The sequence below is a fragment of the Nocardioides sp. YJ-D4 genome (genome assembly GCF_054031495.1).
The window spans coordinates 2316979-2372732 of record NZ_CM132932.1 but is presented as its reverse complement, the minus strand read 5'-3'; the positions used below and the strand labels follow the sequence as shown (position 1 = coordinate 2372732).

Here is a 55754-nt window from a genome sequence, read left to right as displayed (position 1 = left end):
CGCATCTGGCTGCGGCGTTGTGGCGTCAGGTCAGCACGATCCCGGCCGCCTCGGCCGGCACCCATCCCGCCGAGCAGATCAACCCGGGTGCGGTCGATGTCGCATCCCGTCATGATCTGGAGCTCCCCGTCATCGATCCTCGTCATCTCGACGACGTGCTCGACCCGGACGATCTGGTGGTCACCGTCTGTGACCGCGCGTATGAGACCCCGAAGGTCGCCGGTGAGCTGCACTGGTCGATCCCCGACCCGGTGGACAAAGGCCCTGAGGCCTTCGACACCGCCTACGCAGAGCTCGAGCGCCGCATCAAGGTGCTCGCGTCCCACTTTCATCCTGATGAGCCGCCCACGCGTAAGGAGTAGCCCTATGGACACCGAGGTCGCCCTCGATCAGATGTTTGCGCCGAGCGGCACTGCTGATCGGGCTGCCGATGAGTTCAGTGGCAATGTCCTGCCTCCTTCGCTCGATGGCCGTCCGGAGGGCGGTGACACCGTCCCTGATGCGCCATCGCTCGCCGAGCAGTTCGCCGGCATCGTCTACTTCTCCGAGATGGCCGCCGATAGCCGGGACGATCGACGGCCGACCCGTCGCCGCAACGTCGGAAGAATGTCTGGCGGGGAGTCAGCTCGCTCCGCGCGTGGTCGCCGAATCCCGACTCGACCCTGGCGCCTTCCCGCCGTCGACCGGAACCCCAAGACCTGACCGCACCGACGTCGCCCGCGAGCTGTCGGCTACCGGGTCAGGCTCCGAACAGCAGGTAGAGGCCCATGTAGGTGTAGAGCACCATCGCGATGAGCAGCGGCAGCTGACCGGCGACCTGGTGACGCCGCGGGAGGATCTCCAGGGCACGGTCGTGAGCTGTGATGACTCCCAAGACGTGCCCGGTCACGATGGCGACCACCTGGGTCGTGGCCAGGAAGGTCGCATGCTCGGAGAACCAGTAGCTGACCTCCCAGTCCCGGGTCCCGAACAGATTCGCGCCGGTCCCGCCGGGGTCGCTGATCTGGATCAGAGTCTGTGAGCCGACCTGGACGAAGAAGTTCAGGTAGTGCGCCACCATGTAGCCGACGACGATCGGGACGATGGAGTGAGCGAGGCGACGCGGGATCTGCCGGCGATCGACGCTCTCATCGGCCGCTGTTGCCATCGACGCCGCCACGAAGACGACTCCGACGACGGTGATCGTCGTCAGGAGTCCGGCCGTTCCCAACACGGTCGAATCGATGCCACTGGATTGGACGAACCGGATCCAGGTCACGCTCTCGCGCCAGCTGTCGTACGCGGTGCTGCCGAGGAGGACCGCGACCGTGGCCACCAGTCCTGCTTCGCCTGGCACACGTGCGAGGTGGCGCAGCGGACTGACCCAGACGAGGTCGCCTTCGTCGTTTCGGGCCCACGGTGAGAGGTGGGCCAGAAGGGTGGAGTAGACCTCGAACGGGTCGGCCCGCTCGAGCCATCGTTCACCGAAGATCGCGCCGCCGAGCAACATCGCTGCCAGGTAGCACGCGAACCACGCGCGAACCGAGCCCAGGTAGGTCGCTTGGGGTGAGACGAGCTCGAGCCAGACGAAGGCGAACAGACCGATTGCGGCGGGCCAGTACCCCAGGCGGGCCGGATAGCGGCGGATGCCTTCCTCAGGTGGTCGCCTCGCGACCTTCGCGAGGATCAAATGGAGGGTGCGGGCCGGGCTGACAGCACGGTAGAAGCGGCCGAACAGCAGCGAAGCCGGGACGATGCCGACCCAGAGCCATACGTAGACCACGCCGAAGGTGGGATTGCTCAGCAGGTCCGGCCCGAACAGCGCGGGCCAGAGCATGAAGCAGAAGAACGTCATCCCGAGTACGTGGACGCTCATGGTCCAGCCGCGACCGTCCAGGAATGCCGCGAGGCCCGCGTGGACAGCTCGTTCGCCGCCAGTCGTCGCGAACCGAGGCGTACGCCACGCCAGGAGCAGAACGACGAAGGACAGCACGAGGGCGGCCGTGCCGCCCGCGATCGCGACGGGGGCAGGGATGGGCAGGTCTGCGCCTCCGCCCAAGCCATGCATGGGCAGGATCAGGGCGAACAACGTCAGCGCACCTCGATGAGCGCGACGACAGCGCCGGTGTCGTGGTCCTCCACCTCGACGGTGCCAGGCGTGTTCACGACGATCTCGCTGTTCGAGGTCCCCTCGGCGTACTCGACGGACTGCTCAGGGGTGGAGTGGACGTGCAGCTCGCCGGCCCGGTCGGAGTCGATCTCCACGTGGAGCTTCTCGCCGGTGCTGAGCTCGATCTCCTCCGCGTTGGGCGACACTTCCTCTCCGTCGATCGTGACCGTGAGAAGCGGACCGGGATCGGTTGACTCGGCGGTGGGGCTGACCGGAGCTGCTGACGATGCGGCAGCCGAGGGGATCACGGAGGACGGCGCGCCGGCCGGCTCGGCCGATGGGACAGTGTCTTCGTCGGTGCCTCCGCACGCGGCGGGCGCGAGGACGAGCGTGAAGGTCACACCGATGGTGGCGCTGAATCGCCAGAGAAGGCGGTGGTACGTAGGCATGGGTATCCCTCAGGTCCTAACCGAGGAGGTCCGAACCGGGCAGCGCTGCGAGCGCCACGACGGTGGCCGAGGCTGACACCGCTGCCACCTCCCGCAGCCGGCGGCGAGCGGGCCTGCCCCGCCGGCCGTCGCTCTGCTCGGGGTCGGATCTGCGGCGCCGCTCTTGGAGCAGGAGCGCCGCCCCCGTGCCGGCGATCACCACCGCCAGCACGCCGTACGCCGCCAGCTGCCAGCCGCCGGTCGTGGTCGCCGCGAGCAGCACGACCGCACCGCCCTCCAGCATGATCCGGGCAAGCAGCCGCGCGGCGGGCGCCGCCTGTCCACCGGCTCGACGTAGGACCGTCCATCGCATCACCGCGGCGCCGACGCCGACCGCAGCCGCCAGTAGGAGCGCGGTGCTCGCGACCACGCTGAGCGGCCCCGGTCCCGTCGGTGCGTGCGGGCGGGCGAAGATCCAGGTCGCTGCCAATGCCGAGGCGGCACCGAGCACCGTCGCCGCGGCGATCCAGCGCTCGACCGAAGTCCGGGCGGGCGTGCTCCGCAGGAGCTGCCAGAAACCGAGTGTGAGCGGCAGCATGATGAGCAGCCTGGCCATGAGCGCCGCCCCGATGTCCGACTCGACCGTCCCGGCGAGGAGCGCCGGGTCGAACGCGTCGCCGAGCGAGGTCCGGGCGGCGTAACCGCCGAACGAGAGCAGGGATACGAGCGTCGCCAGCACCATGGTCGCCCAGGTGCACTTGAGCAGACGGCGCGACCCTGGACGGCGGGTGCCCTCGGGCCAGGCGACTCCGAGCACGAACACGGTCCCGACGCCGAGCACCAGGGCGGCCGTCGCGAGGGTTTCCACGACCGTGTACACCGCGACGACGACCGGGTCGCGGTCGACGACGAGGCCGGGGACCGCGGTGAACCTCTGCGCGGAGTACACGGAGAAGGTCGACGAACCGATCATCGGCTCGAGGGTGCTGGACGGCACCGACCAGACGACCGTGTAGATCCCCTCGTAGCGGGCTTCCGGCATGGGCACGGCAATCGCGTCGTCGGCCCCCGACGGGTTGTACGGCCGGGTCGACACGATGCGTTCGCCCGCGGGATCAGTCATCTGGATCGTCGTGAGCTCCGCGGGTACAGGCCGGTCGAACGTGATCCGGACCTCGTCGGGGGACCTGACCGTCTCACCGTCCTGAGGGCTCACGGAGACCAGCACCGGGTCACCCGATGTCGACGGCAGCACCGTGAGCAACACTCCCCAGCAGGCCGCGACCAACACGACCAGCCCGATCACGCGCCGACGGATCCTGGGGCGGGGTGGGGTTGTCACAGCCCGTGGGCGAATATCCTGCGCCGTCATCGGCCGGCCTCCTGCGTGATCGGGAACTCGTGGGAAATTTCGGGTCTGGCAGAGACGGTCCGGGGCTGTGCAGCGCAGCCCAGCCCCGGACCGTCGGTGGTGTCAGATGCTGATGCTGATCAGCAGGCCGACTCGTCGATCGGGTTGATCTGCTCGCAGGTCAGACCCTTTCGCCAGGCCGCCGGGATCTCCTGTGACCAGCCGTTGTAGACCAGCGGGAGGGCGAGGACGCCCTGTCCGCCTACACCCGGGTGGGCGACGAGCTCGTCGTCCATCTTGGTGTCCGCCGTCGGCCCCAGCGTCAGCTGGCCGGCGATGGCGGCATCCGAGATGTCGCCATCGTTGTTCGGGTCGACGTCGATGACCTGCATGGCGTTGGAGAACTTGTTGGAGACGTAGGCGTAGTAGCCGCCACCCTCCTTGGCGCCGAAGTTGGCGCCGTGGCAACCGGCGTTGCACGGCAGATCCTTGATCAACTTGTGTGTGTCCGGGTCGATCACGTTGACCGTCTGGGACAGGGTGTTGACCGCCAGCAGCGCCTTGCCGTCCGGGCTCACCGGGAGCTGGATGGTCAGTCCGCCCCACGACTTGCCCTTCTCAGGACCGGTCTGCGAGTCGTAGTTCTGCCACAGGTCGATCGTGGAGTTCTTGGCCACACCGCCGTCGGGGGTCGCACACGCGTCCTCCTCCAGCGACACGCACGAGACGCTCATGCCCAGGAAGTTGGACAGGTACGCCTTCTTCGAGTCCGGCGTCATCGACGTGGCGATCGGGAACGCCCCGACGGGCTCGTGCCTGACCTTCCCGGTGTCCATGTCGGCGATGACGGCCTCCTCGGTCATCGTGTTCGGCGCGACGACCGTCTTGCCGTCATGGCTGGTCCAGTGCGCGTGCGGGTGCGGGGTCATGCCGCTCTCCGGATCGGCGTGGATGCGCTTGATGATCTTCGTGGCGCCCGGTGCCGCCTCGACGATGTCCGTCCCGGCGTTGACGCCGATCGTGAGGTTGTCGTTGCCTGGACGAGTCATCACGTGCGCCGGGTTGGGCCCGACCTCGAGGCTCCGTACGAACTTGCCGGTCGCCCGGTCGAACACGTCGGTCTCGTTGTCGAACCACTCGTTCCCGTACAGGTACTTGTACGTCTTGTCCGCCCACATGTTGTGGATGTTGTTCATGTTGATCTCGGGGGCTGCGATCTTCCGATCGATCGTCCAGTCCTCGGCGTTGATCTTGGTGATGGAGCCGTGCTTCTTCTTCCCTGCGAAGTCCTCCATCTGAGTGGCCATCCAGACCTCACCGACGCCAGGGGTGGCCGGCTTCTTCAGCGCCGGCAGCTTCCTCGGGTACTCGAACTTCTGGTCGTAGTACGCGTCCAGGTTCGGGATCAGCACGGGCTTGCCCTCTGCGTCGTACTGCAGGATCGGGGCCGGCGGCTGGACCGGATTCCAGGACACCTCCTTGGAGTCGCTGAACTGCTGCCAGTTGTTCGGGTTGGTGATGGTGAAGAAGGCGTTCACCAGCCGCTGGATGATGTCGGCGTTCGACGGAACGGGCTCGGGCTTGCCGTTGACCACCAGCTTCTCGCCGAAGTCGAGACCCAACGTGAGCGGGTCGTCGACCACGACCGCGCCGAGCATGTACGGCGCGACCGAGTCGGTGAAGGCGTACAGCCCCGGCTCGGTGAGCTGGATCGTCTTCTCGCCGAAGAAGGCGCCCTTGGAGTCCATGTACGGGAACTCGTCCGCCCCCTCGGGAGCGATCAGCCCGATCGGGTTGCGGATTCCCTGCGACTTGGCCGGGTCCACGTTGAACGTGACGGTGACCGGAGGCCCCTCGACCGCGAACTCCTGGAGGGAGTCCAGGACACCCGCCAGGTCCACGCCGACCGGCAGCGAGGTCAGGTCGACCGGCTCGCCCGCCGGCATGTCGGCGACGGTCGCCTCGAGCTCGCCGATCAGGTCCTCGGCCTCGGCGGCCTTGTCAGCCGCCTCCGGCGAGGACTTCGCGATGCCCTTCACTGTGGCCAGGGTCGAGTCGAGGGCGAGCGGGTCGGTGGCGCTCGCGCCGCCGGCGGTGCCGAGCCCGCCGAGGAGGTTCTCCACCAACGACGCGTCAGTCGGCAGCAGCGGGCCGCCGACAGAGGGCACTCCGCCAGCAGGCACGGCGACCCGGGGGAGCACGCCTACCGCGAGGGACTTGCTGCCGAAGAGGTTGAGACCGGAGTCGAACCATCCTCCGTTCTCGTCGGTCAGATCGAAGGTGATGGGGAGCGGGCCCACCCCGACCGGCTGCTGGCCTACGGCCGGCATCGTGGTCAGACTCGCCGCTGTGATCGCCGAGGCCGCCGCCACGGCCACCGCGCCGAGTCGTCGTCGTCGATTCCTGAGCCCCAAGAAGCCTTGGGGAGCTGATACAGACATGAAGAATGCCTCTCTGTTCTAGCGCATTTGATTCGATCTCCAAGGTGAAAATTCGGGGAATCCCGAGGAGTGGTAATCACTCAATACTGCCCTCATTAAGGGCCCTCGACCCTGGGTGAAATCTCATCGTTAATGGGACCTCACGGCCTCACGAGGCATTCATTTCGGGGAGGAGATTCGACGGCTGACGTCGAGTTTCGCGCTCAATATATACCCCCAGGAGTTTAAATACCCCTCGGAGTTTAATACCCCTGGGAGTTTAGGAAATCTCCGCAGTCGCCCATGTAATGCGAAGGCATGGTGCGCTTTTAACTGGTGCGTTACGTTGCGGCGACGAATCGGTCATACCTGATCGGCCTACTGGATATCCGACCCCAGATTGTCTATCTGGGAACACCTGAAACATCCACAACATGCCTCTGAAACATCCAAGGTAACTGGGTATAAGGAGGAAATAGGTAAAGAAGGAGAAACCCATGCCCAGTCTTACCTGCGTTCACCGGGGCAGCTCCGGAAGAACGGTCCAGGTGCTTGCCGATATCAATGTGAACAAGGCCGTCGTAGCGATGGAGCTGCCATGACCACGATCCCCGCTGACCCCTCACGGCCCCGGGCTGGTGCCGGTGCGGCCGATCGAAGGCGTTCCAGCGCCCCGTTGTGGTTGCTCGCTCGACGCGTGCACTTCATGGCGGGCCTTCTGGTCGCACCGTTCCTCGCGGTGCTGGCGTTGACCGGCCTGGCCTATGCCTTCACTCCCCAGATCAACGATGTGCTGTACGGCGACGAACTGCACGTCGAGGCGCAGACAGGGCAACCGCGACCGCTCTCGGAGCAGGTCGCGGCCGCACTCGCCGTCCATCCCGACGCACACGTCACCTCGGTCATTCCCGCGGACGACCCTGACCGAACCACCCGGGTCGTGCTCATGGGCATCGACGGCCTGCACCAGACCGGGAGCCACTTCTCCTCGGAGTCGCTGACCGTGTACGTCGATCCGTATACCGGTGGCGTCACTGGCGAACTGGTCACGGTGGCCGACCGGCCACCCGCGCAGGTGTGGCTGCGCGAGCTCCACGGCAACCTGCACCTGGGCGACCTCGGTCGGATCTATTCCGAGTTCGTTGCCAGCTGGCTGCCCTTCATCGTGCTCGGCGGCCTGGTGCTGTGGCTCAGCAAACGAGCCCGTGGCCGGTCCCTGCGGGCCGTGCTGATTCCGTCCTTCACCGCGAAGGGACGTGCACGCAGCCGGTCCTGGCACGGGGTGCTGGGTCTCTGGCTGGCGGTCGGGCTGCTTGGCATCAGCATCACCGGCCTGACGTGGTCGACGTATGCCGGTGGCCGCGTCGACACCGCGATCACTGCCGTGAACGGCAAGACTCCGTCGCTTTCCCCGCCGGAGGTGGCGGCCGTCGGCACTGCTGAGCCGATCAGCTTCGACCGTGCTGTCGAGGTGGCCAGGTCGGAAGGCCTGCAAGGTGAACTCACTCTCATACCGCCGCATACCGCCGAGGAGCCGTTCACCGTCGAGGAGTCGTCCGAAGGGCTGCCGGTCCGCAAGACCGCCGTCGCCATCGATCCCTACACCGAGCAGGTCACTGCCCGCCAGGGCTGGGAGGACTACCCCCTGATGGCCAAGCTCACCAGCGTCGGTGTCGATGCCCACAGCGGCACCCTGTTCGGGCTGGCCAACCAGCTCCTGCTTGCCCTGCTGGCCCTGGGATCGCTCGTGCTCCTGGGGCTGGGGTATCGGATGTGGTGGCAGCGCCGGCCCACTCGGTCCGGGCGTTCCTCCCCGCCGCCGGTGTGGCGCAACCTGTCGGTGCCGATGCTGGTCGTGGTGCTTGTCGCGGCGGGTGCACTGGGCTGGGCGATGCCGGTCTTCGGCGTCACCCTCGTCGCGTTCGTCCTCCTCGACGGCACCGTGAATGCACTGAGGCGGCGTCGCGCACGCGTGAGCGCCGTCTGAGGCGTCTCGCCACGACCGGCCGGCGGGATCCGGTGGGTCGTGGCGAGACCAGCGAGCTAGAGGGGACGCCCCAGCGCCGTGGCCAGCGAGACCGCGACCGCCATCACAGCGAGCTCGAGTCCGGCCCACACGGTGAGTGGCGTGGGCTGCTGCCGCGCCACCCGGTCGACGACGGCAGTACGGATGTACGCCCCCGAGCAGCCCAGCAGGGCCATGCAGGCGAGCTTGCCCATGACCAGCCAGCCGGCACCGGTCTGTGTCAATGCGTCGACCACGTCTCCGAAGGGCGGCGTCACGTCGCCGGTCAGCCGGGTCGCGGCCAACAACAGGCCGCTGACCGCCACCAGCGCGAAGCTCGCCTCGGCGACCCGCGAGAACCGGAGAAGAACGATGGCCAGCGCCTGCCGGTCGGCGCTGACGATCAGAAAGGTGATGGCCAGTCCGCCCACCCAGAGTGCCGCTCCGGTCACGTGGAGGGCGCTGGCCATCATCAGCAGCAACGGCGGCTCACCTTGCGAAGCGTGCCCGCTCATCGATACGGCCGTCAGGCCCGCCAGCGCGATCAGAAAGCCCACGTCCGGCGGCAATGACGGCCGCCGCAAGCGGGCAACCGAATAGGCGGTCAACGCTCCCGCCGAACCGGCGCTGATCAGCAGTGCGAGACCCAGGCTGACGTTTCCGCCGTAGCCGAGCACGCCGCCGACCGGCACCCGTAGCTGGCGTTGAGAGATCTCCGCCGCGTTGAACCAGAGACCCAGCAGCGCCGCGACCGCCCAGACTGCCGCGGCCCACACCGTCGCCGTTGACGTACGTCGGGCCAGGGCAGGAGCACGGTCGCGGCCGGCCTCACCCAGAAGCACCAGCACCAGCACGGAGCCCACGGCGCCGATCGCGCACACGTTCGCGATCCAGCGGAGCAGCGGGATCCCGGTGCGTACCACCACCGACGGCTCGGGAATGCCGACGACCGGCTTGGGCAGCGTGGCCAGGATCCCGAAGGCAAGCGCGATGAGGCTCACGCCGACAAGCGCCGACGCCTGCAGGAGCCGGGCGCGGTCGTTCATGTCGCGTCCGTTCGGCGTACGGTCTGGCGACCGATGGCCCCCACGCACGCCGCGATCGCGGCCAGCAGCGCGATCCACAGCCACATGGGCAGCGCTGCCAGGCCACGCGGCCGATCCACGTCGAACGCCGTCATCGCGGTGGCAGCGGACGCGGTGGAAGCAATGGACGTGGCGGAGGTGGTGGACGTGGTGGACGCCGACGGCCGGATATCGATCGGCACGGACCCGATGATCGGGTGGCCGTCCGCTCCGAGCACCCGGTAGTCGATCCGGTAGCGGCCCGGAGCCCCCAACTCACTCATCGAGGCGGTCAAGGTGTTCCCGTCGATGCGAGCACGACCACACGCCCAGTGGCTGCTCTGTGGTCCGGTCACCACGATGCCGTTCGCGCCGGGAAACGCTTGGATCGGCTGGTCGAACGTGAGCACCACCTCCGGCGGGCTGGCGGCGAGCACGGCGCCGGCATCCGGAAAGCTCGTGACCAAGTGGGCGTGCGCGGACGCCGGCGCTGCTGTGAATAGTGTGGGGGTTAAGAACGAAAGCGCGAAGATCGTTGCTGCCAACGCCGTGGCGAGGCGCTGCGATCCGCGTGTTGAAGCATTCGACATTGCTTCCACCTAGTGAGTTTCGAGAGTCATCGAACGAGGGGTGGTCCATGGCTCAGCCGGCACCGGGACCTGCGCAGAAGAGCGCAGGGCCACGTGTCGCGTGCCTTCTTGGGGCTCAGTGCCCCTGAATCGACGTGGGGTTCTTCTCGCCGCCCGTGCCTGTGCCGACGCGAGAGTGGCTGTGATCGCCGTGGTTCGGGTGACGACGATGAACGGAATGGGGATGACGGTGGTGCTGCAAGAAATGATCTTCTGCATGGCGAATACCCATCCTGTGTTCGCGAACGCGCACCACGATGTGCCCGTGGCCAGCCTCGAAAGTCGGCACTTAAAGTTGAACTCAGACGGGTTGCGCCGCAGTTACGTATCGCGCATGGCGCTAGTAACAAATAAAAGCGCTGAGTGAAATGGCCTTAACGCTGGCGTTCAGGGAATCGGGGTGGCAGCAACACCCCCGTAACGCCTGGCTGTCGATCAGCCTTTTCAGTCGTTGATGTGAGCGCGTTGTGAACTGAAAATACCCATACGGGTTGGGGGATCGATTCATTCAGGGAGCAATTCTTGCCCATGCGCCTTGGATCGTGGAGGAGCCTCTGACACCCTCGCTAAGGTGGACGTGGATAACCTCTATGCGTACGTCTTCAGAATCACTTTCGGCGCGTGCCATCGAAGTGCTCGTCGGCGAGATCTACGACGCCGTCGCCGGTGGCCTCTGCGGCCTCGATGGGCCTCCCCGACCAGTAGCTCGCCAGGATCGAGCCGGAGACGTTGTGCCAGACCGAGAAGATCGCGGCAGGCAGCGCTGCGGCCGGCGAGAAATGGACCGTGGCGAGCGCGGCGGCCAGTCCCGAGTTCTGCATGCCCACCTCGATGCTGATGGCGCGCCGGCTCGAGATCGGCATGCCGCAGACTCGCCCGACCGCGTACCCGAGGGCCAGGCCGGCGACGTTGTGCAGGACGACTGCGACGACGACCAGGAGGCCCACCGAGAGCAGCGTGTCGGCACTTCCGGCGACGACGGCGAGCACGACTCCGGTGATACCGGCGACCGAGATCAGCGGAAGCACATCGATGACCTTCTCGATGAGACGCGGCAGCAGCAGCCGGAGCACCAGGCCGAGCAGGACCGGGACGAGCACGATCTCCACGATCGAGACGAACAGGTCGCTCGCGGAGACGGGTAGGTCCTCCCCGATCAGGAAGAGGACCAGCAGGGGCGTCAGTACGGGCGCGAGCAGGGTCGACACGGAGGTCATCGCCACTGACAGCGCGGTGTCGCCACGGGCCAGGAACACCATGACGTTGGAGGCGGTGCCGCCGGGCGCGCAGCCGACCAGGATCATGCCCGCGGTGAGCACGGCGGAGAGGCTGAGCGTGTTCGCGATGCCCCAGCCGAGCAACGGCATCACGGTGAACTGGGTGGCGACGCCCAGCAGCAGCGCCCACGGCCGCCGACCGATGATCGCGAAGTCGGCGGGCCGCAGCGTCATCCCCATCCCGAGCATGATGATCTGGAGCAGCAGCGGCACCTGGGCCGCCCACCCGTCGAAGGTGCTGGGGGTGGCCAGTGCGATGGCGCCGGCGACCAGGACGATCAGGGCGAACCAACGCCCCACGAAGGCGCTGACCTGTCGGACTGTGTTCATGCTGTTCCTTCCGAGATTGCGGGGGATGGGGGACCGGTTCAGGAGAGCCAGTCGAGCTCTCCGTCGGCGTACTGTTCACCGAACCGGACGTTGTCGAAGCGCAGGTCCTCGACGTTCTCCAGGACCATCGGCGTCTCGACCTCCTCCACCGTGACATCACGCAGCGTGACGTCGCTCAGCGGTGCGTCGGCCGGCCCGTGGATGTCGAGCCCGGTCTTGGCGGAGGCGACGGTGATGTCGGAGAAGACGATGTCGCGGTAGACCGGTGGGTAGTTGCCGCCGAGCTCGCCGGGGTAGTCGAGCTGGAACCAGATGAAGGTCTCGAAGTTGCCGATCTCCATGTTGCTCACCCGGATGTGCTCGACCGTGCCGCCGCGATCGAGGTTGCCCTTGAACCGGATCGCCGAGGCGCCGTCGCGCAGCACGTTGTCGGTGAAGTAGACGCCCTTGATGCCGCCGGACATCTCGCTGCCCAGCGCGATGCCGTCCTCGCCGCCCATGTCGTTGCGGCGGATCACGACGTTCTCGCTGGGGCGGGCGATGGTGCGTCCGTCGAGGTCACGTCCGGACTTCACGACCACGGAGTCGTCGCCGGTCCGGAAGCGGTTCTCCTCGATCAGGACGTTGGTGCTGGAGTCGACGTCGATGCCGTCGTTGTTGGCCCGGTGGCTGTCGACGTCGAGCCCCCGTACGGTCGCCTGGTCGGTGTAGACGAGGTGGTTGATCCAGAACGGTGAGTTGGTGACCCGGTAGTCCTCCAGCAGCACCCGCTCGGCGTCGAAGAACTGGATGGCGCTGGGCCGCAGGAACGTGCCCTTCCCGAAGACGCGTTCCTCGACCGGTACGCCGTCGAAGCCCATCTGGCGCAGCCGCAGCTGGTCCGGCTTCTCCTTCTCCTTCCAGGCGTGGAACTCGGAGTCCTTGTTGCCGTCGATCGTGCCCGTCCCGGTGATGGCGACGTCGTGCACGTCGTTGGCGTAGATCAGCGGCGAGTAGCCGTCCAGCTCGGTGCCCTCCCAGCGCGTACGCACCACGGGCAGGTAGTCGTCGGTGTCGGTCCCGAACAGCAGCGTCGCCCCGTCGGCGACGTGGAGATCGATGTTGCTCGCCAGGTGGACCGGACCCTCGGAGAGCCAGGTGCCCTCCGGGAGTACGACCCTGCCGCCACCGTCGGTCGACGCCTTCTCGATCGCGGCCCTGATCGCCGGTAGAGCGTCGGTCGTGCCGTCTCCGACGGCACCGAAGTCGGTGATCTCGTAGTCGCGGTCGGGGATCGAGGGCTCCTCGATGCGGTCGACGATCTTCGCGATCGCGGCAGCATCCGGGCCGCGTACGCCCTGGTCCGGCTGTCGATCGGCGAGGGCGGGTGTGGTCGCGGTCAGCGAGCCGACCAGACCGAGGGCGAGCAGGAGGGGTGTGGCGCGCTTTCGAATGTGACGCATGCGTGCTCCTCGAGAGCTACGACGGCGGCAGGAGCCGCCGCGAGGGGGATCGTGGCGCTTGTCACACTAGTGACGTACTTGTCATACGTCTAGGTCGTCAGTCGACGAAGATGTCCTTGGCGGGTGCGTCGCCGCCGTACTGGCTCAGGTCGGTGAGGCCGGATGCACGGAGGACGTCGGCGTCGATGAACTCACGGCCGTTCTTGTGCTCGGGTGGCAGGTCGAGGACGACCATGGCCGCGTCGGCCATGATCTGGGGTGATCGGGCTTGGTCCGCGCCGCCGACGACGTTTCGGACCGCGGCGGTGTCGATGAGGGTCTCGGGCCAGAGGCAGTAGGACGAGATCCCGTCGGCAGCGAACTCGGCGGCCCAGCCGAGGGTCAGCAGAGTCATGCCGTACTTCGACGTCGTGTAGGCGGGGTGGACGCCGAGCCAGTGCGGCGCGAGGTTCAGAGGCGGCGAAAGGGTCATGATCGACCCTCGCGACTCGCGCAGCCGAGGGAGGGCGGTGCTGGTCAGAAGCCACGTCCCTCGGATGTTGACCTCGTGCATGAGGGCGAACTTCTTCGTCGGCGTGTCGAGAGTGCCGGCGGTGTGGATCGCGCTGGCGTTGTTGACGACGATGTCGATGCCGCCGAACTCCGTGACAGCGGTCTTGACCAGCCGGGCCACGTCCTCCTCGGAACGTACGTCACCGAGCACCCCGATCGCATTGCCGCCGGATTCGCGGATCGCATCGACGGCGGTGTGGATCGTGCCGGGAAGTTCCGGATGGGGCTGGTCGGTCTTCGCCAGGAGGGCCACGTTGCCGCCCCTCCGGGCGAAGGCCAGCGCGGTCTCGAGTCCGATTCCACGGCTTCCGCCGGACATCACCATCGTCCGTCCGTTGAGGTCACCCATTGTTGTCTCCTTCCGGGGAAGCGGTTCGGTCACTGCGCCGTCTGATCACGGAGAAGACCCTTAACGAGCTTGCCGACGGAGTTCTTCGGCAGCTCGGTGCGGACGTGGATCTGGGTGGGCACCTTGTAGCGGGCCAGGGCCGCGGAGCAGTGTGCGAGCAGGTCGGCCGGGGTGATGGCGAGGCCTGGCTTGGTCGCGACGAACGCGACGGGGACCTCACCGAAGACGTCGTCGGGCTTGCCGACCACGGCGGCTTCGAGGACGGCCGGGTGTCCGTATAGGCACTCCTCGATCTCCTTGGGGTAGATGTTCTCGCCGCCTCGGATGATCATGTCCTTGAGTCGGTCGACGATTCGCAGGAAGCCGTCCTCGTCGATGATCCCCACATCGCCGGTGTGCAGCCAGCCGTCGCGGACGACCTTCGCGGTCTCCTCGGGCCGGCCGAGATAGCCGCGCATCACGTTCGCGCCGCGGATGACCACCTCACCGCGCTGTCCGCGGGGCTGGGGATCCCCGTCGGCCGAGACGACCGCGACCTCTTGGCCCGGCAGTGCGACGCCGACGGTGCCGGGTTTGCGGGGGCCGTCGACCGGGTTGATGGTGGACACCACGCTGCCCTCGGAGAGCCCGTATCCCTCGATGACAGGGACCTGGAAGCGCTCCTCGAAACGGGTGATGAGCTCGGCCGGCATGGGTGCCGCGCCACAGATCACGAACCGCAGCGACGAGGTGTCGACCGTACGGTGGGTGCGAGCGTCGAGGACGGCGTAGATCGTCGGTACGGCAGAGAAGTACGTCGGTCGGTGGGTCTCGACCACGTCCCAGAAGGTGTCCGGCGAGAACCGTGGTCCCACCACGACGTTGCCGCCGGCGCGGAGGACGGAGAGCACGCTGGCCACCAGTCCGTTGACGTGGAAGAGAGGCAGCACAAGGAGGCTGGTGTCGCCGCCGGTGAGCGAGAAGTGCTCGATGATCGAGGTGCTCATGGCCGCCAGGTTGGCGTGATCGAGCAGCACGCCCTTCGGCTTGCCGGTGGTGCCACTGGTGTAGATGACCAGGGCGAAATCCGAGACAACCGATGCAGGTTCGCGTATGGGCACGGGAGTCTGCGTCGGCTCATGGATCGTCTGCACGTCCACCCACGCGACGCCGACCGCCTGGGCCACGTCGCCGGCGTGCTCGTCGCCCACGATCACCGCCGACGTGGAGTCCTGCACCTGGTAATGGATCTCCTCGTCGGTCAGCGCGGGGTTCACCGGTGACATCGCGGCGCCTCGGAGCCACGCCGCGAACATGGTGGTGACGATCTCGACCCGGTTGTGGAGCAGGACCGCGACCGTGTCGCCGGAGGACACCCCGAGGGACGCGAACCGATCCGCGAGGCGCCTTACCGCCTGGGCGAAAGTGGCGTTGTCGAGGACACGGTCGCCGTCTTGGATGCAGGGCCCGTCGGGATCGCTCGCCGCGCGGAGAAAGGGGATCTGCGTCAGCTCGCTGGAAAGGGTCGAAACGTTCATGTCCGGGACGCTAGATCCGCGCCTCGGGGTGCGGCACTGGTGCACGGCGCCAGACCTTCACGGCTCGTTCGTCCCCCGAGAACAGTGAGTGGCGTCACATCGTGCTGCGAGACTACGGACATGGAGGACGAGGAGCTGCGCGGGCAGGTGGCGACGGTCGCGTCGGCGTTGAACGACCGCCTAGGGGAGCTCACGTGCCTGATCCGTGACGTGCTTGCCAGCAGGATCGTCGAGCTCCAGGGCGACGCGGCGATCATCGACCTGCTGGAGTCGAGCGTCGCCGGCAACGTCGAGAACATCCTGCACTCGCTCCGACACTGGATCCCGGTCGAGAAAATCGAGCCGCCGTCTGCAGCGTTCGAGTACGCCCGGCGCCTCGCTCAACGTGGCGTCCCGGTCAACGCCCTGGTGCGCGCGTACCGCTTGGGTCAACAGCATCTGCTGAAGGAGGCGTACGCCGAGTGCGTGCGTCGGCATTCCGCGCCCGAGGTGCAGGCCATGGTGTATCAACGGATCGTCACGGTCACCTTCGACTACATCGACTGGATCTCTCAGCGTGTGGTCACTGTGTACGAGACCGAGCACGAGCGCTGGCTGACCGAGCGCAACACCGCCAGGTTCGGCCGGATCCAGGACCTGATCAGCGGCGCGACCGACGACGTCGACGCTTCCGAGTCGATCATCGGTCATCGGCTGCGAGTCCGACATCTGGGTGTGGTCCTGTGGGTGCACGAGACCGGCGCGCAGCAGGACCAGCTGACCCGGTTCAACCGGGCCGTGTCGGCGGTGGCTGAGGGGTTCGGCTCGGGCAGTCCCTTGGTCGTCTCGCGCGATCGGGCGAGCGCATGGGCTTGGATCCCGGTTCCGGACGGATTCAGCCCGGACCCGGTCGTCATACGGCCGCTGCTGGATCATGCGGCCGGTCCGCCGCTGCCGATGATTGCGTTCGGTCGGCCGCATGCCGGGCTCGCAGGCTTTCGGCAGACCCACCTCGAGGCTGTGCAGGCTCAGCGCGTCGCCATGATCCGGGAGGACCCGAGCCACCCGGTGACCGCGTTCAACGAGCCCGGTCTCAACGTGGCCGCGCTCCTCGCGCAGGACGTGGAACAGACCCGGTGGTGGGTTCAGGAGACGCTGGGCGACCTCGCCCGCGATGACGAGCAGCACGTTCGCCTGCGCGAGACGCTGCTGCTCTTCTTCCGGCACGACAGCAGCTACACCGCGACGGCCGAAGCGATGGTCATGCACAAGAACTCGGTGAAGTATCGGGTGACGAGTGCCGAGAAGATCCTCGGCCGTCCGATCGGCGACGACCGTCAGGCACTCGAGCTCGCGCTGACGGCCTGCCACTGGCTGGGGCAGGCCGTTCTGTCGCGGGACTAGGTTCACCGCAGCTCCGCGAGCGCCTTCCGGGCGGCGTTGTAGCCGCACATCCCGTGAGCGCCCGGCCCCGGAGGCGTGGCCGCCGAACACTGGTACAGGCCGGGCTTCCCGAGGCTGTAGGGCGAGGTGGTCAGGCGTGGCCCGAAGACGAGCTGACGGATGTCCTTCGCCCCGGTGATGATGTCGCCGCCGACGAAGTTGGGGTTGTAGACGGCCATCTCGGTCGTCGATCGGACCGCCACGCCGACCACTCGCTCGCGGAAGCCGGGGGCGAACCGTTCGAACTGGCCCATGATCGCGTCGGTGGCGTCGCCGGTATAGCCATACGGCACGTGCGCGTAGCTGTAGACGGGGTGCACGTCGCCCGCCGAGCGCTGAGGGTCGGCGAGGTATTGCTGCCCGACCAGCACGAAGGGTCGCTCCGGCATCTGTCCGGCCGCGATCTGCTTCTCGGTCGCGACCGTCTCGGCGAAGGTGCCGCTCAGGTGGAGGCTGCCGGCACGCCGCGCCTCCATGCTCGTCCAGGGGACGCCGCCGTCGACGGCGAAGTCGACCTTGAAAGCCCCGGGGCTGCGGCGGAAGCGACTGAAGGCACGTGCGACCCGCGGGGGCAGTTGATCGCCGAGGATCCGTGCGATCGACTCGGGGGCGAGGTCGAACATCGTGATGTCGGTGTGGGGCAGCTGGCTGGCCGTCTCGATGCGTACGCCCGTCTCGATCTTGCCGCCGAGGTCGGTCAGGAGTGCCGCCATCGCGTCGGTGATCGCCCGGGATCCGCCCTCGGCGACCACCCAGCCGTTGTGGTGGCCGGCGGTGATGATCCCGACCCCGATCGCGGAGCTGAGGGGACGGTCGAGCGGCTGGAAGGCGTGCGCGGCGACCCCGCCGAACAGCGCCCGGCCCTGCTCGGTGCGGAAGACCTTGGCCAGCACCGTGGCCGGCAGTGTCGTGGGCAGTCCGAAACGGGCCATGCCCAGCGGGTGCCGGGGCACCCGCACCAGCGGTTGCATGATGTCCTCGGCCAGCCGGTCGAAGTGCTCGGCGTTCCGCTCGAACAGCCGGCTCCAGGCTTTGCCGTCGGCGCCGAGACCCGCCGCGGTCTGGGCCACCGACCGGCGCAGCACGCCGGCCGAACCGTCGTCGAGCGGGTGCGCGCAGTCGATATCGGCGGTCCGCCAGCGCAGGCCGTATCGCTCCAGATCGTGCTGCCGTCCGAAGGCGGACGTCGGGCCCATCGGGTGGAATGCAGCGCAGTGGTCGTGCAGCAGACCGGGCAGGATGCCCTCGCTGCTCCGGGCGCCTCCGCCGATCTCTTCATGGCCTTCGAGCACGGTGACGTCCACACCTGCGGCCGCGAGCTCGACGGCGGCTGCGAGACCGTTGGGTCCGCTGCCGACCACCACCGCGGTGGTCACGACGTCACCTCCCGACGGGACTGCAGGCGAGGGGGCTGGGTGAAGCTCCGCGAGGTGATGTTCAGCGGGATCGGGCCGTTCGGCAGCCAGGGCTGTTCGGCGACCGCATCTGCGACGTTCCAGGTGCCCCGCTCGACCACTCCCAGAGCAGCATCCATCACGTAGTACTCCTGGGTCTTCTTGTGGATCGGCTGCGACTCGACCCAGACAACCACGAACTCGCCCGGCTCGAAGCCGATCCGCCTCTGGATCGCCTCGATGAGCTGGTCGTCATGGAGGTGGCCGTCGCCGAAGTTCCAGCCGATCACGACGTTGCAGCAGAACTCCGCCTCGCGCAGGCTGTACGCCTCGTAGTCCTCGCCGAGGTAGTTCTGCAGCACCGAGAAGAGGCCACGTCCCTGGCTGTGCATCGACCGCCACGCCATCGTCATCTGCATCGTCATCTCGGCGGCGTCCGGGTCGTAGCCCATCCCCTCGACCAGCTGGTCGATCTGGTTCTTCGCCGGCTTCTTGAGCTGGTTGAGCTTCTCCTCCGCACCCGGTGCGAACGCCCAGGTGGCCGAGGCCCAGTTGCCGGCGTACTGCCGCATCGAAGGCAGGAAGGAGACCAGGTCGGGTCGGAGGTTGCCCAGCACGGGGAAGAACATCAGCGCGGCCACGAAGACCGGCAGCATCCAGCCGGCGCTGAAGTCGAGAACGCCGTAGCCGTCGCCGACCGGGTGCCCGGCGAACAGGAAGACGGTGATGTAGGCGAACAGGAGGTTCCACTCGAGCGGCACGGCCAGCGGGAACGTCGAGGTGATGAACAGGTGGAAGAGCACCATGCAGCCCACGGCCAGCAGAGTCAGCGGCCAGTACGGGCTGAACAGCAGCACCAGCGGCACGACGAGCTCGGCGGTCGTACCCATCACATGGGCCATGAACCAGGCGAGCTTCGACGGCTTGAGGTCGTGGGGGAGCGCCCGGTAGTGCATCTTCTTGATGAAGCGCGGGACGAACGGTGCGTTCGACACCATCGGAGGTACGACGTTCTCGAAGTGCGCGTTCATCTTGGAGGTCGCGGCGCCGATCCAGACGATGACGATGAGGAGCTTGGCGGCAATGATCACGTCGGTATAGGTCAGGACCGTTCCGGCCAGGCTGAAGAAGACAAGCGCCGGCCAGTACTGCTCACCGCGAGCCGCGAGGAAGAGGATCTTGTCCCGCAGGCCGCACAGGACCAGCAGCACGGCAGGAATCAGCGTGAGCGTGGGATCGACGAGGCCGCCGCTGATCTCGGGGCGGACCGCCGTCAGCGAGTCCACCTGCACCCCGCTCGATGCGGCTGCGACCAGCAGGCTCACGAGGCACGCGACGTACAGCACGACATCGAAGACGGTGCGGTTGTCACCCTTGGTGAAAGGCACGACCTTCGACCAGGGTGGCAGCCGGATCGTGCCCGGGCGTGCCCAGTACGTCACGCCGCCGGTCATCGGCTTGAAGTGTGCCGCGAGCGGACCCCAGGTGCCGCCGATACCGAACAGCTCGAGGAACACCGTCCATAGGAGGAGCTTCTGGTAGACGATCGGCTCGTCCCACCACTGAGTGACAGCCAGCGGACCGCCCACGTCGGAGGTCAGCGTCGCCAGGAGCACGCCGCCGGTGATGTAGAGCGCCAGCAGCTTCACGATGTAGATGGTGTGCACCATCTTCGGGGTGCCGAAGCCGTACTCGGCCCAGAAGTCGGCCAGGAAATGCAGCCGCTCCTGACGCGGTCTGGTGAGGAACTCCGCGGGATCGACCTGCGGGACATTGGGCGTGAGGAAAGGCATGATCTGCTCCTTGGTCGGGGCGGGCTTGGTGACGACCTGCCTCGACCGTAGGTACGCGCCCACCTCCACCGGCACGGCTCCGCCGACCAAAGATCCGGACAGTCTTCGTCGCCCGTCGACAAGCACCCCAGACGTCGAAAGAACTCCCGGACCTACGACTCGTGGTCCGGGAGTTCTCGGCTCCCCGCGGGGCTCGGTGCGGGGATCAGGCCTGCTTGTTCACGCCGCCTTCTTCGTCGCCCAGAAGATCTCGGCGATCTCGTCGATCTTGGCGAGGAGCTTGTCGGCGACCTCGAGGTCGAGGGTGCCCTTGGTGCCGGAGGCGCCGGCGAGCTTGGTGGCCTCGTTGACGAGGGTGTGGAGCTGGGGGTAGGCCTCGAAGTGCGGGGGCTTGAAGTAGTCGGTCCACAGCACCCAGAGGTGGTGCTTGACCAGCTCGGAGCGCTGCTCCTTGATGATCACCGCGCGGGTGCGGAAGTCGGGGTCGTCGCTGTCCAGCGCCTTGGCGATGACGGCCTTGACGGACTCGGCCTCGATGCGGGCCTGGGCGGGGTCGTAGACGCCGCAGGGCAGGTCGCAGTGGGCCGAGACCTCGATGGTGGGAGCGAACAGACGCATTCTTGGTTCCTCTCGGTGGTGTGGTGGAGCGACCGTCGGGGGCCGACGGTCAGGAGGCCTTCTCGGGCAGGATGCGGTCGAGCGGGAGGGTGCTGGCAGAGGGGCCGAGCGACCAGTAGTTGCGGTCGTGGTGCAGGAGCGGGTCGGTGGACTCGCCGAGGCTGATCGCATCGACCTCGAGCAGCACCAGCCACGCCTCGCCGGCGGGGATGACGCGGGCCACGCGCCCGTAGAAGCTGGCCGCGGCGTCGTGCAGGGCCGGCGGCTCCCCGTGCGGGAGCGTCCAGCCCTGGGCGAGCGTGAACCGCGGCGCAGTCCGGTCGGCGAAGGCGGCGGCCACGTCGGCCTGGGACTCGGTCAGGACGTGCACCGCGAGACGGTCGCTCCCGGTGAGTGCCGGTCCGGACCGCCCGGACCGGGAGACCGAGAACGACAGCATCGGCGGGTTGGCGCTGACCGAGGCCACGCTCGACACGGTTGCCCCGACGGGTCCGGTCTCGGTCGAGGCGGCGACGATGGCGACGCCGGTGGGATATCGACGGAAGCCGGCCTTGAACTGGTCGGTGAGTGTGTCGCTCACACCCCCTCCTCTCTCTGTTGGCAGTGACGCTAAAACATCAAGTCCGGTTGAGGTCCAGTCATCCACGCTGTGATCGCTGACTCATCTGGTTGTCCGCGGCTGGGATCATGTGGAGTGGCGGGAGTGCAACTTGTTAGACTGGTTGCGCACTTGTCATACAACTCGGGTTGGTGTGCTGCCGTACGCCGATTCCGGTTCCGTCGCCGATGCCGTCGACGGACGCCGCGCCCGCTACGACTTCGAAGGTTTGACCTCGGTCGCCTAACCTTCCCAAAGAACCGCTCTGCCTCACGATCTAAGGAGTCCCTTCGTGGACGTCTCCCCTCTCATCTGGTGGTTGACCATCGGCATCGCCAGCGCTGTGCTGCTCTTCGATGTGCTCGTCATCGGCCGGCGACCGCACGAGCCTTCGCGTCGGGAGCTGATCGTCGCGCTGAGCGTCTACATCGGCCTGGCGATCCTGTTCGGCATCGGTGTCTTCGTGTTCTCCGGCCCGAAGTACGGCACGGAGTTCTTCGCGGGCTGGCTGACGGAGTACTCGCTGTCGGTCGACAACCTGTTCATCTTCATCATCATCATGTCGAAGTTCGCGGTGCCTCGGCAGTTCCAGCAGAAGGCGCTGCTGATCGGCATCATCTTGGCGCTGGTCTTCCGCGGCATCTTCATCGCTGTCGGCGCCGCGGCGATCGAGAACTTCAGCTGGGTCTTCTACCTGTTCGGTGCCTTCTTGATCTACACCGCGGTCAAGCTGGCCATGGAGGGCGGCGAGGACGAGGACGAGTACGAGGAACCGGCCGTGGTGAAGTTCCTCGAGCGCCACATCCCGCTGACCTCGCAGTGGGGCGACAACGCGAAGATGTTCGTCCGGGAGAACGGCAAGCGGATCGCGACCCCGATGTTCGTGGTCATCTGCGCGCTCGGCACGACCGACCTGCTGTTCGCGCTCGACTCGATCCCGGCGATCTACGGTCTGACCAACGAGGCCTACCTGGTCCTGACCGCCAACATCTTCGCCCTGATGGGTCTGCGCCAGCTCTACTTCCTCATCGGTGGTCTGCTGGAGCGGCTGGTCTACCTGTCCTACGGTCTGGCGATCCTGCTCGGGTTCATCGGCCTCAAGCTCGTCTTCCACGCGCTCCACGAGAACGAGCTGCCCTTCATCAACGGTGGACACCACGTCGAGTGGGCGCCCGAGATCCCGATCTCCGTCTCCCTCAGCGTCATCGTCGGCATCCTGGCCATCACCACCATCCTGAGCCTGCTGAAGTCGCGCAGCATGACCGAGAAGGAGCGCGACGACGCCACCGGTCCGCGCAGCATGTGACGCTTCGTCGACAGTCCCGCTGAGCCGGGACGGCCCGCAGGCCCTCTCCGATCGGAGAGGGCCTGCGGTCGTTCTCGGGCAGCACTAGGGTGAGCCCATGACCGTGGCAGCTGCTCCCGGACCTCGCTGGCTCGGGGACGCCGGACAGGTCGCGTTGGCCGGGGCGCTGGCGCTCGTGCTGCTGCCGGTCGGGTGGACCTCGGTCGTCGACGGCGAGGTCAGCACGGCGTGGGAGATCGCGCTCCTGGTCGCGCTGGTGGCGCTTCACGCCGCGGTGGCCACCGCCCGGCGCTGGCCGCTGCCGTCGTACGCCGTCGGGGCGCTGGCCGAGCTGGTGCTCGTGGCCGCGCCGGATCTGAGCGGGCCGACGGCCGAGGCGGCGGGAAGCGCGTACGGGCCGGTGCTGCTGCCCAGCAGCCTGTGCTTCTTCGTGCTGCTGTACGCGGTGAGTGCGCAGGACCGGCGACCGTGGCCCGGGATCGTGCTCGGCATCGGGCTGGTGGGATGCCTGCTGACCGTCGTACGTCTCTCGGGGTTCGACGGCACCGGGCTGCAGGGGTGGACGTGGTGGCTGATGGTGGCCACCGCGACGGTCGCGGCCACGGTGGCGGCATGGGCGCTCGGCCGGTTCCGGGCGACCCGGGCCGCGTGGATCGACCAGCTTGCCGACCGCGCCGCCGCCGAGGAGCGCCAGCGCATCGCCCGCGAGATGCACGACGTGGTCGCGCACTCGCTCGCGGTCGTGGTCAGCCATGCCGAGGCCGGCCGGATGGTCGTCGGGCAGCAGCCGGAACGGGCCTCGGGCATCCTCGACACCATCGCGACCACGGGCCGCGAAGCCCTCACGGAGATGCGCGGGCTGCTCGGCGTGCTCGGTGGCGAGTCCTCGACCGAGCCGCAACCGGGGCTGGCCGACATCGGTGACCTCGTCGAGCGGACGCGAGCGGCAGGACTGACGGTCCGGCTCGAGGTGGACGAGCCCGGTCAGGTCGCGCCCGCCGTCGGGCTGACCGCCTACCGCGTCGTGCAGGAGGCGCTCACCAACGTCACCCGCCACGCAGGTTCGGGAGCCGTCGCGACGGTGTCGGTGACCCGCACCGCACGCCACCTCACGATCGAGGTCAGCGACGACGGCGTGGGGATCCAGCGACCACCCGGCCGCGGCCTGCGCGGTATGCGCGAACGGGTCACGGCGGTGGGTGGAACCCTCGAGGCCGGGCCGAGCGACGAGGGCTGGCGCGTACGCGCCATGATGCCGCTATGAGCGAGGAAGAGGCCCCGATCCGCGTCGCGATCGTCGACGACCAGGAGCTGATGCGCTCGGCGCTCCGGATGATGGTGGAGAGCCAGCCGGACCTCGAGCTCGCCGGGGAAGCGGCCGACGGTCACGAGGCGCTCGCCCTGGTGCGTACGAAGCGGGTCGACGTGGTCCTGATGGACCTGCGGATGCCCCGCCTCGACGGTATCCAGGCGACGGCCGCGATCACCGAGGAGCAGCCGGACACGCGGGTGGTGGCGCTGACGACGTTCGATCTCGACGACTACGCGTTCCCGGCGATCCGGGCGGGCGCCAGCGGCTTCCTGCTCAAGGACGCCCGGGCCGAGGAGATCGTGGCCGCGATCCGCACCGTCCACGCGGGTCACGCGGTGGTCGCGCCGTCGACGACCCGCCGTCTGCTGGAGCATGTGGCGACCGCGCCGGCCCCGGACAGCGGTCGGGTCGCCGACATCCGGGCGACCCTGACGCCGCGCGAGCTCGACATGCTCCTCGAGCTCGCCACCGGCGACAGCAACGCCGAGATCGCGCGCCGCGTCCACCTCTCCGAGGCGACGGTGAAGACGCATGTCGGCCATGTGCTCGCCAAGCTCGGCCTGCGCGACCGGGTGCAGGCGGTCGTGCTGGCGTACGAGACCGGGTTGGTCGGACCCCGTAGCTGAGTCTCATCCTGGGGGATGAGGTGCCCGCGACCTGAGGGCGACGAACCCCCGGCGAGCGCGGACCAGTGTGGAGACATGACCACACAAGCATCCACGAGACCGCTTCCGTCGGGCGTCTACTCCAGCAGGCCCTGGCGCATCCACGAGATCACCGAGGACTTCGAGCTGGAGGACGTCTGGGCACTGCCCGTCCAGGGCGGCGCCGATGATCTCCCGCGCTTCGTCGATTCGATGATGAGCGGTGACGACCGCGACTTCCCGGCGGCGTACCGCCTCCTCTTCGCGATCCGCTGGGCGCTCGGCCGGCTGCTCGGCGCCGACGAGGCCGAGCACGGGCTCGGGCAGCGCGTCGAGTCGCTGCGCGACCGGCTGCCCGATGACCTCCGCGACCACCCCGCGCCCGAGCGCGACGACAGCCCGTTCCAGCCGCTCTACCTGACGGATCGGGAGTACGCCGCGGAGATCGCCAACCGCACGATGCACGGTGTCCTGCACCTCGGCTGGGTCGAGGACGAGCGCTCGCCGGGCGGCTACAGCGCGCAGATGAGCGTGCTCGTGCGGCCCAACGGACTGCTCGGCGACGCCTACATGAGCTTCATCAAGCCGTTCCGCTACCTCGTCGTCTACCCGGCGCTTCTGCGCACGGTCGGCCGGCGCTGGGAGACCGCTCAGGGGGTGGACCGATGAGCATCACGATGGAACGTACGCAGCACCGCTCCGTCGTGCTGCGCGCGGCGCCCTGGGCGGCCGGCGCCTGGACCCTCGTCTTCGGCGCCCTGGTCGGGCTCGCCCTGCTGGGCAGGGCACCGGATCCGTGGGTCCCCGATGCGGCCTCGCCGCTCGGCGCTCTGAGCGGCACCCAGATGTCCTGGGTGATCGCGGTGCTCGCGCTCCTCGCCCTGGCTGCCGGGGGCGCGGTCGCGAAGGTGCGGACACCGCGTACGACGAGAGCGACAGGGTGGCTCCTGATCGTCCTCGGGCTCGTCGTCGCCGTGGTCGTCTCCGACGTCCGCGCGCTGATGTTCCTCGGCTATCTGCCTCAGGTCCTGCTTGCGATGGCCGGGCTCGGACCGGGCGCTGGACAGCTCGAGTGGCGTCTTTTCGTCGACTCGGGTGTCGCTCTGGCGCATGCTGCCGGCGGACTTGCCATGGTCGTCGCTGGTGTCACCCTGCTCGGGAAGGCCGAGCCTGGCCGGCGTCTGGACTGGGGCCACTGGGCACGCTGGGGGCGTCCTGCGGTGGCGGTCGCTGTCGTCGTACCTCTTCTCTACGCCGTTACCCGGATCGCCTGGGCGCTGAACATCCCGCTCGGGATCAGCCGCGAGATGCTGGACGACCTCGGCGCGGGGAAGTGGGCCGGCTTCGGGCTCGCGGCCTTCGCCGTGGTCGGGGCGGTCCTGACCCGGGGGTTGGTGGCGCGCTGGGGCGAGGTGTTCTGGCGCTGGGTGCCCCGCATCGGCGGGCATCCGGTCCCGGTCGCGATGGCCCTGGTGCCGGGGATCCTGGTCGCCGGCACGGTCACGTCCGCCGGGATCTCCTTCTGGCGGATGGCGATCGCGGACGACCTCTGGACGGTCCCTGGAGCCACTTCGGACTGGGGCGCATGGGCGCCGGAGATGCTCTGGCCGATCTGGGGCGTCGCGCTCGCCGTCGCCTGCCTCGCCTACCTGGGGCGGCGCACCGCGGGACGCGGATGACGTACGGATCCCGCTCGACCTGGAATCACCCCAGGTCAAGCGGGATCGGCGCGTTCAGCCGGTCAGGGCTGGGTGGCGCGGACCGGCTGCCCCGATCGTTCGACCGCGGCCTGGATCCGGCGACCGGTGATGTCCGAGAGCCACCCGAGGCAGGCACCGACCACCAGCGCGATGAGAGTGCCGCCGAGGTCGAACGAGGTGCCGAAGATGACTGCCGTCCCGGCGAAGGCGCCGGGGATGAAGGACAGCAGGTCCACGGCCGCCTGCAGGCACAGGATGAATGCGACGACCGTGACGACCAGGGCGACCGCCCCGGTGAAGGTGGCGTACGTCAGGACCAGGCTCGCTCCGTAGCCCCACAGGGCGCCGGCGAGGTTGGCCGCGAGACCTTTCTGGAAGCCTGCGCGGCCACCTCCGGCGGCGAAGTAGCAGGCCCAGGCGACGAACCCGACCCAGGTGATGAGCGTGAGCTCGATGCTCACCTGGGTCCAGATGCCCGCGAGCACGCCGACCGAGATGCCGATTCCGAGGAGACTCTTCATGACGTCGCCTCCTCAGGGGACCAGGATCGCGCGGCCACGGACCCGGCCGGCGTCGAGGTCGGAGATGGCGGACTGGAAGTCGTCGAGGGCGTACTTCTGCGTGTGCAGCGTGACGGCCCCACGGGCGGCGAGCGCCATCAGGTCGCACAGGTCGTTGTAGGAACCCACCAGGTTGCCGATGAAGTTGATCTCGGCCGAGATGATGTCGATGGTCGGCACATCGATGTTCTCGCCGTAGCCGACGACGTGGTAGTCGCCCGCCTGGCGGAGCATCCGGACCCCTTCCGCGGTCGCACCGCCCTCGCCGACGAAGTCGATGAGGACCTCGGCGCCGGCACCGTCGGTGAGCTCGAGCACCTGGTCGACCTGGGTGCCCTCGGCGACGACGCCGTGGTCGGCGCCGATGTCGAGGGCGAGCTTCACCGCGTCCGGGTTGCGGTCGACGACGATCAGCTCGGCAGGGCTGAGTGCCTTGAGGACCTGGATGCCGATGTGCCCGAGCCCGCCGGCGCCGATGACCACGCACCTGTCGCGCGGGGTCAGCCGACGGGCGGCCTTCGCGGCCGCGTGGTAGGCGGTCAGGCCGGCGTCGGCCAGGGCAGCCACATCGGCAGGCTCCAGGGAGTCGTCGATCTTCACCACGGAGCGGGCGGAGGTCTTCAGGTACTCGGCGTAGCCGCCGTTGGTGTCGATACCGGGGAACTGGTTGAGCTCGCAGTGCACGTCGTCGCCCGAGCGGCAGGCGCGGCACAGCCCGCAGGTGATCAGCGGGTGCAGGATCACCTTGTCGCCCTCGGCGACGTTGGTGACGGCGGCACCGACCGCGTGCACCCAGCCGGCGTTCTCGTGGCCGATCGTGTAGGGCAGCGTGACGCCGGACTTCTCCTCCCACTGCCCCTCCAGGATGTGCAGGTCCGTGCGGCACACGCCGGCGCCGCCGATCCTGACGACGACGTCGAACGGGCCGGTCGGCTCGGGAGCCGGGACCTCGGCCATCGCCAGCGGCTGGTGGTAGCCGACCACCTGGACGGCTCGCATGGTGCTCATGATGATGCTCCTTCTCGGTGCAGGTCGGTCAGAGGTACGAAGGCGGGCGAGGTGACCTCCTCGCCATAGCGCGTGGCCAGCAGGCCACGGCAGAAGTGCGCGTTCCCGTCGATCGAGATCCGGGTCGAACGCGCCCTCCGCAGCGCCAGCGGGATGTCGCCGGGCCGCTCGTTGTCGTGGTCGACCAGGACGTACGCCTCCGGTAGGTCGGGCAGGCCGAGGATCGCCCGGCGCCGCCTGAGCGAGGCGGTGAAGTCGTCGTCCGGCAGGTCCCCGAGACGGACCTCGCCCACGGCGTCCTCGGCCAGGTCCGGCTGCCCCCTCAGCAGCCGGGTCAGGCAGCGCTCGAGCGCCGCCGTGTGGGCCTTGCGGTGGAAGGTGGTCCGCAGCTCGTCCAGCGACGACTCGGCCTCGTGGCGGAACGTGCCGAGATAGCCGGCATCGGCCGCCAGCCCGGCGTTGATCAGATCGGAGTCGTGGTGGTCGTCGAGCTCGACGACCACTTGGTCGGTCCACGGCAGCGCGGTCAGCGCGTCCTTGGCGTCGCTCGCCATCAGGTAGGCGAAGTTGGGGGAGCAGAACGACGTCGGCAGCCGCAGATGGACCTCGACCCTGACCGTCTCGCCGTCCGGTGCGCTGGGGGAGACGGTCAGCGACCGGACGAAGCCCAGGTCGGTGATGGGCTCGTCGAGCTCGGGGTCGACGACCGCGTGAAGCGCGGCGTACGCCTCGGCGGATCGGGTGTTCTCGCAGGTCAGCAAGGTCATGTCACACCGCCGCGAGGTCTGCCCGCTCGGGCTCACGGGGACCTGTCGCGGTCTCGTCCGCCTCGGGCAGCCGCAGCTCGGCGGGCACCTCCAGGCCGTACATCTTCGCGGCGTTGAGGCCCAGGATCTTCTTCTTCTGCGCGACGGTGAGCGGGGCGTACTCGGTCATGTCCTCCGGGATCTGGAAGTCGACGAACCGCTCGATCAGCCACTTCGGCGTCCAGATCGCATAGTCGGAGGAGAACTGGATCCGGTCCTCGCCGATCCAGTAGACGAGCTCGCCGAGGATCTGCGCGAAGTAGCGCGGCCGGGTGTGGATGAACGGCATCGCGACCGCCAGCCCACCGTGCACGTTGGGCTCCTGGGTGGCGATCCAGCAGAAGTCCTCCAGCCGTGGCAGGCCGACGTGCTCGACGATGAAGTTGAGGTCGGTGAAGTCGCTGGCGACGTGGTCGATGTCGGCGACGTCGAACGCGTCGCGGTCCAGCGGCCGGATCGTCGGGCCCTTGTGGACGTGGATGTTGGTGATCCCGAGCTCGCGGCAGGCCTCGAAGTAGCGGTACGCCCAGGGGTCGGTCAGCTTCCAGCCGCGCGACTCCCCGTGCCACTCGGCGGTGTAGAGCTTCACGCCCTTGAGCCCGAGCCGCTCGGCGTCGGCGTGGAGCTGTTCGAGCCCGGCCTCGCCGTTGCGGGGGTCGAAGTGGTGGTTGTACGTCAGCCTGTCGGGGTGCTTCGCCGCCAGCTGCGAGGCTTCCTCGGTCTGCCCGAACCCGTTCGTGTAGAACTCGCCCAGGTGGGCCGGCTGGAAGATCGCGTGGTCGACGTAGCCGACCTCGAACAGGTCGTGCATCAGCCGCTCGCCGCCCTGGTAGAGGTAGTCCTCGTAGGACCAGTGCTCCGCCTCGGGGGAGAGGTTGCGGTGGTAGTCGTAGAAGCAGTCGATGAACTGCTTGCCATGGATGTTGCGCTGGTTCTCCGGCCGGGCGTCCCAGAGAGCGACGTGGGCGTCGACGATGAAGTACGACTCGTTGTTCTTGGTGTACATCGGGTTCCTCCGATCTGTGGCTTTCGTCACAGGACGCTAGGGCGGCGGCGACGCGCAGATCAGGGGTGCGGCGTCTCAATGTGAGACCTCGACCGTCTCAATCTGAGACGCCGTCCGGCCGTCTCCGCCGACCGGCGGATGTAACGTCGATCACATGACAGGGCGTCATCCGATCGCGCAGCGCACCGCGGCCGTCGACGCGTCGGCATTGGCGCCGCGCGTACGCGCCTCCTGGCAGCGCAGCCAGGAGTACGGGGTCTCCGTCGAGGAGGTCGACCCGGTCTTCTCCGGCGCCTACGACCAGGAGTCGCTCTTCTTCCAGTGCGGCCAGGAGGTGCTCGACGACCTCCACCGGACGCTCGTCGGCGAGCCGGTCAGCCTGATGCTCACCGATCCCGTCGGCCTGGTGCTCAACCGGCTCAGCGGAGACCAGCAGCTGCTCCGGGACCTCGATGCCGTCCACCTGGCGCCGGGGTTCAGCTACGCCGAGCGCGCGGCGGGCACCAACGGGCTCGGTCTCGCGCTGGCCGACCGGACACCCACCGTGGTCCGGGCCGAGGAGCACTACTCGCTCTCGCTGTGCAGCTACACCTGTGCCGCCGCACCGGTGATCGACCCGATCAGCGGACGCCTGGAGGGGAGCGTCAATCTGACCACCTGGTCGGAGTCCTCCCACGACCTGCTGCTCGCCCTGGCGCAGTCGGCGGCCAGCAACACCGCGTCGCTCATGCTCGCCCGCGCCCACGGCCGCTCGCCACGCCCGGCTCCGCGCGGTGAGGTGTTCCGGGTCGAGGCGCCTCGGCTGGAGCCGGGCGCCGGCAGCCTCCGCGACCTCTCCTCCGCCTGGTGCGAAGCGCTGGGCAGTGTCCGCGACGCGCTTCGGGTCGGCCGACGGGTCGCCGTGGTCGGGGAGCCGGGGGTGGGGCGTACGACCCTGGTCGCCCAGGCGTTCCGCGACCTGCGGCCCCGCGACCGGATCCTGGCGGCCTCCGCCCCGGAGCCGGCCGACGCCGAGGCCTGGCTGTCGCTGTGGACGCCGGAGCTCGCCAAGCAGGACACCGCGGTGGTCGTACGCGACGTGAACATGCTTCCCGCCTGGGTGGCCGAGCGGCTGCACGCCCTGCTCGTCGAGGCGGCGCCCGGGGCGGTCGCAGGCGTGCCGTTCGCGATGACCGCCGAGTCCTTCGACGGCATCCCGGCGGCCCTGGCCGACCTGGTCGACACCGTGGTCGAGGTGCCGCCGCTGCGGGAGCGGCCCGAGGACGTCCTTCCACTGGCGCATCAGGTGGGGCTGCGGGTGCGGGGCCGGGAGATCGCGCTGACGCCAGCCGCGGAGCGGGCGCTGCACGACCACGGCTGGCCGGGCAACGTCGCCGAGCTCGTCCACGTCGTCCAGCGGGCCGTGAGCGCCGGTGACCTGATCGACCTGCGTCACCTTCCCGCCGACGTACTCTCCGACACCAGGCGGCCGCTGTCCCGCATCGATGCCTTCGAACGCGGAGAGATCGTCCGCGTGCTGACCCGCCCGGGGATCACCATGCAGGAGGCGGCAGCGGAGCTCGGGATGTCGCGCGCCACCGTCTACCGGAAGGTGCAGCAGTACGGCATCAGGCTTCGGCCGGGTTAGCCCGCGGGGGAGTCGAACTCTTGGCCAAGTCCAGGAAAACTCTCGGCTGAGGCCGGGGCGTCAGGGGTGCTCACCAGGGACTATGGACCCATGCGTATCCGTCCCCCACGCGCCGGTCGCCAGCATTTGAACCATCTGACCGGACAGGGCGGACCCGCTCTGTCCGGTCGGAATCTCGCCGGCCGGCTTGTCGAGCAGCACCCGTTCGCCCCTGAAGAGGCCTCGAGCATCGTCGCGCAGGTCGCGCGCCTCCTCGCCTCGGGCCACGCCGCCGGGCAGGTGCACGGAGACATCAGACCCGGCACCATCGGGTACGCTCCCGACGGCCGGATCGCGCTGCTCGGTGCGCCGGCGCCCCGAGGCGGGGAGGGCCTGCCGTACATGTCCCCCGAGCAGATCGACCGCAAGCGGATCGGGCCGGCGAGCGACGTCTACTCCCTCGGTGCGGTGTTCTTCGAGCTGCTCGCCGGGCGCCCGCCGTACGCGGGGCTCGTGCCCGAGCGGGTCGGCACGCTGGTGACCGTGCCCGGCCACCTCGATGGCATCGCGACCGCCATGCTCGACCCGGATCCTGCCAAGCGGCCCCGAGCCGACGAGGTGGCCACGGTGCTCGAGAGCGGCGTCGCTCCGCCGCCGAAGCGGATCGTACGTCCGCCCGACATCAGAGGGCCGCGCCTCTCGCCCACGCTCCTGGGTGTGCTGATGGTCCTGGTCCTGCCGGGGTTGGTCTTCGGTGGCTGGGGCACGCTGCGGACCGGCGACACGATGTCGAACGTCGGCAGCGCCGCGCCGCTGGCCAACATCCTGCCGACCAGCTTCCAGCTCGCCTTCGATCTCTCGATCGAGCGCGACGCGCTGCGGACCGATGCGGCGCTGACCGAGGACTTCCTCCAGATCACCGACCGGTCCATCGAGGCCTGGACCGCCGAGGTCGAGAAGCTGGACACCGCCGGCGATCCGGGTCTGCGGCGGCGTACGGAGAGGTCGGCCGCCGCCCTCGAGCGGCTCTCCGACATCCGCGCCGCCGCCCGGGCGGGGAACAGGGCCGGCAAGCTGGTGGCCGTCGAGCTGTACACGAGCGCGGTCAACGGGCTCTTCGACCTCGCCGCCGAGCTGCCTTCGTTCCGGGACGAGGAGCTGGCCAAGCAGGCCCGGAACCTGGAGCTGATCGGATCCGTCTCGGAGGTGCTCGGATTCGAGCGGAGGATCATGGCGAACGCCTTGCGGAACGAGCGGATCAGCGACCAGGGCATCTCCGACCTCAGCGCGGCCCAGGACTCCTGGGCGACCCACTCGGAGTCGATCTACACGCGCGCTGACGCGGCGACACGGCAGCGGCTCGACAGGATCTCGGGCCGGTCCTTCGAGTTCGGGTCCTACGCGGTCTCATCCCAGCGTGCCGTCATCCGGGTGCTCAACGCCCGTGACGTCGAGGACGTCGTCAGGCAGCTGGAGGACAGCGCCGACGGGAGGCCCGTGGAACAGCTCTGGCTGGCCGATGCCGCCAGCTACGTCCAGGACCTCAAGGAGGTGGTCGTCGACGCCGCCAGCCGGCTCGCCGACGACGTCGAGCGCGAGCACAGGGACGCCCAGAACCAGACGATCGCCTGGGGAGTCTTCACCGGCATCGTGCTGGCGGTGCTCGCCGGGCTCGGGGTCGCGCTGCTCCGTGCACGAGGGCGATCAGTTGATGCGTAAACCGGCGACGATAGCAAAGATCGGCGGATTTCATCGGTGCGTACACGAGACGCACGGGGTGTGAGTCCGACAACATATGCGCATGCGAACGCGCCCCCCGATCGCAGGCCGGTACCGCCTGCACCGACTGCTTGGCCGCGGCGGGATGGGCGAGGTCTGGCAGGCGGCCGACATCAGGCTCGAACGCTGGGTCGCCGTGAAGGTCGTGGAGACCTCCGCCGACCCCAAGGTGACCGAGCGCTTCCGGCGTGAGGCGCTCTCGACGACGGCGGCCAGCCACCCCGGCACGGTGCAGGTGCACGACGTCGGCGTCGAGCAGACCGAGTACGGCAGCATCGTCTACCTCGTCATGGAGCTGCTTCCCGGCCCGACGCTGGCCGACCGCCTGGAGAAGCAGGGGCGGTTCACCGTCGAGGAGGCGAGCGAGGCGATGGTCCAGGTCGCGCGTACGCTCACCGCGGTCCACTCCTCCGGGATCATCCATCGCGACATCAAGCCGTCCAACCTCGTCTACGACGGCGACGGCCGGATCCGGGTGCTCGACTTCGGCATCGCCCAGCTGGCCAGCCACCAGGCCGAGCGGCTCACCTCGACCCGCCACGTGATGGGGAGCCTGCCCTACATCTCGCCCGAGCAGGCCGCCGACAACGTGGTCGGCCCGCCGAGCGACATCTACGCGCTCGGCTGCGTGTACTTCGAGCTGCTCACCGGACGCGCCCCGTACGCCGGCTCCGAGCCGGTCTCGATGATCTACCAGCACGTGACCGCGCCGGTCCCGCACGTCAACGACGTCGTCACCGTGCCTTCCCATGTCGACGAGTTCGTGGCGTCGATGATGGACAAGGACCCCTCCCGGCGGCCCACCGCGGGCGAGGTCGTCGGCTTCGCGCGCCGGCCCGAGGTCGTGCCCCCGGTTCCGGTCGGCAGCCGCGAGCTGCCGGCCGGGCTCAAGCCCCTGGTGCTCTCGTCGTCCGCGTCCTCGGGATCCTCGGGTTCCTCAGCCGCCTCGGTCCCGTCGGTCACGGCGGTCGCCGGCGTGGTCGAGTCGGCGCAGCGTACGCCTCGGTCCCATGCCGCCCCGAAGCCGAGGTTCCTCCGCACCCGGGTGCTCGCCGTGCTGCTGGTCCCGGTGCTGATCGCCCTGGTCCTCGGCGGGCTGACCTTCGCCGATGCGCTCGAGGAGCGTGCCGTCTCCAGCCGGGCGGTGACGATCGCCGGAGCGCTCCCGGAGAGCTACGAGCTCGGGATGGACCTCATCTTCGAGCGGGACGCGCTCAGCTCCGACCAGGTCCCGGACGCGGTCCGGCAGGCCTATCGCCAGGTGACCGACGACTCGATCGAGGCATGGCACGACGACATCACCAAGGTCGACCTCGCCGACACCCCGAGCCTGCGGGAGCGCGTCGAGCGCACCTACACCGTCCTCAAGAGCATCGACGCCTACCGCACCGACCTCGAGGAAGGCGACAAGGCGAGCACGGAGGCTGCGGTCGCCGCCTACACCGACACCGCCTACGAGCTGCTCGACTTCGCGACCGAGATGCCCAACATTCGCAACGAGAAGATCTACAAGCAGGTCACGAACCTGAAGTACGTCAGGTCTGCCTCCGAGTCGCTGGGGATCGAGCGCGCGGTGATGGTGCCCGCGCTCATGACCGGGAAGATCGACGAGGAGTCGATGGAGGCGATGAGCGAGGCACGTACGTCCTGGCAGCTCACCTCGCGCTCCTTCTACGGCGACGCCCCGAAGGCCACCCAGAAGGCGCTGGACAAGATCTCGGACGGCACCTTCGCCGACGGATCCCGTGGCCTGGTGTCGCAGAACGCCGTCATCCAGGTCATCAACGACGGCTCCCTCGCCGGCGCGGTCCGGGACCTGGAGTCCAACGCCCCGGGACGGCCCGCCGCGCAGGTCTGGACCGAGGACATGACCCGCTTCATCCAGCTCCTCAAGGACACCATCGTGGCGATGACGCTGATCGTCTCCGACGATGTCGCCGAGGAGCACCGCGGCATCCAGACCAAGGTCGTCCTGAGCGGGGTGCTCGCCGTCGCCGCGCTCCTCGCCGCGATCGCGCTGCTGGCCGGGATGTTCCTCGTCCGCCCGCTCCGCGGGCGCCGGCGCTCCGTCGAGAGCTGAGGTCGTCGGTCAGACGAGGGTGCTGAGGTTCGAGACCAGGACTTCCCAGCGGCTCTCGACGTCGAAGCCCATCTGGCTCAGCAGCGCCCAGCCGAAGCCGACGACGGCGTACAGGCTGATCGGGGTCATCACGACCCACTCCCGGATGGAGCCGGCGTCGCCGAGGATCGGGAGGGCGAAGTGGCCGCCCCGGGTCCACATGTTGTCGAACGGCAGCCACTTGTTGCGCCGGACCCACCGCGGCGGTTTCGGCGCGATCGGCCAGAACAGCGGGATCCCCATCGTGGTCACGAAGTCGCCGATCAGGTGCACGACGCAGCCGAGCGCGACGGAGAAAGGCATCCACCACCACTCCTCGGGCGCGAAGATCGCGATCACCGCCGCCAGAGCAACCGCCGGGATCCATGGCCAGTGGACGCCCTTGCGGGTGAGCTTCAGCGCGTCCATGGCGAAGGCGACCAGAAGGACGCACATGATCCCCGGGCCGATCAGGATGCTGCCGAAACGTTCGGTCTCGAGCGAGAGCTTCCCCGCGCCCCAGGCGAGTCCGGTGAAGGCGAGTACGCCGAGGATCGAGTGGGTGCCGTTGCGGTGGCCGCCGGAGACCTGCCCGACGATCTTGGTCAAGCCCTCGGAGACCGGCGGCAGCGAGTGGGCGATCGTGCCGTTGTGGTGGTCCGCGTCCGGAAGCAGCGCGGCGCCGGCGCACACCAGGGTGCCGGTCATCACGCCTATGTCCGAGACGCCCGGGTACCACCCGAACGCGATCGGTGCCGACGATGTCACTGCGATCCACGCGGCAGCCCCAGAGGCCGCGTGATGCCCGCCCATCATGTGAAGTTGTGTCCCTCTCCAGTGTTCCCCCGCTGCATGACCGCGGACGAACGTACCGGTCCTCGGGCCGCTTCGTGCGCGCCGGGGTGGTGTGTCTGATGACGAGATTCGAATCACTGTTCGAGGGCTGATCCGAGGAGTGAAAGGGGTGCGGTCGGGGCGGCAACCTGAATAGGATGCGCGGTCATGACGACTCCCGGCACCCACGGCAGTGCCCGCCGTGCGCCGTGGACGTTCGAGACCAGTCGGTGTGCCGCGACGGTGACTGCCGAGGCGATCGAGTTCCGGTTCATGGTCACCGCGCCCGACGGCTCGCTCAGCGAGATGCTCCTCTCGGTGGGCCGGCACGACATGCCGACGCTGCTCGAGGAGATCGCCTTCGAGATGCCCGAGGCTCTGGAATGGATGTCGGCCGCGATCATGACGGTCGCGCGTGACCGTCGCCTGGCCGAGGAGGCCTCGTCGGTTCCGCACCAGCGCGGGGCATAACCTCGGGCGGAGCAAGGTTGTCCCCCTGCACCGCAACTCGATCGAGGAGAGACCTGTGACCACCACGTACGACTTCGAAGCGACCGCCGCTGACGGCAGCACCGTCTCGCTCAGCGATTACAAGGGCAAGCTGCTGCTGATCGTCAACGTAGCCAGCAAGTGTGGTCTGACGCCGCAGTACGAGGGCCTGGAGGCGCTCTACCGGGCCACCAAGGACTCCGGCCTCGAGGTCATCGGGTTCCCGTGCAACCAGTTCATGGGTCAGGAGCCCGGCACCGACGACGAGATCCAGGAGTTCTGCAAGACGACGTACGACGTGACGTTCCCGGTCCTCTCCAAGGTCGATGTCAACGGGGAGAACTCTGCTCCGCTCTACGAGTTCCTGCGTGCCGAGGCGCCGGGCGACATCCAGTGGAACTTCACCAAGTTCCTCATCGGTCGCGAGGGCGAGGTCGTCAAGCGCTACGAGCCGCAGGTGACGCCCGAGGAGATCCAGGCGGACCTCGCCCAGTATCTCTGAGGCGATGCCGGACGGCGCTCGATCCCGATGTCTGCGGGGTCGGGCGCCGTTTGGGTTAGATAGTTGGTCAGAAGATAGTTCGGTATCGGATGATTCGTTAAGATCTAGTTCATGACCGGACCGCGTATCGACCTGCTGTTCCTGCTCAACCAGTCCGCGCACGCCTTCGCGGCTCAGGTCGGCGAGGCGTTGGCCGACCTGGAGCTCTCGGTGCGGGAGTACTGCGTGCTGATGAAGGCCGCTGAGGGGGAGTACACCCAGAACGCCGTCGCCGAGATGGCGATGCTGGACAAGACCACGATGGTCACCACCCTCGACAACCTCGAGCGCCGCGGCCTGGCCGAGCGACGGGTCTCGACCACCGACCGCCGTGCCCGCATCGTCGCACTCACGCCGGCTGGCGTGAAGGCGCTCGAGGAGGCCTCGAAGGCCTACAACGCGACCGTCGCCAAGGCGCTCGAGGGTCTGGCGCCGAGCGAGGGCGAGGCGTTCATCGAGGCGCTGCAGCACCTCGTCGAGGGGCCGTGGGCGACGCCGTCGCACACGATGACGCTGCGGCGTCGCGCGCCTGCCTCGTCCCGCTAGGGATGGGTTTACAACTGAATATCCCGAAATAGATTGTTTCATAACAAACAATCTTCTATGGTCGTATCTATGACGACCAAGACAGTCGCGCTCGCGACCCTCGCAGCCACTCAGCTGATGGTGATCCTCGACGGCACGGTCGTGACCGTCGCCCTTCCCGCAATCCGCGACGACCTGGGCTTCGGCGACGCCTCGCTGTCCTGGGTGGTCAACGGCTTCCTGCTCGCCTTCGCGCTCGTCCTGCTCCCCGCGGGCCGGGCCGGCGACGCGTTCGGCACCCGCCCGGTCTTCCTCGCCGGGCTGAGCATCTTCACGCTCGCCTCGGCATGGTGCGGCATCGCCTGGGACCCGATCTCCCTGGTCCTCGCGCGATTCGTCCAAGGCCTCGGCGGCGGCATCGCCTCGGCCGTGGTGCTCGGCATGATCGCCGGCCTCTACGCCGAGCCCCGCGAGCGCCTCCGTGCCTTCGCCGTGCTCGCCTTCGTCGGCTCGATCGGTGCGTCGGTGGGGACGGTCCTGGGTGGCGTACTCACCGACGTCGCCTCCTGGCGCTGGGCCTTCCTGATCAACGTGCCGTTCGGCATCGTCGCCCTGATCGTCGCGCTCCGCGCGGTGGAGGGTACGCTGCCGACCGGCGCCAAGGGTGGCCTGCTCCCGCGCGGCCTGTTCGCCCAGCGTAGGTTCGCGCTCGGGAACCTGATCCTGCTGACCCTGACGTTCGGCGGGTTCACGTTCCAGTTCGTCACGACGCTCTACCTGCAGGACACGCTCGGGTTCGGCGCGCTCTCGACCGGCCTGGCGTTCCTTCCGGTCAGCGTGGTGATCGCCGTCGCCAGCCTCGGCTTCAGCGCCACGCTGGCCGAACGGTTCGGGTCCGAGCGCGTCCTGCTCGTCGGCGTGCTCGCCTTCGTCGCAGGCATGGTCTACCTCGTCCGCCTCCCCGGAGCGGGCGGCTTCGCCCTGGACGTTCTCCCCGGCGCGGTCGTGATGGGCCTCGGCTTCGGCCTCGCGATGCCGCAGGTGACGGCGTTGGCTATGGGCGCGCTGGCGCCGGAGCATGCCGGGATCGGGTCGGGCCTGACCACGACCACCCAGCAGCTCGGTGGGTTCCTCGGCACTCTGATCGCCGCCGGCCTGGTCACGACCGTCGGCTACGGCGCCGCCTACGCCTCGGCCGCGATCGCGTTGGCCACCGGCGCGGCGATCGCGGCGTACCTGCTGATGGACGCGGCACGCGCCCGGGATCCGAAGGTCTCCGAGCGCGTGCCGGACGAAGCCGCCAGTCTCTGACGTCTCGACGCCAGAAACTGACCCCTCGGCGCTACCTCCGGACCGGGAGGACCAGCGTCGAGGGGTTCGTCTTCGTGTGGTGGACCGTGACCACGCCGGCGATGCCGCGGACGAGCTGCTTCACGTTGGGCAGCAGGTGGGGGACGTCGTAGGAGTGGACGGTGACCCGGAGGCGGTGGCCCTTCTCGATCACCGCGCCGGTGGGGAAGACCTCGACGGGCACGCGATAGATCGTCCCGGGCCTGACCGCCTGCTCGGCCTCACGGGTGAAGGGATGCCAGGGCTGGACGACCTGACCGTTCAGCGTCCGCGACCTCGACGCGGTGACGGCACGGTGGCGCAGGGTCTGCCAGCCGCCGGTGATGCGGTCGACGGACCCGTCGGGCGCGACGTCCTCGACCGAGACCGAGATCAGGCCGTCGGTGCCGGTCGTGGAGACGGACAGGTCGGCGTTGAGCGGGCCGGAGAAGGCCAGGTCCGACGTCGCCGGAGCGGTCTCGTAGGAGACGCCGAGCGCGTCGTTGATCCGGTTGTCGGTCTCGCACCCGGGGATCGCGAGGGCGCCGGCGGTCCACTGCGCGGTGCTGCGCGAGCACAGCCCCTGCACCGGCAGCGGCACGATGGTGTCGCCGCCGATGGGCTTCAGTGCCGACCCGAGGGCGTACGTCTTCGCGCGGACCTCGCTCCCGAGCCACGACTGCATCGTGCGCCACTTCCCGGACCCGATCTCGTGGTAGGTCACCGGCGCGACGTCGCGGTCGAGGGTGGCGTCGGGCAGGCCCTTGAGGTGGGTGTCGAACCACCGCAGGGCCATCTCGCCGATGCTGTTGATCCCGCTGCCCTCCAGGCCGGCGCCGGTGGCCGCCTCGGCGTGCGTCCACGGTCCGATGAGCAGCTTGGTGTCCACGCCGTTCTTCTGCATCCGGTCGAAGAGCATCGGCGTGCCGCGCTGGAAGATGTCGTACTGCCCGGCCGTCACGAACGTCGGTACGTCGATCTCGTCGACCACGCTCAGCGGTGACCGCTTCCGGTAGAAGGGTCCGTCGTAGCCGGCGTCGCTGCCGAGGACCGCGCTGACGAGCATCGGTACCTGGAACCCGAGCGCACCGCCGACGTGCTGCAGCAGCGTGGTCAACGTGGCGTCGGGGCGGGTCTGGTTGACGGCCGGCGGCACCAGTCCGGCGCCCGTGACCAGCCCGAACCACAGCGGGATGAACCCGGCGTCGATCTGGCCGCCGGAGGCGACGACGTCGCGGTAGACGTCGCCGGCGGGCACGATCGGGAACATCGCCTTCGGTCCGCGCGGGTGCTGAGCGGCGGTGAAGAACTGGTTGATCGCCATGTAGGACGCGCCCCACAGGCCGAGCTCGCCGTTGCTCCACGGGCGCTTCTTCGAGGTCGCCCAGTTGGCGACCTCGAGGCCGTCCCGCTGCTCACGGTCGCCGAACGCGTCCCACTGGCCGGCGGAGGAGCCGGTGCCGCGTACGTCGGTCTGGACCCAGACGTAGCCGCGCTCGACGAAGTAGTCGCCGCCGCCCCCGCCGGAGACGTTCTTGTTGTAGGGGTTCTGGGTCAGGATCACCGGGAACCGTCCCGCCGCCGGCGTCCCGTCCGCCTTTGCTGGACGGTGGACGTCGGCGCGGAGCACCACCCCGTCGGACATCGTCAGCTGGATGTCCTTCTCGACCACCACGCCGTACGTCGCCGAACGAGGCTTCCACGCCCCGGCCCGCGCCTGGGGTGCCTGAGCCGCCACCGTCGCGACAGAGGCAGCAGAGGCGGCGGCGGACGCGGAGTGCGCCGGTGGCAGAAAGGTCGTGACCAGAGCCAGGAACGGTACGAGGAATGCCAGTCTGCCGAGTTTCACGACTCACTCCAGGGGTGTGTTGGATATCACACCTCGAACGACGGAGTGCAAACGCGAGTTACGTAGCAGGTCTCGGGTTTTGAATAGTGAGACTAAGCAGTCACGGCGACGGTCTTGTCGACGACCGGCGCGCCCGTGGCCGCCACGACCTCGTCGTACGTCACCCCGGGAGCGAGCTCGACGAGCTCGAACGCTGCGCCCGCCACATCGAGAACACCGAGATCCGTGATGACCCGCTTCACGATCCCGCGACCGGTCAGCGGCAGGTCGCAGGCCGAGAGCAGCTTGGGCGCACCCTTCTTGGTGACGTGCTCCATCAGCACGATCACCCGCCCGGCGCCGGAGACGAGGTCCATCGCGCCGCCCATGCCCTTGACCATCTGGCCGGGCACCATCCAGTTGGCGATGTCACCGTTGGTCGAGACCTGCATCGCGCCCAGGACGGCGACGTCGATGTGGCCGCCGCGGATCATCGCGAACGAGGTCGCCGAGTCGAAGTAGGAAGCCCCCGCGAGCACGGTCACGGTCTGCTTGCCCGCGTTGATCAGGTCGGGGTCGACCTCGTCCTCGTAGGGGAACGGGCCGACGCCGAGGATGCCGTTCTCGGCGTGCAGCACGACCGTCGAGGTCTCCGGGATGTAGTCGGGGATCAGCGTCGGCAGGCCGATCCCGAGGTTGACGTAGTCGCCGTCCTGCAGCTCCTGCGCGGCGCGTGCGGCCATCTGGTTGCGGTCCCAAGCCATGACTCAGGCCTCCTGGTTCGTGGTCGGGCGCTCGCCGCGCGTCGTACGCTTCTCGATGTCCTTGCGCGCTGCCTGCTCGGGCGTCAGCGCGACGATCCGCTTCACGAAGATCCCCGGAAGGTGGACGTCGGCCGGGGCGATCTCCCCGACCTCGACGACCTCCTCGGCCTCGACGACGGTCACGCGACCGGCCATCGCGGCCGGCACGTTGAAGTTGCGCGTGGAGGCGTTGAACTGGGCGTTTCCGGCGCGGTCGACGCGGGTCGCGCGGACCAGCGCGAAGTCGGTGATGATGCCCTCCTCGAGCACCATCTGCTTGCCGTGGAACTCTCTGACCTCCTTCGGCTCGGAGGCCTCGGCGATCGTCCCGTCGGGGTTGTAGCGGTAGGGCAGGCCGCCGTCGGAGACCATCGTGCCGACGCCGGTCGGGGTGTAGAAGGCGCCGATCCCGCTGCCGCCCGCGCGCATCCGCTCCGCGAGCGTGCCCTGCGGGGTGAGCTCGAGGGTGATCTCGCCGGCCAGGTACTGGCGCCCGAACTCCTTGTTCTCGCCGATGTAGCTCGCGATCACCCGGGAGATGCGGTGGTCGTCGAGCAGCAGCCCGAGCCCGGCGCCGTCGACGCCACAGTTGTTGGAGACCACCATCAGGTCGTCCGCACCCTGCTCGCGCAGCGCCTCGATCAGGAACCACGGGATTCCCACCAGCCCGAAGCCGCCCACGGCCAGGCTGGCCCCGCTGTGAATGTCGGCGACCGCCTCCGCGGCCGACCCGACCACCTTGTCCAGACCCATGTCTTCTCTGCTCTCTCGAAAGATCTCGTACGTCGCTCTACTGACTGCTTCAGCGCACAGACTCGAACACCGCCGCCAGCCCCTGCCCGCCACCGATGCACATCGTCTCCAGGACGTACCGGGCCTCGCGCCGCTGCGCCTCGTAGGCGGCGGTGGCGAGGATGCGGGCGCCGGTGGCGCCGATCGGGTGGCCGAGCGAGATGCCCGAGCCGTTGGGGTTGAGCCGCTCGTCGGTGGCGTCGATCTTCCACTCGCGCAGGACGGCGAGGACCTGGGCGGCGAAGGCCTCGTTGAGCTCGATCAGGTCGATCTCGTCGAGGGTGAGCCCGGCCCGATCGAGTGCGGCGCGGCTGGAGAGGACGGGGCCGATGCCCATCCGCTCGGGCTCGCAGCCGGTGACGGCCCACGACTTGAGGGCCAGCAGGGGAGTCAGGCCGCGCCTCTCGGCCTCGGCGCGCGTGGTCACGATGCACATGGCGGCGCCGTCGTTCTGGCCGGAGGCGTTGCCGGCGGTGACGGTCGACTCCTCGTCGACCTTCAGCCGGATCGGGCGCAGCGAGGAGAGCTTCTCCAGGGAGATGTCGGCACGCGGGTGCTCGTCGCGGTCGACGACGACGTCGGGCTTGCGGCGGCCGCCGGGGACGGTCACCGGAACGAGCTCGTCGGCGAACTTGCCGGCCTCGTGGGCGGCGACGGCACGCTGGTTGGAGCGCAGCGCGAGCTCGTCCTGCTCCTCGCGCCCGATGCCGTAGTCACGGCGCAGGTTCTCGGCGGTCTCGATCATCCCGCCGGGGAGCGGGTGGTCCTTGCCGCCGGCGGTCTCGCGAGCCCGGTCGAGGCGGTCGAGCAGCTCGATGCCGCCCTGCTTCACCCCGCCGCGCAGCCCGAGCGCGTAGTGCTCGACGTTGGACATCGACTCCGCACCACCGGCCACGACGAGGTTCGCGGCCCCGGTGGCGACCGAGCCCGCGGCGTACAGGATCGCCTGCAGGCCCGAACCGCAGCGGCGGTCGATCTGGAGGCCGGGGACGCCGTTGCCGAGCCCGGCGTCGAGGGCCGCGATGCGGCCGATGGCGGGGTTCTCGCCGCTCGCGTAGCCGTTGCCGAGGATGACGTCGTCGACGTCGCCCTCCTGGAGGCCGGTGCGCGCGACCAGCTCGCGCAGGACCGTCGTGGCGAGGTCGGTCGCGGTCAGCGGCGCCAGGGCGCCGAGGAACCGGCCGACCGGGGTGCGGAGGGGCTCGCAGATGACGATGTCGTTGGCGAAGCTGCTCATGCCGTCGACGGTACGCGCGCAGTCATGACTTGAGAAGTATTCATTTGGCGTCGATTGACACGTCTGAAGTCTTGATTGACTGTCCGACCGGACAGTGCGCGGGCGAGGCTATTGCGATAAGTTCGCGTTAGCAGTTTCCTCTCGGGTTCCACTTCGACCGACCCCCACGCAGATCAATGAGGTGACCATGCACGTCCCCGACGGCTTCCTCGACGCGCCGACGTCGATCGCCACCGGTGCAGTCGCTGTCGTCGCGGTCGGCGTCGCGCTGCGCGGCGCGCGCCGTGAGCTCGACGACAAGACCGCCCCGCTGGCCGGCCTCGTGGCCGCGTTCGTCTTCGCGACCCAGATGCTCAACTTCCCGGTGGGGGCGGGCACGAGCGGTCACCTGATGGGCGGCGCGCTGGCGGCGGTGCTGGTCGGTCCGTGGACCGGGGTGCTGTGCGTCTCGGTCGTGCTGATCGTGCAGTCCCTGCTCTTCGCCGACGGCGGCATCACCGCGCTCGGCACCAACATCCTGCTCATGGCCGTCACCACTGTGCTCGTCGGCTGGTTCGTGAGCCGGGTGCTGATCAAGGTGCTGCCGAAGCGGGTCGGGCTGGTCGCCCCCGCGGCTGCGATCGGCGCCTTCCTCTCCGTCCCCGCGGCGGCCGCTGTCTTCACCGCGCTCTACGCGGTCGGTGGCACCGCCGACATCTCGCTGACCACGCTGGCCACCGCGATGCTCGGCTGGCACACGGTGATCGGTCTGGGCGAGGGCGCGATCACGTTCCTCGCGGTCGGTGCGATCCTGTCCGTACGCCCCGACCTCGTCTATGCCGCGCGAGGCGTGATCGCCGAGCGCGACCTGGTGATCAAGCCGAAGGAGTCGGTGGCATGAGCGAGTCCACGAAGACCGTGCCGTTCAAGTGGGTCGCCGTCGGCATCGCCGTCGTCGCGCTCCTCCTGGCCGGGGTGGTCTCCTACTACGCCTCCGCCCACCCCGACGGCCTCGAGTACGTCGCCGGCAAGACCGGCTTCCTCGACAGCGCCTCCGAGCACGGTGCGGCCGACGGCCCGCTGGCCGACTACGGCACCAAGGGGGTCGACAACGAGCGGCTCTCCGGCGGTCTCGCCGGCGTGATCGGCACCGTGGTGGTGCTCGTCCTCGCCGGTGGTCTGGCCTTGGTCGTACGCCGCCACTCCGCCGAGTCCGACGAGGCCTGACCCGGTGCCCGCCCATCTGAAGGTGCTCGCCCTGATCGGTTTCATGCTCGTGGTGGTGGCGACGCCGCGGGAGTGGTTCGCTGCGTACGTCTTCTTCCTCGCGGTCCTGGTGACGGTCGGCGCGATCGCGCGGGTGCGCCCGGGGTGGGTGCTGAAGCGGATGGTGGTCGAGACGCCGTTCGTGGTCTTCGCGGTGCTGATGCCCTTCATCGCGCACGGGCCGCGGATCGAGGTGCTCGGACTCAGCCTCAGCGAGTCGGGTCTGCTCTCGGCGTGGGGGCTGCTCGTCAAGGGCACCCTCGGTGTGATCGCCGGGCTGCTGCTGGCCGCGACCACGACGCCCCAGGAGCTGGTCCACGGCCTGGAGCGGCTGCGGCTGCCTCAGCAGCTGGTGCAGATCATGGCGTTCATGGTGCGCTACCTGGAGGTGGTGACCGACGAGATGCGCCGGATGGCGGTCGCGCGCGCCTCACGTGGCTTCGAGGCCCGCAACCCGCTCCACTGGCCGGTGCTGGCCCGCTCGGTCGGCGCGCTGTTCATCCGCTCCTTCGAGCGCGGCGAGCGAGTGCACCTGGCTATGGTCTCGCGCGGCTACACAGGGAGAATGCCTCGGTGACCACTCCAGTCCTGGACGTACGCGGCCTCGCCTTCGCCTACCCCGACGGCCATCAGGCGCTCTTCGGCGTCGACCTGCACGTCCACCGCGGTGAGCGGGTCGCGCTGCTCGGTCCCAACGGGGCCGGCAAGACCACGCTGGTACTGCACCTCAACGGCATCCACCTCGCCGGCGCCGGATCGGTCGCGGTGAGCGGGCTTCCCGTGACCAAGTCCAACATCAAGGAGATCCGCCGTCGCGTCGGCATCGTCTTCCAGGATCCCGACGACCAGCTCTTCATGGGCACCGTCCGCGAGGACATCGCCTTCGGCCCCGCCAACCTCGGCCTGCGCGGCTCGGAGCTCGACGCCAAGGTGACCGAGGCGCTCGCGAAGGTCGGCATGGAGGAGTACGCCGACCGGCCCCCGCACCACCTCTCCTTCGGCCAGCGCCGCCGGGTCGCGGTGGCCACCGTGCTGGCGATGGACCCCGAGATCCTGGTCCTGGACGAGCCCTCCTCCAACCTCGACCCCGCCTCCCGCCGCGAACTCGCCGACATCCTCCGCGACCTCGACGTCACCGTCCTGATGGTCACCCACGACCTGCCGTACGCCCTCGAGCTCTGCGAGCGCTCCGTCATCCTCGACGGCGGCATCGTGGCCGCCGAGGGCCGCACCGTCGACGTACTCTCCAACGCCGACCTGATGCGCGCCCACCGCCTCGAGCTCCCCTTCGGCTTCGACCCTGTCGCCGCAGCCGCCACCCTCTAGCCGAGACGTCAGTTAGGTCGGCCGACGGGGCTGACGTCTCGGCCGACGGGGCTGACGTCTCGGCCGACGGGGCTTACGCCTCGGCCGACGGGGCTGACGCCTCGGCAGGGGTCAGTCGGCGAGGCGGCGGGAGCGGTAGTGGAGCTTGGCGCTGACGTAGCCGCGCCAGCCGACCAGGGTGAGGCCGAGGAAGAGGAGCGAGACGACTAGGAAGGCCGGCGCGAGGCCCTCGCCGGAGAGGCCGCGCAGCACCATCCCGATGACGTACGTCCCGAGCCAGACGACCACGCCCGCAGGCCATGCGCGAGCGGCAGGCCAGCGGCGCCAGATCAGCACGGCCCAGGACATGGCGAGCCCGATCAGGAACGGCCAGGCGATGCGGAGCACGACGAGCGCCGGGCCGGAGTCGTGGGACTGGCGTCCGGCGAAGGCGAAGAGGAGCACGAAGAAGACGTCGACGGCGAAGGCCGCGACCGCCCACTTGGGCACGAGCCCGGCGATGAGTGGGGAGGAGTCGTCGGGCTTCGTGGAGGACATGGGCCCAGAATACGAGCCTGATCTACGAGACCAGCCAGGCCCCGCCGCGCATCACCCGGGTCGGGTGCAGCGACTCGTCGGTGAGCACGAGGTCGGCGCGCGCGCCGGGCTCGAGGCGGCCCGCGTCGAGGCCCACCACCGATGCCGGCCGCAGGCTCGCGGCCTTCATCAGCATGGCCAGGTCGATCCCGGCGGCCGCATGGCGGCGTACCTGGTCGATGAGCCGCGAGGTGCCTCCGGCGATCGACCCGTTGCCGGTCCCGTCAGCCACCCGGGCGACCCCGGAGCGTACCTCCACGGACAGCGGTCCGAGCTGGTAGTCGCCGTCGGCCATCCCGGCCGCGGCCATCGCGTCGGTGACGAGCACGACCGAGCCGGGCACCATCGACATCACGGCTCGGACCGTCTCGTCGTCGAGGTGTACGCCGTCAGCGATCAGCTCCACACAGGCATCGCCCACACCCGCGGCTCCCAGAGCGCCGAGCACCGGACCAGGCGAGCGGTGGTGCGCGGGCGGCATCCCGTTGAAGAGGTGGGTGACCAGGCTCCCCGGCCCAGACAGGAAGGCACGAGCCCGCGAAGCCGACGCCGCGGTGTGCCCCAGTGCCACCACGACCCCGGCCTCGGTGAGCACCGAGGCGACCTCGTCGGCCCCGGGGAGCTCCGCGGCCAGCGTCATCACCCGCAGGTGACCCCGTCCGGCCTCGACGAACTCACGGGCGAGACCGGCATCCGGCGCGAGCAGCATCGCGGGATCGTGCGCCCCGCGGCAGGAGTGCTCCAGGAACGGCCCCTCCATGTGGATCCCGGCGATCAGCCCGGACTCCGCGGCCGTGGCCAGCGCCGAGACGACCGACAGCAACCGGGTAGGCGAGTCGGTCACGGTCGAGGCCAGCAGCGTGGTCGTGCCGGCAGCGTGATGAACGCCGGCCGCGGTGGCGATCTCGTCCGCCGACGTCGAGTGGAAGGACGCACCGCCACCGCCGTGGTTGTGGATGTCCACCAACCCCGGGAGCAGGATCCCCGAAGACGACGGGTCGTCGGGGGCGGCAGCCCGCACATCCGTGACGAGCCCCGCGGACACGGTCACGACGACGTCGTCGAAGCCGCCCGGCCGCGGCACTCGGCCGCGGACCACATGCTCTAGATCCATCGCTTGAACCAGATCCTCGTCAGCCATTCCTGCCGGGTGAGCAGCTCATCGGTGTAGATCGGCCAGAACCAGGCGAAGTTGCAGATGACCAGCACGACGAAGATGCCACCGGCGACGGCACCCCCGACGCGACGCCGGGTGGCAGGGTTTCCGCCGGCCAGCGGCGGCGGCCGGTCGAGCAGCTTGCCCAGACACAGGCACAGGCCGAGCACCAGGAACGGCAGCGCGATGATCATGTAGAAGGAGAAGATCGGCCGCCCGGCGTACTGCAGCCAGGGCAGCCACGTCGACAGCACCCCGACGACGGCGACCCCGAACCTCCAGTCCCGCGCGGCGACCCACATGAAGGCCGAGACGATCAGCGCGACGAACGCTCCCCACCACAGCACCGGGGTGCCCAGGAGCAGCACCTGCCGCAAGCACGTCCCCGCCTCGGCGGGGCCGTCGCCGTCGGGATCGGTCGCGGGGGAGGCGTCGCACATCTCGCCGCGCGACTTCGCGCCCGACAGGATCCCGGTGTCGGCGGCGACCCCGACCGGCCGGTTCAGAACGAGCCAGCCGATCGGATGCGACCCGTAGGTGTGCTCGGCGCACTCCAGGAAGTGGGTGTGGAAGGTGAAGACGTCGCGGTGGTAGTACCACAGCGACCGCAGCGACTGGCTGACCTCGCCGAGGCCGGACGCGTCCGGCTCCGTGGCGGTCGGCCAGCGCTTGTCGTTGAGGTTCTCGGGGACGTACGACTTGTTCTCGCAGTGGCCCTCGCCGGTGTAGCGCGTGTACTGCGTCGCCGAGAGCGACTCCTCGTAGACGTCCGCGTGGGTCATCCACGGGATCCACGTCATCACGTAGACCGCCAGCGCGACGCCCACCAGATGCACGAACGCCGTCGGCCCGTCGGCCACACAGGCACGAAGCCAGGACAGCCGTACGCCGAAGGAGCGCCGCATCCCCGCGGACCAGGCCACATAGAGGAGACCGAAGGCGGCCAGCGGGTAGAGCGCCTCCCACTTGGAGCCGATCGCCAGGCCCCATGCGATGCCCGAGCAGAGCAGCCACGGACGGAACAGCATCTGGCGGACAGGACCCCAGGCACCCGGCGCGGCGAGCTGCGTGGGCGCGAGCGCGGAGAACCGCCGCCGGCACCAGTCGCGGTCCATCACCATCAGGTGCACCGCGAGCAGCAGGAAGAAGGCGACGAAGAGATCGAGCAGGGCCAGGCGCGAGAGCACGAACGCGAGCCCGTCGAAGGTGACCAGGATGCCGCCGACGAGACCGAGCAGCATGGAGCCGGAGACGCGGCGTACGAACCGGATGGTCAGCAGCACCAGCAGCGAGCCGACCACGACCGAGGCGATCCGCCAGCCGAACGGGTCCATCCCGAAGAGCTTGATGCCCAGGGCGATGATCCATTTGCCCACGTCGGGGTGGACGATCATCGACGGCCCGTCGGCGAACTGCCCGTCGAGCTGTCCGGCCAGGATGTTCTCGTCGGCGCCCTCGATGAAGTTGCGCGCGTAGCCGAACTCGAGCAGAGCCCAGGCGTCCTTGGCGTAGTAGGTCTCGTCGAAGGCGAAGACCTTCGGGGTGCCCAGGTGCCACAACCGCAGCAGGAACGCCAGCGCGGTGATCCCGAGCGTCGCCGCCCAGCCGGCCCCCGGCGAGCCGTTGATGCGGCGCCGGGCGCGTTCCCAGGCGGTCGGCAGGAAGTGACCTGAGGGGGTGCTCGCCAAGCCCTCCATGGGCTCCGGCTCCTCGGTCACCGTCGTCGTCACGAGGGAACCTTATAAGCCTGCGACAATATCGGTGTGGTAGATCCAAACGATGGCGTGCTCGTACTCGCAGCAACCCCGATCGGACGCGTCGAGGACGCCCCTCCGCGACTGGCCTCGGAGCTCGCCACCGCGGATGTCATCGCCGCTGAGGACACCCGCCGCCTGCGTCGGCTGACGACGGATCTCGGCGTCGAGATCAAGGGCCGCATCGTCTCCTACTTCGAGGGCAACGAGAGCTCACGTACGCCCACGCTGCTCGCCGACCTCCTCGACGGCAACCGCGTGCTGCTGGTGACCGACGCCGGGATGCCCTCGGTCTCCGACCCCGGCTACCGCCTGGTCGCCGCCGCGGTCGAGAAGGACGTACGCGTCACCGCGGTGCCCGGCCCCTCGGCCGTGCTGACGGCCCTGGCCGTCAGCGGTCTTCCCGTCGACCGGTTCTGCTTCGAGGGCTTCCTGCCCCGCAAGGCCGGCGAGCGTTCCCGCCGCCTGACGAACCTGGCGAAGGAGGAGCGCACCATGGTCTTCTTCGAGGCCCCCCACCGCACCGAGGCTGCCCTGGCGGCCATGCGCGACGCCTTCGGCGACGGCCGCGCCGCCGCGGTCTGCCGCGAGCTGACGAAGACCCACGAAGAAGTACGCCGCGGGGGACTGGCCGAGCTCGTCGACTGGGCCGCCGAGGGAGTGCGCGGCGAGGTCACCATCGTCGTCACCGGCGCCGACCCGTCCGCCGAGATCGGCAGCGACCCCGACAGCCTCCGCGCCGCCGTGGCCGACCTGGAAGGTGAGGGCCACACGAAGAAGGAAGCCATCGCCGAGGTGGCCAGGCTGGCCGGCGTACCGAAACGCGAGGTCTACGACCTCGTCCACAAGAGCGTGTAGAAGACTGGTGAGCATGAGTTTCGCCCCGGCACCCGAGCCACTGCCCGCACCGGTCGTCGACAACCACACCCACCTCGACATCGTCCGGGGAGACGAGAGTCTCCCGGTCGAGGAGGCGCTCGCGCAGGCGGCGGCGGTGGGCGTGACCAGGGTGGTGCAGATCGGCTGCGACCTGCCCGGTGCGCGATGGGCGGTCGAGGCGGCCCAGACGTACGACAACATGGTCGCGGGGGTGGCGCTCCACCCCAACGACGCTCCTCGCCAGCCCGACCTCGAGGCAGCGCTGGACGAGATCGAGAAGCTTGCCGGCGCGCACGACAAGGTGCGCGTGGTGGGGGAGACCGGGATGGACTTCTTCCGCACCGACGAGGAGGGACGCGAGACCCAGGCCTACTCGTTCCGGCGGCACATCGACATCGCCAAGCGGCTCGACAAGACCCTGATGATCCACGACCGCGACGCGCACGAGGCGGTGCTCGAGGTGATCGACAGCGTCGGCCCGCCCGAGCGCTGGGTGATGCACTGCTTCTCCGGCGACCCCGAGTTCGCCCGCCAGTGCCTCGACCGCGGTGCCTACCTCTCCTTCGCCGGCACGGTGACGTTCAAGAACGCGCAGTACCTCCGCGACGCCCTCGCGATCACTCCCCAGGATCGCATCCTGGTCGAGACCGACGCCCCGTTCCTGACGCCCCACCCGCACCGCGGCGCGATCAACTCCAGCTACATGATCCCGGCCACGATGCGGGTGATGGCCGACGTACGCGGCGAGGACCTCGAGGCGCTCTGCAACGCCGTCAACGCCAACACCGAGACGGCCTTCGGCGGCACCTGGTGATGGACCGGCACTGACACGAGAGGGGCCCGAGGCGATCGCCTCGGGCCCCTCTCGTTGCTGTGATCAGGTCAGGAGACGCTGAGCGTCATCGTGCCCCTGCGCTCGTCCGAGTAGAGCACCTTGATCTTGACGCCGCTGCCGGCCGTCTTGGTGGAGTGCGCCGGGTTGGACGCGTCGTAGTACGCCGTCTCCGAGCTGTCGTAGAAGGTCGGCACGCCCTTGCGCCGCGGCAGGTCGAGGACGTTGTTCGGGGCGCCGGCGATCTCGTTCTCCAGGTGGAGCGCGTCGGTGCGGTCGACGTCGAAGGTCGAGTCGTACCCCTGGATCCGGTTGCGCGACAGGGTGCCGTTCGACCACTTCTGGACGCCGACGGAGGCGTCGACGACCAGCGCCTGGCCACCACCGGGGTGCTCCGAGGTGTTGTTGTCGGTGAACTCGCCGTTCTTGTACCAGATCAGCAGGCCGTCCTGATAGGCGTAGTGGTCGACCTTGTCAGGCGCGGTCACCCCGTAGCCGAAGTTGTACGGACCCTCGGCCAGCGTCTTGTCGTAGCCCTTGTACTGCCGGTTCTCGGCGATGTAGAAGCGCGGGTACGTCGAGATGTAGGTGCCGTCGGTGATGCCCATGTACTCCTTGTTGGTCCAGCCGTCGAAGGACGAGAAGTCCGTCGTGTAGGCCGAGCCGACCGAGAGGTCGTCGATGGCGAAGCCGTAGTAGGCGACGCCGCCGTCGTTCGCGGTGCGGAAGCGGAGCTTCACGTTTTGACCCGCGTACGCCGAGAGGTCGGCGGTCAGGTCGACGTACTCCTGCGGGTCATGGTCGGCGCAGTTGCCGTCACAGGTGCTGTCGGAGGTGCCGTGGATGCCGTTGTTGTACTCGGCAGAGGACAGGTTCGTCGCCAGCGGGGTCGACCAGGTCGTGCCACCGTCGGTGGAGGCCTCCAGGAAGGTGAAGTCGTACTCCGCCTCGAGGTCGTACTTCACCTTGGCCGAGAGCGTGCCGCCCGCGGGGACGGTGATCTCCGGGCTGACCGCGGTGGCGGTGCGGTCGTCGCCCTTGCCGGAGTACAGGAACGTCTTGCCGGACGTACCGGAACCGACGTCGTGGGTGGTCTCGCCGTCGGGCAGGTTGACCACGAGCGCCTGCGGGGTCTTGGACCCGGTGTCGTGGAAGCTCGGACCCAGGGTCAGCTTCTTGGACGTACCGGCCTCGACGGTGTCGTAGTTGAGCCAGCCGAGGAAGAGCTTCTCCGGGGCGCCCATGTGGTTCGGGGTGGTGCCGATGGTGCCGTCACCGTGACCGAGCCAGGAGCCCGAGCTCATCAGGGTCCAGAAGCCGGTGCCGTTCTCGCCGCCCGCGGTGTCGTAGAAGTCCGGCAGACCGAGGTCGTGGCCGAACTCGTGCGCGAAGACGCCCAAGCCGCCGTTCTCGGGCTCGGTGGTGTAGTCGCGGATCCAGATGTCGGTGTTACCGATCTTGACGCCGCCGGCCTTCGGGTGGTTGGCGGGGCCGTCGGAGCCGGACGCGTTCGCGGCCCAGCGGTGCGACCAGATGGTCCACGGTGCGCCACCGGCCTCCTCGCCGACGCCGGAGTGGATCGCCTGGAAGTGGTCGATGTAGCCGTCGGCCTCGTTGAAGTTGCCGTCGCCATCGAGGTCGTAGCGGTCCCAGATGTCGTAGTCCTGGAGGTACGCAGTGATCTCGGCGTCGGTCTTGCCGGCCGCCTTCTGCGCGTCGTACCAGGCGTTGGCGCTGTCCTGGACGAAGTTCTTCATCGCGGCGGCGGTCTCGTCGCCCTTGTCGTTCTGGTAGTAGGACTCCGCGTGCGGAAGCGTCACCCAGTCGCTCACGTCGCCCTGGAGGTCGAAGCGGCCGCTCGACATCTCCTTGTAGACGTTGTGGAAGGACTCGGCGCCCTTCTCCTGGTTGAAGAACATGTCCATGTAGTGCTCGCGGGAGAAGTCCTCCTCCCAGTAGGTGGAGTTGTCGTTCTCGGCGGGCGGCGCGATCTCGTTGTGGAGCGGGCCCGAGGTGTTGTCGGGGAAGGCCGGGTTGCCGCCCTCGCCGAACTCGACCAGGAAGCTCAGCAGCTGGGACTTCTCGGTGGGCTCGTGCTCCACCCAGCGGGCGTTCTTGCCCGAGCCCATCTTCACGACCTCGCTGCCGTTCTTCGTGACCGTCTGCTTCTCGCCCGTGGCGACGGCAGTGGCGGCGTTGGTCTTGAGCTCGCGGCGCTTGGTGTTGAGCGCGTCGGGCTTGTCATCGACCTTCTGCTTCACCGCAGCGGCGGCGGGGGTCCCCGAGTCCTCGACGGCGCTAGCCGACGAGTGGGTCAGGGCCACCGGCGTCACGCCGGCGACCGCAACCGCGGCGAGAACGCTGGTAAGGCGTCTGTTCATCGTTCCTCCGGAGTCTGGTGACATCGCGCACATCTGCCTTCCCCGAGAACTGACCGGCACGACGGGCCATCACGACAGAGATGGCTTCGGAGTACAACACCAAGCAACGGAGTTACCTGTAAAGGATTTGTCGCCTATTGGCCAGAGGGAGCGAAATTTCGTGGCGGGATTACGACATGCGCTCTGATCAACCCGCTTGACCAGCGATTTCGGCGTGGTGAATCGCACACCTGTCGTTTGCTACGACAGGTATTGACAGCACTCCCTGACCCTCATTTGATGCCGAGATTGCATGCTTGTAATTGCCTGCGGACTGGGCAGGAGACTTGCATTTAACCGACCGTATTTGTTCCGCTGTCCGGCGAGATAGCCGGGATCGGGACAGATCCGGACGGTGTTGGGGGTGGGCCTCAGCGCGTAGATCACCAGATCTCGCAACACCGTTCGCCCGTGCCCGGAGAGCACGAACATCGGAGCATTGTGCCCGTCAGCAGCACCACCTCATGGGTTCGCAACATCGCATCTACTCGTCGCCGTAAGGCCATTCTGGTCGGCGGACTCGCCGCCGCCGTGGTCGCCACGGGCGGCACCGCATACGGCGTCAAGACCTCGCAGACCGATGTCATCGTCTCGGTCGACGGCAAGGCCAAGGACGTCAGCGTCCACGCCGACACGGTCGGTGAGGTCCTCGAGGCCGAGGGCATCGAGATCGGCGACCGTGACGCGGTTGCTCCCTCGCTCGACACCGAGGTCGAGGACGGCAGCGCGATCAGCGTCCGCTACGCCCGTCAGCTGAGCCTCGAGGTCGACGGCAAGGCCCAGGACCACTGGGTCACCGCGACCACCGTCGGCGGCGCTCTCGCCGAGCTCGGCCGGGACTACGACCGGGCAGAGCTCTCGACCAGCCGCGGTGCCTACATCGGCCGCGACGGGATGTCGCTCGACGTCATCACGCCGAAGACCGTCAAGGTCGAGCTGGCGGGGAAGAAGACCAAGAAGGTCAGCGTGACCGCGCTGACCGTCGCCGATGCGTTGAAGGACCTCGGTGTCGACCTCGAGCGCCGGGACAAGGTCTCCCCGGCCTCCGACAAGGCAGTGAAGACCGGTCAGAAGATCGTCTTCACCGACTTCTCCGCCAAGACCCAGAAGGTCGCCCGCGAGAAGATCGAGGCGCCGGTCGAGGAGCGCGAGGACTCCTCGATGTACGAGGGTGAGACCGAGGTCGTCGACGAGGGCTCCGACGGGGTCCGTTCGGTGACCTACCGGATCGTCCTCAAGAACGGCGAGGCCGTCTCCAAGAAGGTCCTCGAGCAGAACGTCCTCGACAAGGCCGAGCCGCGCATCGTCAAGGTCGGCACCAAGGAGAAGGAAGCGCCTGCGGCCAACTTCGCCGGCGGCAACACCGTCTGGGACCAGCTCGCGCAGTGCGAGTCCGGTGGCAACTGGGCGATCAACACCGGCAACGGCTACTACGGCGGGCTGCAGTTCAACCTGCAGACCTGGCAGGCCTACGGCGGCTCCGGTCTCCCGAGCGAGAACAGCCGCGAGACCCAGATCGCGATCGCGACCAAGGTCCGTGACGCCAACGGTGGCTACGGCTCCTGGCCGCACTGCTCGCAGCAGCTCGGTCTGCCGCAGTAAGGCTGTTTCGGCCCTAGGGCCATAGTCTGTACCCATGACCGACCGCACCCCGCCGCGCCTGTTGGGCCCGGCGGAGGTGCGGTCGCTCGCATCCGAGCTCGATCTCCGCCCCACCAAGCAGCGCGGGCAGAACTTCGTGATCGATGCCAACACCGTGCGCCGGATCGTGCGCGAGTCCGGCGTCACCGCCGACGACGTCGTCGTCGAGGTCGGCCCCGGCCTCGGGTCGCTCACCCTCGCCATCCTCGAGACCGGCGCGAAGGTGACCGCGATCGAGATCGACGAGGTCCTGGCGCAGCGGCTGCCGAGAACCATCCAGGAGTACGCCCCCGACCAGGCCGACGCGTTCAGCCTGCTCCGCGCGGACGCTCTCCGGGTCGACTCCGTCCCCGGCCCGCCGCCCACGGCGCTGGTCGCGAACCTCCCCTACAACGTCTCGGTCCCGGTCCTGCTGCACCTGATGTCGCTGCTGCCCTCGCTGCG

General features: G+C 68.7%; 52 protein-coding genes (2 of these 52 only partly in view). 25 read left to right on the top strand and 27 right to left on the bottom strand.

Going from position 1 to position 55754, the window contains the following annotated elements:
* Together ACW14X_RS11255 and ACW14X_RS11250 are read left to right on the top strand one after the other, a co-directional pair.
* On the top strand, window positions 1–362 hold the 3' portion of the coding sequence (locus ACW14X_RS11255) for an arsenate reductase/protein-tyrosine-phosphatase family protein (RefSeq protein WP_457165654.1). Its footprint begins 334 nt before the window's first position; 362 of the gene's 696 nt are visible here — the last part of the coding sequence; its start codon lies beyond the left edge, outside the window; it ends in the stop codon at window positions 360–362.
* A 4-nt stretch (window positions 363–366) separates the two neighbouring features.
* Entirely contained in the window at window positions 367–702 is a 336-nt protein-coding gene (locus ACW14X_RS11250) for a hypothetical protein (protein WP_457165653.1), read from the top strand.
* Window positions 703–739: 37 nt separating this feature from the next.
* Here ACW14X_RS11250 and ACW14X_RS11245 read toward each other — a convergent pair whose 3' ends face one another.
* The 4 genes from ACW14X_RS11245 to ACW14X_RS11230 form a co-directional block, all read right to left on the bottom strand.
* Window positions 740–2068 (bottom strand): hypothetical protein, encoded by a 1329-nt coding sequence (locus ACW14X_RS11245; RefSeq protein WP_457165652.1) that lies wholly within the window; start codon window positions 2066–2068, stop codon window positions 740–742.
* Between the two features lie 2 nt (window positions 2069–2070).
* Window positions 2071–2538 (bottom strand): hypothetical protein, encoded by a 468-nt coding sequence (locus ACW14X_RS11240; protein WP_457165651.1) that lies wholly within the window; start codon window positions 2536–2538, stop codon window positions 2071–2073.
* Window positions 2539–2554: 16 nt separating this feature from the next.
* Window positions 2555–3823 carry a copper resistance CopC family protein gene (locus ACW14X_RS11235; RefSeq protein WP_457165650.1) on the bottom strand — a complete coding sequence of 423 codons (1269 nt, stop codon included), beginning with the start codon at window positions 3821–3823 and terminating at the stop codon, window positions 2555–2557.
* 185 nt (window positions 3824–4008) lie between these two features.
* A complete protein-coding gene (locus tag ACW14X_RS11230) occupies window positions 4009–6198 on the bottom strand; it encodes a YncE family protein (RefSeq protein ID WP_457165649.1) in 2190 nt (729 codons plus the stop codon).
* A gap of 688 nt (window positions 6199–6886) precedes the next feature.
* Between ACW14X_RS11230 and ACW14X_RS11225 the strand changes: the two genes are divergently transcribed.
* Window positions 6887–8275, top strand: a complete 1389-nt coding sequence (locus ACW14X_RS11225; RefSeq protein WP_457165648.1) for a PepSY-associated TM helix domain-containing protein — start codon at window positions 6887–6889, stop codon at window positions 8273–8275.
* 56 nt (window positions 8276–8331) lie between these two features.
* Here the strand turns inward: ACW14X_RS11225 and ACW14X_RS11220 are convergent, their stop codons facing one another.
* Window positions 8332–9339, bottom strand: coding sequence for a copper resistance D family protein (locus ACW14X_RS11220; protein ID WP_457165647.1), 1008 nt, complete (start codon window positions 9337–9339; stop codon window positions 8332–8334).
* Window positions 9336–9947 carry a copper resistance CopC family protein gene (locus ACW14X_RS11215; protein ID WP_457165646.1) on the bottom strand — a complete coding sequence of 204 codons (612 nt, stop codon included), beginning with the start codon at window positions 9945–9947 and terminating at the stop codon, window positions 9336–9338. Before ACW14X_RS11215 ends, ACW14X_RS11220 begins: the two co-directional genes overlap by 4 nt.
* Window positions 9948–10122: 175 nt before the next feature.
* Between ACW14X_RS11215 and ACW14X_RS11210 the strand changes: the two genes are divergently transcribed.
* Window positions 10123–10353, top strand: coding sequence for a hypothetical protein (locus ACW14X_RS11210; protein ID WP_350836520.1), 231 nt, complete (start codon window positions 10123–10125; stop codon window positions 10351–10353).
* Between the two features lie 241 nt (window positions 10354–10594).
* On the opposite strand, the gene ACW14X_RS11205 is transcribed toward ACW14X_RS11210, so the two are convergent.
* From ACW14X_RS11205 to ACW14X_RS11190, 4 genes are all read right to left on the bottom strand, one after another.
* Window positions 10595–11593 carry a bile acid:sodium symporter family protein gene (locus ACW14X_RS11205; protein ID WP_457165645.1) on the bottom strand — a complete coding sequence of 333 codons (999 nt, stop codon included), beginning with the start codon at window positions 11591–11593 and terminating at the stop codon, window positions 10595–10597.
* Between the two features lie 38 nt (window positions 11594–11631).
* Window positions 11632–13035: a glycoside hydrolase family 28 protein gene (locus ACW14X_RS11200; RefSeq protein WP_457165644.1), complete on the bottom strand. Its 1404-nt coding sequence runs from the start codon at window positions 13033–13035 to the stop codon at window positions 11632–11634.
* A 97-nt stretch (window positions 13036–13132) separates the two neighbouring features.
* A complete protein-coding gene (locus ACW14X_RS11195) occupies window positions 13133–13936 on the bottom strand; it encodes an SDR family oxidoreductase (RefSeq protein WP_160025487.1) in 804 nt (267 codons plus the stop codon).
* 29 nt (window positions 13937–13965) lie between these two features.
* The gene (locus tag ACW14X_RS11190; protein WP_457165643.1) at window positions 13966–15453 is read right to left on the bottom strand and encodes a class I adenylate-forming enzyme family protein; all 1488 of its coding nucleotides are present in this window, start codon (window positions 15451–15453) and stop codon (window positions 13966–13968) included.
* Window positions 15454–15573: 120 nt separating this feature from the next.
* On the opposite strand from ACW14X_RS11190, the gene ACW14X_RS11185 reads away from it, so the two are divergent.
* Entirely contained in the window at window positions 15574–16836 is a 1263-nt protein-coding gene (locus ACW14X_RS11185) for a PucR family transcriptional regulator (protein WP_457165642.1), read from the top strand.
* 2 nt (window positions 16837–16838) lie between these two features.
* Here the strand turns inward: ACW14X_RS11185 and ACW14X_RS11180 are convergent, their stop codons facing one another.
* The 4 genes from ACW14X_RS11180 to ACW14X_RS11165 all read right to left on the bottom strand — a co-directional run bounded on the left by ACW14X_RS11180 (window position 16839) and on the right by ACW14X_RS11165 (window position 21260).
* On the bottom strand, window positions 16839–18251 hold the full coding sequence (locus tag ACW14X_RS11180; protein WP_160025484.1) for a phytoene desaturase family protein: 1413 nt from the start codon (window positions 18249–18251) through the stop codon (window positions 16839–16841).
* Complete coding sequence (locus ACW14X_RS11175) at window positions 18248–20062, bottom strand: DUF3556 domain-containing protein (RefSeq protein ID WP_160025483.1); 1815 nt, start codon at window positions 20060–20062, stop codon at window positions 18248–18250. The genes ACW14X_RS11180 and ACW14X_RS11175 overlap by 4 nt, the downstream gene beginning before the upstream one ends.
* A gap of 219 nt (window positions 20063–20281) precedes the next feature.
* Entirely contained in the window at window positions 20282–20680 is a 399-nt protein-coding gene (sodN, locus tag ACW14X_RS11170) for a superoxide dismutase, Ni (protein ID WP_160025482.1), read from the bottom strand.
* Window positions 20681–20729: 49 nt separating this feature from the next.
* Window positions 20730–21260 (bottom strand): flavin reductase family protein, encoded by a 531-nt coding sequence (locus tag ACW14X_RS11165; protein ID WP_457165641.1) that lies wholly within the window; start codon window positions 21258–21260, stop codon window positions 20730–20732.
* A 310-nt stretch (window positions 21261–21570) separates the two neighbouring features.
* On the opposite strand from ACW14X_RS11165, the gene ACW14X_RS11160 reads away from it, so the two are divergent.
* The 5 genes from ACW14X_RS11160 (at window position 21571) to ACW14X_RS11140 (ending at window position 26219) form a co-directional block, all read left to right on the top strand.
* Window positions 21571–22584 carry a TerC family protein gene (locus ACW14X_RS11160; RefSeq protein ID WP_350838625.1) on the top strand — a complete coding sequence of 338 codons (1014 nt, stop codon included), beginning with the start codon at window positions 21571–21573 and terminating at the stop codon, window positions 22582–22584.
* A gap of 97 nt (window positions 22585–22681) precedes the next feature.
* On the top strand, window positions 22682–23848 hold the full coding sequence (locus tag ACW14X_RS11155; protein ID WP_457165640.1) for a sensor histidine kinase: 1167 nt from the start codon (window positions 22682–22684) through the stop codon (window positions 23846–23848).
* Window positions 23845–24522 (top strand): response regulator, encoded by a 678-nt coding sequence (locus ACW14X_RS11150; RefSeq protein WP_457165639.1) that lies wholly within the window; start codon window positions 23845–23847, stop codon window positions 24520–24522. The genes ACW14X_RS11155 and ACW14X_RS11150 overlap by 4 nt, the downstream gene beginning before the upstream one ends.
* A 75-nt stretch (window positions 24523–24597) precedes the next feature.
* On the top strand, window positions 24598–25209 hold the full coding sequence (locus tag ACW14X_RS11145; protein WP_457165638.1) for a DUF2867 domain-containing protein: 612 nt from the start codon (window positions 24598–24600) through the stop codon (window positions 25207–25209).
* The gene (locus tag ACW14X_RS11140) at window positions 25206–26219 is read left to right on the top strand and encodes a hypothetical protein (RefSeq protein ID WP_457165637.1); all 1014 of its coding nucleotides are present in this window, start codon (window positions 25206–25208) and stop codon (window positions 26217–26219) included. The genes ACW14X_RS11145 and ACW14X_RS11140 overlap by 4 nt, the downstream gene beginning before the upstream one ends.
* 62 nt (window positions 26220–26281) lie before the next feature.
* On the opposite strand, the gene ACW14X_RS11135 is transcribed toward ACW14X_RS11140, so the two are convergent.
* From ACW14X_RS11135 to ACW14X_RS11120, 4 genes are read right to left on the bottom strand one after another with little or no spacing between them, the layout of a single operon-like run.
* Window positions 26282–26761 carry a DUF1097 domain-containing protein gene (locus tag ACW14X_RS11135; RefSeq protein WP_457165636.1) on the bottom strand — a complete coding sequence of 160 codons (480 nt, stop codon included), beginning with the start codon at window positions 26759–26761 and terminating at the stop codon, window positions 26282–26284.
* A 12-nt stretch (window positions 26762–26773) separates the two neighbouring features.
* On the bottom strand, window positions 26774–27808 hold the full coding sequence (locus ACW14X_RS11130; RefSeq protein ID WP_457165635.1) for an NAD(P)-dependent alcohol dehydrogenase: 1035 nt from the start codon (window positions 27806–27808) through the stop codon (window positions 26774–26776).
* Complete coding sequence (locus tag ACW14X_RS11125) at window positions 27805–28575, bottom strand: iron-sulfur cluster assembly protein (protein WP_457165634.1); 771 nt, start codon at window positions 28573–28575, stop codon at window positions 27805–27807. The genes ACW14X_RS11130 and ACW14X_RS11125 overlap by 4 nt, the downstream gene beginning before the upstream one ends.
* Window position 28576: 1 nt before the next feature.
* Window positions 28577–29620: an amidohydrolase family protein gene (locus ACW14X_RS11120; protein ID WP_350838611.1), complete on the bottom strand. Its 1044-nt coding sequence runs from the start codon at window positions 29618–29620 to the stop codon at window positions 28577–28579.
* Between the two features lie 154 nt (window positions 29621–29774).
* Between ACW14X_RS11120 and ACW14X_RS11115 the strand changes: the two genes are divergently transcribed.
* The 3 genes from ACW14X_RS11115 to ACW14X_RS11105 all read left to right on the top strand — a co-directional run bounded on the left by ACW14X_RS11115 (window position 29775) and on the right by ACW14X_RS11105 (window position 35085).
* A complete protein-coding gene (locus tag ACW14X_RS11115; protein WP_350838609.1) occupies window positions 29775–31247 on the top strand; it encodes an AAA-type ATPase lid domain-containing protein in 1473 nt (490 codons plus the stop codon).
* Window positions 31248–31337: 90 nt separating this feature from the next.
* Window positions 31338–32945, top strand: coding sequence for a serine/threonine-protein kinase (locus ACW14X_RS11110; RefSeq protein ID WP_457165633.1), 1608 nt, complete (start codon window positions 31338–31340; stop codon window positions 32943–32945).
* An 82-nt stretch (window positions 32946–33027) separates the two neighbouring features.
* Entirely contained in the window at window positions 33028–35085 is a 2058-nt protein-coding gene (locus ACW14X_RS11105; protein ID WP_457165632.1) for a protein kinase domain-containing protein, read from the top strand.
* Window positions 35086–35094: 9 nt separating this feature from the next.
* Here ACW14X_RS11105 and ACW14X_RS11100 read toward each other — a convergent pair whose 3' ends face one another.
* On the bottom strand, window positions 35095–35916 hold the full coding sequence (locus ACW14X_RS11100; protein ID WP_457165631.1) for a metal-dependent hydrolase: 822 nt from the start codon (window positions 35914–35916) through the stop codon (window positions 35095–35097).
* 189 nt (window positions 35917–36105) lie between these two features.
* Here ACW14X_RS11100 and ACW14X_RS11095 point away from each other — a divergent pair, with 189 nt between their 5' ends.
* The 4 genes from ACW14X_RS11095 to ACW14X_RS11080 all read left to right on the top strand — a co-directional run bounded on the left by ACW14X_RS11095 (window position 36106) and on the right by ACW14X_RS11080 (window position 38803).
* Entirely contained in the window at window positions 36106–36408 is a 303-nt protein-coding gene (locus ACW14X_RS11095) for a hypothetical protein (protein WP_160025468.1), read from the top strand.
* 55 nt (window positions 36409–36463) lie between these two features.
* Window positions 36464–36928 (top strand): glutathione peroxidase, encoded by a 465-nt coding sequence (locus ACW14X_RS11090; protein ID WP_160025467.1) that lies wholly within the window; start codon window positions 36464–36466, stop codon window positions 36926–36928.
* Window positions 36929–37039: 111 nt separating this feature from the next.
* Window positions 37040–37513 (top strand): MarR family winged helix-turn-helix transcriptional regulator, encoded by a 474-nt coding sequence (locus ACW14X_RS11085; RefSeq protein ID WP_160025466.1) that lies wholly within the window; start codon window positions 37040–37042, stop codon window positions 37511–37513.
* Window positions 37514–37582: 69 nt separating this feature from the next.
* A complete protein-coding gene (locus ACW14X_RS11080) occupies window positions 37583–38803 on the top strand; it encodes an MFS transporter (protein ID WP_457165630.1) in 1221 nt (406 codons plus the stop codon).
* Window positions 38804–38834: 31 nt separating this feature from the next.
* Here the strand turns inward: ACW14X_RS11080 and ACW14X_RS11075 are convergent, their stop codons facing one another.
* The 4 genes from ACW14X_RS11075 to ACW14X_RS11060 all read right to left on the bottom strand — a co-directional run bounded on the left by ACW14X_RS11075 (window position 38835) and on the right by ACW14X_RS11060 (window position 43481).
* Window positions 38835–40670: a CocE/NonD family hydrolase gene (locus ACW14X_RS11075; RefSeq protein WP_457165629.1), complete on the bottom strand. Its 1836-nt coding sequence runs from the start codon at window positions 40668–40670 to the stop codon at window positions 38835–38837.
* A 92-nt stretch (window positions 40671–40762) separates the two neighbouring features.
* Window positions 40763–41413 carry a CoA transferase subunit B gene (locus ACW14X_RS11070; RefSeq protein ID WP_160025463.1) on the bottom strand — a complete coding sequence of 217 codons (651 nt, stop codon included), beginning with the start codon at window positions 41411–41413 and terminating at the stop codon, window positions 40763–40765.
* A gap of 3 nt (window positions 41414–41416) precedes the next feature.
* On the bottom strand, window positions 41417–42205 hold the full coding sequence (locus ACW14X_RS11065; RefSeq protein ID WP_160025462.1) for a CoA transferase subunit A: 789 nt from the start codon (window positions 42203–42205) through the stop codon (window positions 41417–41419).
* A gap of 49 nt (window positions 42206–42254) precedes the next feature.
* Window positions 42255–43481, bottom strand: coding sequence for an acetyl-CoA C-acetyltransferase (locus ACW14X_RS11060; protein WP_457165628.1), 1227 nt, complete (start codon window positions 43479–43481; stop codon window positions 42255–42257).
* A gap of 187 nt (window positions 43482–43668) precedes the next feature.
* Between ACW14X_RS11060 and ACW14X_RS11055 the strand changes: the two genes are divergently transcribed.
* From ACW14X_RS11055 to ACW14X_RS11040, 4 genes are read left to right on the top strand one after another with little or no spacing between them, the layout of a single operon-like run.
* Window positions 43669–44361, top strand: a complete 693-nt coding sequence (locus tag ACW14X_RS11055; protein WP_160025460.1) for an energy-coupling factor ABC transporter permease — start codon at window positions 43669–43671, stop codon at window positions 44359–44361.
* Complete coding sequence (locus ACW14X_RS11050) at window positions 44358–44687, top strand: PDGLE domain-containing protein (RefSeq protein WP_457165627.1); 330 nt, start codon at window positions 44358–44360, stop codon at window positions 44685–44687. Before ACW14X_RS11055 ends, ACW14X_RS11050 begins: the two co-directional genes overlap by 4 nt.
* Before the next feature lie 4 nt (window positions 44688–44691).
* Window positions 44692–45303 carry a cobalt ECF transporter T component CbiQ gene (cbiQ, locus tag ACW14X_RS11045; RefSeq protein WP_457165626.1) on the top strand — a complete coding sequence of 204 codons (612 nt, stop codon included), beginning with the start codon at window positions 44692–44694 and terminating at the stop codon, window positions 45301–45303.
* Entirely contained in the window at window positions 45300–46052 is a 753-nt protein-coding gene (locus tag ACW14X_RS11040; protein WP_457165625.1) for an energy-coupling factor ABC transporter ATP-binding protein, read from the top strand. The genes cbiQ and ACW14X_RS11040 overlap by 4 nt, the downstream gene beginning before the upstream one ends.
* A gap of 111 nt (window positions 46053–46163) precedes the next feature.
* Here the strand turns inward: ACW14X_RS11040 and ACW14X_RS11035 are convergent, their stop codons facing one another.
* From ACW14X_RS11035 to ACW14X_RS11025, 3 genes are read right to left on the bottom strand one after another with little or no spacing between them, the layout of a single operon-like run.
* Window positions 46164–46589 (bottom strand): DUF3054 domain-containing protein, encoded by a 426-nt coding sequence (locus ACW14X_RS11035; RefSeq protein ID WP_457165624.1) that lies wholly within the window; start codon window positions 46587–46589, stop codon window positions 46164–46166.
* Between the two features lie 22 nt (window positions 46590–46611).
* Entirely contained in the window at window positions 46612–47742 is a 1131-nt protein-coding gene (locus ACW14X_RS11030; protein ID WP_457165623.1) for an N-acetylglucosamine-6-phosphate deacetylase, read from the bottom strand.
* Window positions 47733–49514: a dolichyl-phosphate-mannose--protein mannosyltransferase gene (locus ACW14X_RS11025; protein ID WP_457165622.1), complete on the bottom strand. Its 1782-nt coding sequence runs from the start codon at window positions 49512–49514 to the stop codon at window positions 47733–47735. The genes ACW14X_RS11030 and ACW14X_RS11025 overlap by 10 nt, the downstream gene beginning before the upstream one ends.
* A gap of 54 nt (window positions 49515–49568) precedes the next feature.
* Between ACW14X_RS11025 and rsmI the strand changes: the two genes are divergently transcribed.
* Together rsmI and ACW14X_RS11015 are read left to right on the top strand one after the other, a co-directional pair.
* The gene (gene rsmI / locus ACW14X_RS11020; RefSeq protein ID WP_457165621.1) at window positions 49569–50396 is read left to right on the top strand and encodes a 16S rRNA (cytidine(1402)-2'-O)-methyltransferase; all 828 of its coding nucleotides are present in this window, start codon (window positions 49569–49571) and stop codon (window positions 50394–50396) included.
* Window positions 50397–50409: 13 nt separating this feature from the next.
* Entirely contained in the window at window positions 50410–51231 is an 822-nt protein-coding gene (locus tag ACW14X_RS11015; protein WP_457165620.1) for a TatD family hydrolase, read from the top strand.
* A 68-nt stretch (window positions 51232–51299) separates the two neighbouring features.
* Here the strand turns inward: ACW14X_RS11015 and ACW14X_RS11010 are convergent, their stop codons facing one another.
* A complete protein-coding gene (locus tag ACW14X_RS11010) occupies window positions 51300–53630 on the bottom strand; it encodes an immune inhibitor A domain-containing protein (protein ID WP_350838582.1) in 2331 nt (776 codons plus the stop codon).
* A 570-nt stretch (window positions 53631–54200) separates the two neighbouring features.
* Between ACW14X_RS11010 and ACW14X_RS11005 the strand changes: the two genes are divergently transcribed.
* Window positions 54201–55271, top strand: a complete 1071-nt coding sequence (locus ACW14X_RS11005; protein ID WP_350845487.1) for a ubiquitin-like domain-containing protein — start codon at window positions 54201–54203, stop codon at window positions 55269–55271.
* Between the two features lie 34 nt (window positions 55272–55305).
* Window positions 55306–55754 carry the 5' portion of a 16S rRNA (adenine(1518)-N(6)/adenine(1519)-N(6))-dimethyltransferase RsmA gene (gene rsmA, locus ACW14X_RS11000; protein ID WP_457165619.1) on the top strand. Its footprint extends 421 nt past the window's final position, so 449 of the gene's 870 nt are visible here — the first part of the coding sequence; the start codon lies at window positions 55306–55308; its stop codon lies off the right edge, out of view.

What these genes read in the sequence shown, in the direction of transcription:
- ACW14X_RS11250 (WP_457165653.1), top strand. Translation starts at nt 367, where the DNA reads ATGGACACCGAGGTCGCCCTCGATCAGATGTTTGCGCCGAGCGGCACT.
- ACW14X_RS11240 (WP_457165651.1), bottom strand. Translation starts at nt 2,538, where the DNA reads ATGCCTACGTACCACCGCCTTCTCTGGCGATTCAGCGCCACCATCGGT.
- ACW14X_RS11230 (WP_457165649.1), bottom strand. Translation starts at nt 6,198, where the DNA reads ATGCCGGCCGTAGGCCAGCAGCCGGTCGGGGTGGGCCCGCTCCCCATC.
- ACW14X_RS11225 (WP_457165648.1), top strand. Translation starts at nt 6,887, where the DNA reads ATGACCACGATCCCCGCTGACCCCTCACGGCCCCGGGCTGGTGCCGGT.
- ACW14X_RS11220 (WP_457165647.1), bottom strand. Translation starts at nt 9,339, where the DNA reads ATGAACGACCGCGCCCGGCTCCTGCAGGCGTCGGCGCTTGTCGGCGTG.
- ACW14X_RS11215 (WP_457165646.1), bottom strand. Translation starts at nt 9,947, where the DNA reads ATGTCGAATGCTTCAACACGCGGATCGCAGCGCCTCGCCACGGCGTTG.
- ACW14X_RS11205 (WP_457165645.1), bottom strand. Translation starts at nt 11,593, where the DNA reads ATGAACACAGTCCGACAGGTCAGCGCCTTCGTGGGGCGTTGGTTCGCC.
- ACW14X_RS11200 (WP_457165644.1), bottom strand. Translation starts at nt 13,035, where the DNA reads ATGCGTCACATTCGAAAGCGCGCCACACCCCTCCTGCTCGCCCTCGGT.
- ACW14X_RS11195 (WP_160025487.1), bottom strand. Translation starts at nt 13,936, where the DNA reads ATGGGTGACCTCAACGGACGGACGATGGTGATGTCCGGCGGAAGCCGT.
- ACW14X_RS11190 (WP_457165643.1), bottom strand. Translation starts at nt 15,453, where the DNA reads ATGAACGTTTCGACCCTTTCCAGCGAGCTGACGCAGATCCCCTTTCTC.
- ACW14X_RS11185 (WP_457165642.1), top strand. Translation starts at nt 15,574, where the DNA reads ATGGAGGACGAGGAGCTGCGCGGGCAGGTGGCGACGGTCGCGTCGGCG.
- ACW14X_RS11175 (WP_160025483.1), bottom strand. Translation starts at nt 20,062, where the DNA reads ATGCCTTTCCTCACGCCCAATGTCCCGCAGGTCGATCCCGCGGAGTTC.
- sodN (WP_160025482.1), bottom strand. Translation starts at nt 20,680, where the DNA reads ATGCGTCTGTTCGCTCCCACCATCGAGGTCTCGGCCCACTGCGACCTG.
- ACW14X_RS11155 (WP_457165640.1), top strand. Translation starts at nt 22,682, where the DNA reads ATGACCGTGGCAGCTGCTCCCGGACCTCGCTGGCTCGGGGACGCCGGA.
- ACW14X_RS11150 (WP_457165639.1), top strand. Translation starts at nt 23,845, where the DNA reads ATGAGCGAGGAAGAGGCCCCGATCCGCGTCGCGATCGTCGACGACCAG.
- ACW14X_RS11145 (WP_457165638.1), top strand. Translation starts at nt 24,598, where the DNA reads ATGACCACACAAGCATCCACGAGACCGCTTCCGTCGGGCGTCTACTCC.
- ACW14X_RS11140 (WP_457165637.1), top strand. Translation starts at nt 25,206, where the DNA reads ATGAGCATCACGATGGAACGTACGCAGCACCGCTCCGTCGTGCTGCGC.
- ACW14X_RS11135 (WP_457165636.1), bottom strand. Translation starts at nt 26,761, where the DNA reads ATGAAGAGTCTCCTCGGAATCGGCATCTCGGTCGGCGTGCTCGCGGGC.
- ACW14X_RS11130 (WP_457165635.1), bottom strand. Translation starts at nt 27,808, where the DNA reads ATGAGCACCATGCGAGCCGTCCAGGTGGTCGGCTACCACCAGCCGCTG.
- ACW14X_RS11125 (WP_457165634.1), bottom strand. Translation starts at nt 28,575, where the DNA reads ATGACCTTGCTGACCTGCGAGAACACCCGATCCGCCGAGGCGTACGCC.
- ACW14X_RS11120 (WP_350838611.1), bottom strand. Translation starts at nt 29,620, where the DNA reads ATGTACACCAAGAACAACGAGTCGTACTTCATCGTCGACGCCCACGTC.
- ACW14X_RS11115 (WP_350838609.1), top strand. Translation starts at nt 29,775, where the DNA reads ATGACAGGGCGTCATCCGATCGCGCAGCGCACCGCGGCCGTCGACGCG.
- ACW14X_RS11110 (WP_457165633.1), top strand. Translation starts at nt 31,338, where the DNA reads ATGCGTATCCGTCCCCCACGCGCCGGTCGCCAGCATTTGAACCATCTG.
- ACW14X_RS11105 (WP_457165632.1), top strand. Translation starts at nt 33,028, where the DNA reads ATGCGAACGCGCCCCCCGATCGCAGGCCGGTACCGCCTGCACCGACTG.
- ACW14X_RS11100 (WP_457165631.1), bottom strand. Translation starts at nt 35,916, where the DNA reads ATGGGCGGGCATCACGCGGCCTCTGGGGCTGCCGCGTGGATCGCAGTG.
- ACW14X_RS11095 (WP_160025468.1), top strand. Translation starts at nt 36,106, where the DNA reads ATGACGACTCCCGGCACCCACGGCAGTGCCCGCCGTGCGCCGTGGACG.
- ACW14X_RS11085 (WP_160025466.1), top strand. Translation starts at nt 37,040, where the DNA reads ATGACCGGACCGCGTATCGACCTGCTGTTCCTGCTCAACCAGTCCGCG.
- ACW14X_RS11080 (WP_457165630.1), top strand. Translation starts at nt 37,583, where the DNA reads ATGACGACCAAGACAGTCGCGCTCGCGACCCTCGCAGCCACTCAGCTG.
- ACW14X_RS11070 (WP_160025463.1), bottom strand. Translation starts at nt 41,413, where the DNA reads ATGGCTTGGGACCGCAACCAGATGGCCGCACGCGCCGCGCAGGAGCTG.
- ACW14X_RS11065 (WP_160025462.1), bottom strand. Translation starts at nt 42,205, where the DNA reads ATGGGTCTGGACAAGGTGGTCGGGTCGGCCGCGGAGGCGGTCGCCGAC.
- ACW14X_RS11060 (WP_457165628.1), bottom strand. Translation starts at nt 43,481, where the DNA reads ATGAGCAGCTTCGCCAACGACATCGTCATCTGCGAGCCCCTCCGCACC.
- ACW14X_RS11055 (WP_160025460.1), top strand. Translation starts at nt 43,669, where the DNA reads ATGCACGTCCCCGACGGCTTCCTCGACGCGCCGACGTCGATCGCCACC.
- ACW14X_RS11050 (WP_457165627.1), top strand. Translation starts at nt 44,358, where the DNA reads ATGAGCGAGTCCACGAAGACCGTGCCGTTCAAGTGGGTCGCCGTCGGC.
- ACW14X_RS11035 (WP_457165624.1), bottom strand. Translation starts at nt 46,589, where the DNA reads ATGTCCTCCACGAAGCCCGACGACTCCTCCCCACTCATCGCCGGGCTC.
- ACW14X_RS11030 (WP_457165623.1), bottom strand. Translation starts at nt 47,742, where the DNA reads ATGGATCTAGAGCATGTGGTCCGCGGCCGAGTGCCGCGGCCGGGCGGC.
- ACW14X_RS11015 (WP_457165620.1), top strand. Translation starts at nt 50,410, where the DNA reads ATGAGTTTCGCCCCGGCACCCGAGCCACTGCCCGCACCGGTCGTCGAC.
- ACW14X_RS11010 (WP_350838582.1), bottom strand. Translation starts at nt 53,630, where the DNA reads ATGAACAGACGCCTTACCAGCGTTCTCGCCGCGGTTGCGGTCGCCGGC.